The sequence below is a fragment of the Bacillus safensis FO-36b genome (assembly GCF_000691165.1).
Classification (GTDB): Bacteria; Bacillota; Bacilli; order Bacillales; family Bacillaceae; genus Bacillus; species Bacillus safensis.
The window spans coordinates 461,374-519,044 of sequence record NZ_ASJD01000002.1 but is presented as its reverse complement, the minus strand read 5'-3'; the positions used below and the strand labels follow the sequence as shown (position 1 = coordinate 519,044).

Below are 57,671 nucleotides of genomic sequence, written 5' to 3'. Positions count from 1 at the left end.
GGCTTTTCCTTATGAATCAGTATCCATATGCATGCCTGTATGTGCCTTTACTTGAATTTCCGTAAAGGTGTCTTCATCTGCTTTTTCAGAAGAGAATATCGTGCCTAAGTATGCGGCAAGGAATCCGAGTGGAATCGAGATAATCCCAGGGTTCGACAGCGGGATGAGCGGCTCTCCTGTGAAGATGGCTGCTCCTGACGGGTCCCAGACGCTTGGGCTGAGCGAGACGATGACCAGTGCGCTCAGAAGGCCTGTTAAGCTTCCTGCGATGGCACCTGTAGAGTTAAATCGTTTCCAAAAAACAGTGAAGATAATCAAAGGCAAATTCGCACTTGCCGCCACTGCGAAGGCAAGAGACACAAGAAAAGCGACGTTTAAGGACTGGGCAAATAATGCAAGAACGATAGAGAGGATCGCCACGCCGATGGAAGCAAAGCGTGCCGCCTTCACCTGCTCCCGCTCACTCGCTTTTCCTTTGCGGATAATTTGACTATAAAAATCATGCGCAAAGGCAGACGCGGCGGATAGGACGAGACCCGTTACCACCGCCAAAATAGTCGCAAAGGCAATAGCGGAAACAAAGGCAAATAACAAATCTCCTCCAAGAGCTTGGGCGAGCAGTGGAGCGGCCATATTTCCTGCTGCATCTGCAGCCGTGATCGCTTCTGTTCCCACAAAGGCAGCCGCACCGAAGCCAAGGAAAACCGTCATTAAATAAAAGATCCCGATGATCCACGTAGCGGATAGAACAGATTTACGCGCAGAAATGGCATCTTTGACCGTATAAAACCGGATCAAAATGTGCGGCAAACCTGCTGTCCCAAGCACTAAGGCAAGGTTCAAAGATAGTGTCTCTAAAGGCACATCATATTTATTTCCCGGGTGAAGAAATGCCCCACCGAGCGGGGTCGCTGTTTTCATCTGTTCAAACATCTTCAGCAGACTAAAATCAAACTTTGCAAACACAAGCAGAGAAATAATGAGCGTCCCAAGCATGAGAAGCACAGCCTTTGTGATCTGCACCCAGCTGGTCGCAATCATGCCGCCAAACACGACATAAATGGTCATCAGGACACCCACGATCAGTACCGCAATCCAGTAATCAATGCCAAGAAGCAGTTTGATTAATGCACCTGCCCCAACAAGCTGTGCAATCATATAAAAAGTAGAGACTGTAATGGTATTAAAGGCGGCAACCCCTCGAATGGCAGGGCGCTTAAATCGTGCAGCGATCATATCGGCCATCGTATATTTCCCCAGATTTCTAAGCGGTTCAGCCACAACGTAAAGAACGACAAGGTACGCTACTAGAAAACCAATGCTATAGAAAAAGCCGTCAAATCCGTTTAACGCGATCATTCCGGCAATCCCTAAAAATGATGCAGCAGACATATAGTCTCCAGCAATGGCAAGGCCGTTTTGAAACCCAGTCAGACCTCCGCCTGCTGTGTAAAAATCACTCGCATTGCTAGTTTTTTTCGCAGCAAAATATGTGATGACCAATGTGAGCCCTACGATCGCAACGAACAAAATAAAAGCGGTCATGCTCATTCGTCATCACCTCTTGATTCATTTTTTAAAGCGCTTACATAATTGTCGAACTTAGCTGCTTTTTTCGCATAAAGTCCACATAAAACCCAGGTCATAACAAATTGTGTGAGGGCGAATAACCAAGCCCATGAGATCGCGCCAATTGCCGGCGTATTCAAAAAGGTGAAGTAGGATGTAGCAACTGGAAGTGAAAAGTAAAAGAGAAAAAAGAAAATCGTCATCGGTACGATAAATCTGCGTTTTTCCTCAAGAAGTTTTCGAAAATCCTCTGAAGCGGCAACCTTCTTATAATGAACTTTTTTGTCTGCCATTGTTTCCTCCTTTGTACGAATTAGGGACAAGGTACTCCAATGCATATGAGACGATCTGGCTGTTTATGACAGTATATCATAAAAAAGGCACCCGAAAAGGGTGCTGAACCTGATCAAAACATGACTTTATCTTGAGGTATTGTGTTAAGTCGAGAAGGGGCAAAAATTCTATTAGACGAAATAGCATCTTTGGAAGAGTGAAATCTAGAAAGGTGACTGACCGTCTTGCAGATGCAAGACGGCATTTTTTGGTAATATATAATAAAATTGTTTAGGTAATTAATGGGTTGATCCTGTTGTTGTAGGGGGAAGGCAATGGTTAAGACAATCTCAAGAAATGACCCGTGTTTCTGTGGTAGCGGGAAGAAATATAAAAAGTGTCATAGTGACATTCATCCTGAATCAAGAGCTGCTCGGCTTATCCAGACATACAGAAAGTACGAACGAAAAATAGAAGATTATCAAAAATCAACAGGTAATATTCCTCCATGTCAAAAGGGGTGTTATAACTGCTGCTATGAGGATTTTTCTATAACTGAAATTGAGTTTGAATTTATTATGCGTGAGTTGAAGACTTGAAGCAAAGATCGAGTAGAAAAAATATATGATCCTGTTTTAGATCAGTGTGAAACAATTAAAAATGAACGACCTGACACCTGGAGAAAATTTAGAGGTATATGTCTCGAAAGACGTTGGCACAATACTTGTTGAACAATTGAAATAGCTTTATAAAAAGGGTTGTTTTACGAGGAGAAGAATGAGAGGGCTCACCGATCGTCTGCACGCTGCAACACTTTCTATACGCTTACCACTATTAATGCAGAACCAAAATATTTTCAGGAATTTCAAAAATTTTGTGTTGAAGTCTTATATTAAAAGTAAGCAGGCTCTTACTGGAGCCTGCTTTTTTTATTTATTGTTGCTTAACAGTAATTTTTAAGGTATTTTTACAGTATATGCTAAGTCGACAAACATAATATTTACGCCTACATCAACTTTCTTATATTTGTTTTTAACTGCCCATGCAACCGCACCAGAAGTTCCAGCAGTAATAGCCGCGGCGGCTCCGGCACCCCATGGTCCAGCAGCAGCAATTTTGCTTGTGTACCAACCGATATATCCGGCTGCAAATCCACCTGCTACTATGGCGTTCATGCTTCTAACTTTCGGTCCTAATTTGAGGTGTAGACCTACAAAACCATAAGCCTGCATGTCACCTTTTTTCTCATTCTCTTCAAAGCTAAATTCTTCTGATTTCATAGAAGTCATTAGTTGACTGTCGTGTTCTGAAATTCCCATTTCCATAAGGGTTTCTTTATCAGCTGTAAAATGAGTATTTCCATCCTTATCTAATTCGAAGTAATTAGATAGTTTCTCTGCTAATTCCAATTGTTTTTTATCTACACTGACTGGAGGGGTCTCATTATTACCTTGACTGGCATGACTAATCATTGGAGAAGAGAAACCAAATGTAATAGTAAGCACACATAACATTACTAGAAATTTTTTAAACATACGTACCACTCCTATTTGTTTTTTGGGGTAACGCATACATGATATTTCCTTCTATTGGGGTGGAATACTTAGAGGTTAAGGAGAGTAATAAAATGTATTTATTCTTATTCACTTTGATTTATTGTGTAATCACACACATTTTTAATTTGTCCTATGAGTTTTCTTTTGGGGTGTATTTTATAGGTCTAGGTTTGATCAAAGGACTTTCCAGCGGGGAAATTAAAGACATCTTTAATTTCAAAAAGACAAGGGACGTGTTCAAAGAAAACAGATTTATAGATTCTTTGATGGAATTGTTTTCTTTGATAATAGTGTTTATTAATGCATACATAATTGATTATGAACCATTCTCTCCCTTTGAGTTTGTTTATACTTTTTTCTTGATTGTAATTCTATACAGATTCCTATTTTGGGGAATCATAAGAGAGTCAAAAAAATGGTTGCATAATGAGGCATAGGAGTCATGGATTTATAAGAATCACTCACTTTCTTTGATATATTTTCATGCTACCATTTATTTCTTGATAATTGGTAATTTGATGGAAAGTTTCTTTTTGGGTTGCGGTGACCGCAATATAGGTTCTTTTATTTGGGAGGAGAATTTATGATGACTGTAATACCAGTATTGATGATGTTAATTGGTGCCTCTTATTTCGCTGTTTATATGATAAAACGTAAGAATAATAAAGAAAAAGAGATGGGTTAAAAAGTTGTTTTTGCCGTTGTTTTCTTTTTACTGAGTGTCCCATTCATCAATATGGTCATCACTGGATAATAAAGAACAGGCTAAAGAGCCTGTTTTTTTGTTTCTTAAAAAACATAGCGCCTATTTCAAACCACCAAGAGCGTTCATATTCGTTTCTAAGCACCTTTATTTATGCTCGGGTATTTCCATAGTGTGATGCTTCAAGAACGCTTATATGGGATTTAAATGCGTTAACTGCTGCGATAGCATCTAAAGATTGATATGTCTTGTGTCCTACTTGCTTACAAAGTGTTTGCGTCATGCTGAAAATTTTACATATTAATGTAAAAATAGGATTTTATTAGGAATTATTGTGCTAACATTTATTAAAAATTGGTTTTCTAGGGGGGATTGTAGATGGCGTCTATACCGTCTCCAGTTGTAGCGATCAAGATAAATGAATGGTATAAGCATATAAAAAGATTCAATGTTAAAGAGGCCCAGATGCTAAGGGAAGAGATTAGAAAAGATATAGATGTCATGGAAGAAGATGAACAGGCGGTTCTTTATTTTCAGCTGATGGAGTTCCGTCACCAATTGATGACAGACTATGTGCAGCCTTCTAAAGAACCACTTGAAAAATCTGATTACTTGAAAGCTGTAGAAGGACAAGGAAAGAAGATGTCAGCCATTCTTGAATACTATTTTAATTTTTTTCAAGGAATGTATGAATTCAAAAATGGTGAGTTTATTAGAGCTATTGTGTTCTATAAGCGCGCGGAAAAGCGCCTGGAGCAAGTAGGGGATGAGTTAGAAAGAGCGGAATTTTACTACAAATTATCAGAAGTGTTTTATCACATGAAACAGACACACGTGTCTATGTATTACGTTGGTCTTTCTTATGATACCTATAAGGCACATAAGAGCAATTCACTTTATATGATTCGAGAAATTAATTGTCTAACTGTTATGGCAGGTAATTTCATTGATTTTGAATGCAGAGAAAAGGCGCTTCCTCATTTATTGTCAGCTTTAGAAAGATCTAAGGCAATTTCTAATAAGCCAATGATTGTGAAGTCATTATTTAATATTGGTTGTTGTTATAAAGGATTAGGTGATTTTAATAGGGCACTAGCTTATTTTAATCAGGTTATTCTTGAAGGAGAGCCTATTCATGCTACAGAGTTGCTTTTGGTTTATTATGAATTATCTTTATTTCATTTGAGTCAAAAGGAATTTATTGAGGGAGAAAGATTTTTCAAAAGAGGCTTGGAAGAAGCGAAGAATAGAAAAAATGATCTGTTTTTATCGTTGCTGATGGTATTGGAAAATTTATTTTTAAAAACAGCAAACCTAAGTGAGGTCTTGAGCTCGTTGGAAAAATTAGAGAACGAGAGGGGTTATCCATACATAGAAGACCTAGCGCTCGAAGCGGCTCGGTACTATAATGAGAATGGGCGTATGGATGAATCTGTAAAAATGTACGAAAAAGTGATGTACGCCCGAAAACAAATCCAAAGGGGCGACTGTTCATATGAATTTTAAAACGGTTCTTACTGGTTTTTTGAGTGCTTCAGCATTGCTAGGTGTGATCTCATTATCATCTGTCGATTTTGATGTGAATTCAAGAAATGCTACTTCTCCAGAATCAACTGATCTGACAGTAAGAAATGCTACAGGCAGTAGCGTTACTACTCAAGATTTCCCTCTTATAACTTTATCTCAACATGATAACGATTTTACTGTGAGGAATGGAACCCGTTCTAGTGTAAATCCGGATATTCGTTTTGGAACACGTGATTCTAGATTATCTACTTGATGAATCAAACAGACCTTTAGGGTCTGTCAGGCTGTCGAGAAAATCTCGACAGCTTTATTTTCTCGGAAAGGTTATCGGTTCTACAAATCAGATCCGAAAGCATGTGCTCCGTGTCCTTTTCTTGAAAGCTGCACAAGATCTTAAAAGCACCAAAAGACCCATTCTCACCTAACATCATGACGTGGAAAATAAAAAAGAATGTAGAAAAACATGAGTTTCTCTACATTCTGGGCACCCGAAAAGGGTGCTTTCTATCGATAATTTGCAAGAAATGTTTGTCTCGCTTTTTCATATGTTTCCGCATCAAAATGATCTCCGCATTTATGAATACACCAAGGCTCTTCTTGTCTTGCAATCCCAACTTCATAGCCCTTCTGAGTGAATTCAAAGGATTGCGAAACATCATAAAAATGAAAGCCATCAAAGAGATCCTCACGCCACTTCACATCATACTGCGTCGCCATGAAAAGACCATCAATGGCCGCAGCTTTGATATAATCTTGCGCTTCGGGCTGCTGACGGCCTCTTTCAAACGAAAGCAGCTGATAGGTGTCGTGACGATATTCAATGACTTTTCCCCTGCAATCAGAACTCTCCCACCAAATTCCATTGTCAAGCACGCTTTCTGCTCCAATCACGCCAACCATGCCAAGTGATGGGTTTTGTAAAAAAAGCGGGATGAGTTCAAGCAGCATATGCTGTTTGACAATCAGGGTATCCTGATGAAGATAAATTTTAAACTGAGCTGGATGAGTGATGGCTTCATTGTATGCAGAGGTCATACTTGATGCATGTCTGATGGGTAAGACCTCCACATGGTATCCATGAGGAGCCGGAAGTGAAGCGAGCTGCCGGAAGCAAGCTTGAAACATCGATTCATCATTCACACATAAAACAAACAGAATCGTCGGATTACTCATGAAATGGAGCCGCCTCGACCACATATTGATAGGCTGTAGCAGACTCGTGGAAATCAGAACGAATGCCGTGTTTCATGAGTAATTCATGTAGATCATTCAACACGCTTGCATAGGAAGGATGCTGTACGCGAATGGCCTCGAATTCGCGAATGCGAAAACCCGCTGAATGAAAGAGTGCATGTATTTCGTGAAGGGTGAAGAAACGTAAATGTGTTTGATCCATTAACCCTGCATCTGTATAAGTAAATCTGCCGGCTAGTAATTCTAAAACCGTTGAAATGTGGCCGATATTTGGAATAGATGACAGGATGGCACCCTCTTTTTTAAGGAAGGGTTTCACCTTTTTTAAAACGGCCCAAGGGTCCAATAAATGCTCGAGGACGTCTCCGAAAATCATGCAGTCAAATTGTTCGTGTTGATAAGGGAGAGCCAGTTGTTCAATATTTCCGCAGAGAACATGATCCAGCTCTTGTTCCGCCTCTTTTGCTGCATCTTCAAATGACTCAATGCCATAAATGGTCCGGCCCTTTTGTTTCAGGACTTTTCCAAGCTTGCCTGTGCCGCATCCGATATCCAACAAAGACGTCCATTCCGCGCGGATACGGCTGACGATGACCGGGTTTACCCCATGATAATACTGATCCTTTTTTTGGTGATAATACGAAAGGGAACCTGAACTCACGCTCTACCCACCTTTCTGCTTTCTCATTGTTTTCATGCTTAATATATGGGTGGGCAGCTTGGTTTTATAACGAGAGAAGGACAATTTTCATGAATGGCGGCTAAAAAGGAATCATATAAAGAACAGGAAACGGACTGTCCTCCTAATATAGAAAGACAGAACCCCATTGAGTGGAAGGGATTGGTATGGAGAGGTGTTCAATTATTGTAGCGTATCGTCATGAAAGGATTTTCAAAAGGTCAATTGACAGGTCAGAACTTATAGCCAAAGCAGTCTGAAAGACAAAGGATAACGGCGTTGATTTACGGTTTGTTTATCATCTTCTGATCACCGTTGGATGTTAAAAAAGCTTGTATTTCTTCGATGCCTAGTCCAATTTTTTTCGCTTCCTGAATCAAATAAACCCACTCTTCGTCAACTCTTCTTTTCACTTGCGTATCCATAATATCCTCCAGTTCAATAAGACATATTCACTGCAACCAATGACTTGAACAAACCGTCTAGTAACTGTACGTGTGGTTGAAAACAGCGCAAAATAAATTTTGTCGAAAAATGATGACATTTAACCTATTTTGTAAAATCTATCACCTACCACGTCCCTAAAAAAATGACTAAAAAACCCATAAATATTGAAATCTTACTTCTAATAATAAACAATTGTAAAGTCAGTTGAAAGATTATAAATTAAAATAATGATAAAGACCTAAAACATTTGACTCATATAAACCAATTGCGTTGACATTTGCCATCGAGTAGAACAAATTTCATCTTTGCAGGACATACATATTGTTCGTTTGGGAAGTTCTTCTCAAGATGGTATTCTAAAAGAAACAGAAACCACCAAGAAGGAATGAAGAAAGACATGTATAGCCTTTTTCAAAAGTATCAAGAAGTTGTCATGTATCTTGTGATGGGTGTGTGTACAACCATTGTCAATATCGTCAGCTTCTATTTATTCGTTGAGATGTTTTCCATGGATTACAAAACAGCTACGGTTGTTTCATGGGTATTTGCTGTTCTCTTTGCTTATATCACCAATAAGAAGTATGTCTTCAAGCAAAAGGCTCGTGACACAAAAAGCCTCATGCGTGAGCTTTCTTCATTTTTTAGTGTCCGTCTCATGTCTCTAGGTGTAGATCTGGGGCTGATGATTTTATTTGTGAGCCAAATGGCGCTCAATGAAACCGTCGCAAAAATTCTCGTCAACTTTGTGATTGTGGTGGTCAATTATGTCGCCAGTAAGTGGTTCGTCTTCAAGAAAACAAAAGAAGATGCGATTTAACACATAAAAAAGATAGGTGATGTGAAATGAGCAGCAGGCCAGACGACTTATATGATGCCATATATCAACAAACAGAAAAGCAGCATGAACAAGTGCTGAGGCTAGTCAAAGAAATGACCGCACATCCAGAAGCGTTTTCGGAACAAGAAAAGGAAAAGATCAACCGAATGGACATTGCGCTTCAAACGGCAACGGACATTTTAGAAAACTTAATGACCCCTGATACGCAAATGACGATTGTTTTAAAACAAGGAAGAATTCATGTTGATCTGTCAAAATCGTAAAAGAAGCAGCCAATGATGAAGCGGCTGCTTTTTATTATGCATCGCTTGTTTCCCGCAGTTGCTTTGGAGACATGCCGATTTTCTTTCGAAAGACTTTATTCAAGTAATTCGCATTTCGGTAGCCGCACTGTATGGCGATTTCTTCAATTGAGTATTTCGTTGTTTTTAATAATGTTTCCGCCTTCTCTAACCGGATATTGGTTAAGTAGTGAATAGGTGTGAAGCCAGTGGCCTTTTTGAATTCTCTCGTAAAATGACTTTTGGATAAACGTGCCGCAGCTGCCATATCGTCTGGGCCAATTTCCTCGTGAAAATGATGGCTGGCAAACAAGGCCGCTTGGACGATGGGCTCAGGCCATTTCTCCATTTGTCCCTCAAGCTTTGGCAAATATGAATACAGTTCCATGACAAATTGATAAGCAAGGCTAGACCCCTCAAATGGATTGGTAATCCGTCTTTCACTGGCTTCATCATAAATTTTCTTCAGCAGGCGGATCGGTTTGGAATGAGGATGAAAACGCATGACCTGCTTTCCTTGATCTATAAATTGGTCAAAGCAAAGATCACAGGCTTCCCCATAAAGCGTCAAATAGAGAAATTCCCAATGCTCACTGTCCTCTGGAAAATAATATTGATAGGCACTTGGACTTTTCACAAGAAAGGCCTGCCCTGGCAAGACTTTGAACCGCTTTTGTCCGATTTCAATCATGCCGTGTCCAGACAGTGTGAGCTGAAAGATGCACTTGCCCTGATCCTTCCGCTCCACGCCATTCCAGCTGTATAACGAAGATGATTGAACCTCCCAGCCAACAGACCATATTTGTGCCGGCAATGTAACATCAGAATGGTGAAAACGAAATGCAAATGCTTCCTTCTTCAAATTGGAAAACCTCCTTCACAGCAAAAAACAACCTTTTTCTATTTTGAATCATGTTACACCTCATATCACATCGTACCATTCACAGCAAAAAAAGGGTATTTTTTAACGATTTTTTTACCATTGAACTTACGCAGTTCAGGCAACTAAAATAAGAGTATCAGATGAGAAAAGGGGAATGGATATGATCGATATGTTACGCACGGCATTTCACCAGCAATTTGGGGATAAAGAAGAAGAACTTCGCTATTTTTTTGCCCCGGGAAGAGTGAACTTGATTGGTGAACATACAGATTACAATGGAGGTCATGTATTCCCTTGTGCGCTCACTCTCGGTACATATGCAGCATGTGCAAAGCGGTCAGATGGCCGCGTGAGAATGTATTCCTTGAACTTTGATGGCGATGGTGTGAAAGAATTCGACCTTTTTGAAATCGCTTACTTAGAGTCGGATGGCTGGGCGAATTATCCGAAGGGCGTGTTCCATCAGTTTATTGAAGCAGGGATGAAGATAGAAGAAGGCTTTGACATTGTATACGGCGGCAATATTCCCAATGGCGCAGGCCTGTCTTCCTCTGCCTCCATCGAGCTTGTCACCGCCGTCTGCATCAATGAATGGCATTCATTCGGCGTTTCAAATGCCCGTCTTGCCCTCCTTTCGCAGCGTGCAGAAAATGAATTTATTGGCGTCAATTGTGGCATCATGGATCAGTTTTCAATTGCTCTTGGAAAAGAAGATCACGCCATTTTGCTCAATTGCGATACCCTTGATTTTCAATACAGTCCGTTTCGGCAAGAGGGACTGGCGCTTGTCATTGCCAATACAAACAAAAAGCGGACACTGGCAGACTCCAAATACAATGAACGCCGGTCAGAGTGTCAATCAGCTTTAAACGATTTACGAGAAGAAATCGACCTTGCCCACTTATGTGAGCTCACGGCAGATGAATTTGCCGAACATGCCCATTTGATTCAGGATGAAACATGCCGCAAACGTGCAAGACACGTGGTGACAGAAAACGAGCGGACCATAAAAGCAGTCAAATTTCTGAAAGATGATAAAATGGAAGAAATAGGTGCGCTCATGAAGGCTTCTCATCTCTCTTTAAAGAATGATTATGAAGTGACTGGATTTGAACTAGATACACTGGCAGAAGCCGCTTGGCTCCATCCTGGAACGATAGGCTCTCGTATGACGGGCGCGGGTTTTGGCGGCTGCACGATCAATATTGTGAAAGAAAAGCAGCTGGCATCATTTATAAAAGAAACGGGATCGATTTATCAAGAGAAGACGGGCATTCAAGCCTCTTTTTACACAGCTGGAATTGGAGGCGGCGCAAGAGAACTCACGAAGGAGGAAGTGTAATGACAATTTTAGTGTGCGGGGGAGCAGGGTACATTGGCAGCCATGCGGTAGCGGCTCTTTTAGCGAAAGGTGAACAAGTGGTGGTAGTGGATAATTTGCAGACAGGGCACAAAGAAGCTGTTTTGGAGGGAGCTGTTTTAGAAGAGGGAGATTTACGAGATCAAGATTTTTTAAGACAGGTTTTCAAAACGCATCAAATAGAAGCGGTGATGCACTTTGCCGCAGATTCACTTGTCGGCGAGAGTGTAACAGACCCGCTAAAGTACTATGACAACAACGTTGGAGGAGCGACAGCCTTACTTCAGGTGATGAATGAATTTGATGTGAAACACCTCGTTTTCTCTTCAACCGCTGCCGCATATGGTGAACCAAAGCGAGTGCCGATCGTTGAAACGGATGAGACGAATCCAACCAATCCTTATGGAGAAACGAAACTAGCGATTGAAAAAATGCTGAAGTGGTCTGAGCAGGCATATGGAATGAAATACGTCGTGCTTCGCTACTTTAATGTAGCTGGCGCTCATACAGAAGGACTTGTCGGAGAGGATCATCAGCCTGAGACACATCTCATTCCGATTATTCTGCAAGTGGCTTTAGGAAAACGAGATCAGATCATGATTTACGGTGATGATTATGAGACAGAGGATGGCACGTGTATTAGGGATTACATTCATGTCATGGATTTAGTAGACGCGCACATCTTAGCTGTTGATCGTCTGCGCGCTGGAAAAGGAAGTGCAACATACAACTTAGGGAATGGCACTGGTTTCTCCGTGAAGCAGGTAGTAGATGCTGTTAGAAACGTTACGGGGCATGCGATCCCAGCACAGGTCGCTGACAGACGCGCGGGAGATCCAGCAAAGCTGATTGCTTCTTCTGAAAAAGCGCTGCAAGAATTAGGGTGGACACCTCAATATGCTGACCTTCACACCATCATTCAAAGTGCGTGGGATTGGTTTCAGAAGCATCCAGACGGCTACCAAAGTAAATAACGCATAACAGGCAGGCAAGAGAGGGGACAGAGAGAATGGCGGTTGATATTTTTGGAAAACTGGAACAGCTGATTCAATACGGGATCAATCAAGAGCTGATCACACGACTAGATATCGATTATACGAGAAATCGGCTGCTTGAGGTGCTTGGGCTGGATGAAGCTGAGCCAAGAACAGTCTCAGGGGAGGCGGAGCTTGAAGACATCTTAATGCCGATGCTGGATTGGGCAGTTGAGACTGGCCTTATCCCTGAGGGGACGGATACGTATCGCGATTTACTAGATGCGAAAATCATGGGATGCTTGGTGGCGCCTCCAAGTGTCATCTACGCAAAGTTTGAAGAGAAGCGCCAGCATGAAGGGCCAGAGGCTGCTACAAGCTGGTTCTATGAAATGCAGCAGCACGCACACTATATTCATACAGGCAGAATCGCCAAAAATGTGCAGTGGTTTACACCAACAGATGATGGCGTGCTGGAGATCACAATCAATCTATCAAAACCGGAAAAGGACCCAAAAGCAATCGCTGAAGCCAAAAAGCTTAGTCAAAAACAATATCCTCTTTGTCTCCTTTGTAAAGAAAACGTTGGGTTTGGGGGGCGCATCAACCATCCAGCGAGACAGAATCACCGGATCATTCCTGTGACACTCACAGATGAATCTTGGTTTCTACAATTTTCACCTTATGTGTATTACAACGAGCACTGCATTGTGTTCAAAGGCGAACATGAGCCGATGAGCATCACCAAAAAGACCTTTGAACGATTGCTTTCTTTCATATATATATACCCGCACTATTTCATCGGATCGAACGCCGACCTTCCGATTGTCGGGGGCAGTATATTAAGTCATGACCATTTTCAGGGCGGTGCGCATGAATTTCCGATGGCGAAAGCGGAGGTGGAAGAGGTCTTTTCTCTGAATGCCTTTCCGAATGTGAGGGCTGGCATTGTGAAATGGCCGATGTCTGTCATCCGCCTTCGAAGCAGCGACCGGCAGAAGCTTGCAGACGCAGCAGACTTTATCTTAAACGAGTGGAAAATGTATTCAGATGAAGAAGTGGAGCTGCTAGCTCATACAGGAGAGACGCCGCATAATACCATTACACCAATTGCACGCCGCCATGGAGATGACTATGAATTAGATCTAGTGCTGCGCAATAATCGTACAAACAAGCGGCACCCGGATGGAATTTTCCACCCGCACGAAGAAGTCCATCATATTAAAAAAGAGAATATCGGATTAATTGAAGTGATGGGTCTTGCAGTTCTTCCTGGTAGATTAGCAGAGGAATTAAGTCAATTAAAAGAAGCGCTGTTATCCAAAAACCCCCTTGAAGAAATCAAAGCCCGCCCTGCTATCAAGAAACACGAAACATGGGCAAAGCGTCTGCTTGAAGAGAATACCTTTACAGAGGACAACACAGAAGCCATTTTACAAAAAGAAGTCGGTATGATTTTTTCTCGTATTCTCTCACAGGCGGGTGTGTTTAAAAGAACCGAGCAAGGGAAAACAGCTTTTAAACGTTTCATTCATACACTCATATAGGCAGGTGATTAGATGATTGAACAAGTAAGAACATTAATGGAAGAAAAACAGCTCGACGGTGTCTTGATTCAAAAGCGTAATAACTTCTCCTGGCTGACAGGAGGGAGAAGAAATCACATCGTGTTAAATACACCAGAGGGCGTGTGCAAGCTGCTTGTGTTAAAAGACGACATCGTCCTCATAGTGAATCAAATGGAAGAAAAGCGGATCATTGAAGAAGAGATGGCGTATATCGATCACCCCTTTCAAGTGGTGACGATGGATTGGTTTGAGGATGATACGGCACACATTCAAACACTCACAAAAGACAAACGGATCGGGTCAGACATTCAAATGGATGGATTCGAATGGATCGAGCCGGATTTGTCGCAAGTTCGATCCATTCTTTCTGCATCACAGCTCCGCCAATATGAAACGCTTTGTCATGAAACAGCGGTCATTGTAGAGAGTGTTTGTAAAGAAATCGTTCCAGGACAGACGGAGCACGAAATCGCTTCGCTTGCGGCTCAAAAAGCGATCGCGCAGGGAATGACGATTGAAGTGCTGCTTGTAGCAACAGATGACCGGATTCATCAATACCGTCATCCAATTCCGACAGACAAAAAACTTCAAAAGCATGCGCTTGTTGTTCTTTGCGCTGAACGGCATGGACTCGTGGCGAATGTCACAAGGTCTGTTTACTTCGGTCAGCTTCCAAAGGAGCTTGAAGAGAACAAAGATCGGCTTGCACGAATTGACACGGTCATGAATGCTGCCACGCGCCCTGGTAAGACATTGGGAGATGTATTGAAAGCAGGTATTGCTCAGTATGAAAAAGAGGGCTTCCCTGATAGCTGGAAAAAGCTTCATCAAGGGGGAAAGACGGGCTTTGTATCTAGAGAAATCATTGCAGTTCCCTCATCGAAGGAAGAAATTCAGCTGCATCAAGTCTTTACTTGGAATCCTTCATTGCCTGGATTGAAATCAGAGGATACGATGGTCGTAGAGAAAGAGGGGAACCGCTTTTTAACCTATACAGGCAAGTGGACATACATTGATGTTGAACATGAAGGGGACATCTATAGACGCCCTGATATTTTAGTGAGAGAGGAATAACTGCAGAATGCCGGCGCTGAGCCGGTTTTTTGCTGGAAGTCATTTAGCGGGATTCCACATATTCATCATAATTGCCAATTCTTAACGCGCATAGTCAGAGGATCGATACTTTCTTTTCTTGTTAACTTGCGTTAAAATAAGTAAGGTTTTTGTTAAATGTGGGGATACCTATTTTGAAATTGTTTACCTAGATAAAATTTCATTAAGTTAAATTGAAATTTGACCAAACTTTTTTATTGTGGTAAACCTAAATTTGACAAAGTTCTTGATTGTTTGTCCTTTGCCTTCAACTCTCAACTTTTCAAAATCCTAGAAATTTATTGTGTGTGCAATAATATAAATTTATGTCGAATTTATGACATTTTAAAAGAAATCTGTTGAAAAATAAATGAACTTTTGAAAAAAGGGAAGCTAACTCTAACAGATTTTGATAGCATTACAAAGGGAAGAAAAGTTTTCGAAGGCAGATGGCTTTTCACAATTATTCAGCAATTTATACATTATTTAAGGAAGGATGGTGATCTTCTTGTTCAGAGCCATTAAACCTATGCTTTTATTAGCGATGCTCGTGAGTGTTTTTGTATTAGGAGGTTGCAGCAATATCGCTGTTTTAGATCCTAAAGGACCAGTCGCAGCACAACAAAAAGACTTAATCCTTTTATCTATCGGATTCATGCTCTTTATCGTTGGTGCGGTATTTGTACTGTTTACCATCATTTTGGTTAAATACCGTGAGCGTAAGGACGTTGGAAACGCCTCTTATAACCCAGAAATACACGGGAATACGCTTCTAGAAGTTGTCTGGACAGTGATCCCAATATTAATCGTTGCTGCTCTTTCGATTCCAACTGTAAAAACAATTTACTCTTTGGAAGAGGCACCTCAAGCAACAAGCCATAAAGATCCACTTGTCGTTTATGCGACAGCTGTTGATTGGAAATGGATTTTCAGCTATCCAGAGGAAAATATTGAGACAGTGAACTACTTAAACATTCCAAAAGATCAGCCGATTTTATTCAAAATCACTTCCGCTGATACAATGGCATCACTATGGATTCCTCAGCTAGGCGGGGAGAAGTATGCGATGGCTGGAATGGAAATGGAACAATATCTTCAAGCTGATGAAGTAGGCACATACCAAGGAAGAAACGCCAACTTCACAGGCGAGGGCTTTGCTCAGCAAAAATTCAAAGTCAATGCGATGACGCAGTCTGACTATGATAAATGGGTAAACAAAACGAAGAAAGAAGCACCAAAGTTAACGAAGAAAACGTATGACTACTTGATGCTTCCTGATGCTGCAGATGTGCAGACATTCTCATCAACACATTTATCCTTTGCGAAGCATGGAGAGGATTCTGAATACGCACTCCAAGCACGCAAACGTTTAGGTTACCAATCAGTTTCTCCGCATTCCAAAACAGATCCTTTCGAGAATGTGAAGAACTATAAAAGAAAACTAGATAATGAATAAACTGACTAAGGAAAGGAGGAGGCCGTTATGCATTTAAAATGGGATGAGTTTTTTGTAACTGGAGACCCATTAATTCTTGGTGCGCAAATTTCTATCGCTCTTACCTCCATTGCCATCGTGTTTGTTTTAACCTACTTTAAAAAGTGGAAATGGCTCTGGAAAGAATGGCTGACATCAGTTGATCATAAAAAGCTTGGAATCATGTATATCCTTGCTGCTGTGATTATGTTCTTCCGCGGTGGGGTAGACGGACTGATGATGCGCGCGCAGCTGGCGCTTCCTAATAATACGTTTTTAGATTCAAACCACTATAATGAAATCTTTACAACGCATGGTACGATCATGATTCTATTCATGGCGATGCCATTTTTAATTGGTTTAATCAACGTCGTTGTTCCTCTTCAAATTGGTGCACGTGACGTTGCATTCCCTTATCTGAACAACCTTAGCTTCTGGACATTCATGGTCGGAGCAATGCTGTTCAACATTTCCTTCGTTATTGGAGGATCACCAAGTGCAGGCTGGACGAGTTACATGCCGCTCGCCGGAAATGATTTCTCACCAGGACCTGGACAGAACTACTACTTGCTCGGGCTCCAAATTGCAGGTATTGGTACACTCATGACAGGTATTAACTTCATGGTGACCATCTTAAAAATGCGTACAAAAGGTATGACACTTATGCGTATGCCAATGTTTACATGGACAACATTGATTACGTCTGTCATCATCGTGTTTGCATTCCCTGTACTAACAGTTGCTTTAGCACTTATGACATTTGATCGTTTATTCGGTTCTGCATTCTTTACACTCGAAGCAGGCGGTATGCCGATGCTTTGGGCGAACCTTTTCTGGATTTGGGGACATCCTGAGGTATATATTGTTATCCTGCCGGCTTTCGGTATTTTCTCAGAAATTTTTGCGACGTTCTCAAGAAAGCAGTTGTTTGGTTACAAAGCGATGGTTGTATCAATTGTGGCAATCTCTGTTCTTAGTTTCCTTGTGTGGGTTCACCACTTCTTTACAATGGGGAACAGTGCAGCGGTTAACTCATTCTTCTCGATTACAACAATGGCGATTTCTGTACCAACAGGTGTGAAAATCTTTAACTGGCTCTTTACGATGTATCGAGGCCGTATCAGCTTTACATCACCAATGCTTTGGGCACTTGGTTTCATCCCGAACTTCGTAATCGGTGGTGTAACTGGGGTTATGCTTGCGATGGCAGCTGCGGATTACCAGTACCATAACACGTACTTCCTTGTATCCCACTTCCACTATGTATTAATCGCAGGTACTGTATTTGCTTGTTTTGCTGGTCTTGTTTTCTGGTATCCAAAAATGTTTGGTTACAAGTTAAACGAAAGAATCGGCAAATGGTTCTTCTGGGTATTCATGATCGGATTTAACATCTGTTTCTTCCCGCAGTACTTCCTAGGACTACAAGGAATGCCAAGACGTATCTATACGTATGGACCAGAAGATGGCTGGACTGCACTAAACTTTATTTCAACAATTGGTGCATTTATGATGGGTATCGGATTCATCATCCTTTGCTACAACATTTACTACAGCTGGAGACATTCAAAACGTGAAGTGTCTGGAGACAGCTGGGGAGAAGGACGTACACTTGACTGGGCGACATCTTCTGCAATTCCGCCGCATTATAACTTTGCAGCACTTCCAGAAGTGACAACACCAGATGCATTCCATCATTGGAAGCAAAACAATGTGGACGTTCATCCTGAAAAAGAATTCAAGAAAATTCACATGCCGCACAATTCAGGCAGACCGCTGATCATGTCTGCATTCTTTGGACTTGGTGCATTCGGTCTTGTATTTGAATGGTACTGGATTGGCGTTATTGGCTTAATCGGTGTATTCGCAACGATGATTTTACGTTCATTCGAATATGACGATGGCTACTATATTCCTGTTGAAGAAGTCATTGAAACAGAGAAAAAGAATAAGGAGGCGCAGAAGTAATGGGACATAATGATAGCAGCTATGCAAATGCACCGCTTGAATATCAGTCTGAAACCGGACGTTTAAACATCCTTGGTTTCTGGATATTCCTTGGCGCGGAAATCGTGTTATTCTCAACACTTTTTGCGACCTACTTTGTTCTACATGGCAGAACAGCTGGCGGCGTTTTACCAGCTGAGCTGTTTGATATGAAGCTTGTATTGATCATGACATTCCTGCTATTGGTTAGTTCATTTACATGCGGGATTGCTGTTCATGAAATGCGCCGTGGAAGTACAAAAGGGGTTGTCATTTGGACGATTCTCACACTGCTTCTAGGTGCAGGCTTCGTTGGATTTGAGCTTTTCGAGTTCTTCCATTATGTACATGAAGGTGCGAGCATCCATACAAGTGCGTATTGGTCTGCATTCTTTGTACTTTTAGGAACTCACGGACTACACGTATCGATCGGTATCTTCTGGATTACTGGGATCTTGTTCCAAATTAAAAAGCGTGGATTAACTCCACAAACAGCAGCGAAGATTTTCATCTCAAGTCTATACTGGCATTTCCTTGATGTTGTATGGATTTTCATCTTCACAGCTGTTTACTTGATCGGATTAGGGGGGCTTTTGTGATATGGCTGGAAAAACACATTCCTCAGCAGAGCACGAACACTTCCCTTGGAAACACGTAGTTGGCTTTATCCTATCCATTGTGCTGACAGTCTTAGCATTCTGGATTGCGATTGGAGCTGAAATTGGCAGTTCCGCAAAACTATGGATTATCTTTGGTTTTGCGTTCATTCAAGCATTCTTGCAGCTGTTCATGTTTATGCACATGACAGAGAGCGAGAACGGAACTGTTCAAGTCGGAAATACTTTGTTTGGTCTGTTCTGTGCGATTATCTTCGTCATCGGATCTGTTTGGATCTTTGCGGCTCACTACAGCCACGGAGAGAACAGTAAAGACGGTTATTCACCGTCTGCACCAAAGCAGTCTGAGCATTCAGAGAAATAATAAAAAAACCACTCATCTCTTGAAGGTGAGTGGTTTTTATCATGATAGTGATAACGCTTCCAATAGTTGGGCGATATCTATCTGCTGCTGAATCTTTTGCGAATGAATGGAAGTCCGTAGATGAGGAACGCTGCAATGTGAGCCAAAATCACGTTAATGGCAAAGAATGCGATCATGAAGGTATGTCCTGCTGGAGATAAACTGCTTGTCATGTAAAGACCGAAGAAAATCCACATAATCATAATGGGTGGAATAGATGCTAATGCAATCTTTCTGTTTTCCAGCCATAAAAACAGGGGTGTAGCCGTTGCAATACATAGGTACGCAAAGAACATATCCATCGTATCCAACTCCTTTGTAAGTTGATGTTCAAATCAAATGAGAGGTCAGGATGCAATTGTGTCTGTTTTTAGGAGATATTGTGAACATTTTGTTACAAGTATTATACCACAATTGACTTTGAAGTAAACGTAATAATTGGAAAATGGGCCTTATTCCATACAAAATGGTTTTATTCCTCAGTGCAGCTTATCTCATCTGATGTTTACTTGTCATATCGCCACATAGGTCATTGAATTTTCCCCTTAAAATCTGTAAAATAAACTTTTTAAAGGACTTGAGATCGATTGAATGAAAAGTGTATAGAGGGATTTTTTCCTATTGTTAGGATGAAAAGTATTTCATTTTTTGAAAATTGAATGGAACCTTTCGGATGTATCTTCCGTCATATTTAGGGTGAGTTGATTTTGTGAAAATTTCAATCTAATATAAATAAGGGCTTTTATGTTTTGTAATAAGGGTGGTTAGTTCATGAACAAGCAGAATACATCTCCTTACTATCAAGGAGATTTGATTTTTATATTTTTAGCCTTCTTTGCCATCAGTGTCATTGCGATTTATGCTGCGGGTCAATTTGGGCAGTACGGATCTAATGCATGGACCAGACAGATTATTTACTACATGGTCGGAGTTATATGTATTGTTGCCATAAATTACTTTGATTTGGAGCAATTAGAGAAGCTAAGTCTCTATATTTTTATAGGCGGAATACTGCTCTTACTTTTTCTGAAGGTTGCTCCTGCACAAATCGGAGGTCATGATTTTGCTCCAATCAAAAATGGTGCAAAAAGCTGGTTTGTGTTACCTGGAATAGGGACATTTCAGCCTTCAGAGTTCATGAAAATTGGTTTGATTATGATGCTCGCATCTGTCATTGGAAAGTCTACACCTAGAGGAAAGCGGACATTAGAGGATGATATTTTCCTTCTATTAAAAATTGCCGGGGTGGCAGCTGTACCAGTTGGACTGATCTTCTTGCAGGATGCAGGGACTGCGGCTGTTTGTATGTTTATTGTTGTGGTGATGGTGTTTTTATCAGGGATCAATTGGAAACTGATCTCTCTCATCGGTTCAGTGGTTGTGCTTTTAGTTGCTTCTGTTTTAGCTGTGATTATCTTATTCCCTGATTTTGCGAAAACAATCGGCATTCAGCAGTACCAAATTAACCGGATTACAGCTTGGCTGCCTGATAGCTCTACGTCAGCCAACCAAGCACAGACGCAGGATGCATCTGGATCTGATAAATATCAAGTAGAGCAGGCGATTATGGCCATTGGTGCAGGGCAGATTTTTGGGAATGGCATTAAAAACTTAAAGGTCTACGTTCCTGAAGCACAAACGGATATGATTTTCTCCATTATAGGTGAAGCCTTTGGCTTTATCGGCTGTGCGTTTGTTGTGATCATGTTCTTCTTCTTGATTTACCGGCTTGTTGTACTGATTGACCGTATCCATCCTTATAGCCGATTTGCGTCATTCTTCTGCGTAGGATATACAGCATTGATTGTAATCCATACGTTCCAGAACATTGGCATGAACATAGGCGTGATGCCTGTAACAGGGATTCCACTCTTATTTATCAGCTTTGGAGGAAGCTCTGTCTTGTCCGTTCTCATTGGATTCGGGATCGCCTATAACGCAAGCGTTCAATTAACGAAATATCAAAGTTATTTATTTAAATAAAACGGGTAAGGGCAGTCTAAGTATAGGCTGTCTTTTTTTATGCGAGTTTTCATTTTTGAAAAGCCCTATGTCTTTGCCTTATGATAGAAGAAGTGAAGGAGGTCTTCGAATTGAACAAAACGATAGAAACCATATTAAATCATCGATCCATCCGTTCGTTTACAGACGAACGTTTGTCAGAAGAAGAGGTGCTGACACTGATTAAAAGTGCACAGGCTGCTTCGACATCAAGCTATGTACAGGCGTATAGTATTATTGGGGTGACAGATCAGGAGAAGAAGGCCAAGCTTGCTGAACTGGCTGGGAATCAGCCTTACGTTGAGAAGAATGGGCATTTCTTTGTCTTCTGTGCAGACTTGAAACGCCATGATCATATTGCAAAAAGAGCAGGGAAGAATCATCAGGAGGCGTTTGAGAACACGGAAGCCTTTCTCATTAGCGTCATCGATGCGGCATTGGCTGCACAAAATGTCAGTGTTGCTGCAGAATCAATGGGACTTGGGATCTGCTATATTGGCGGACTGCGTAATCAGCTGAGAGAAGTCTCTGAAGTGCTTGAAACGCCATCTTATGTGCTGCCGTTATTCGGTCTGGCTGTTGGCCATCCAGCTAATCAGTCGTCACAAAAGGAACGGCTGCCTGTTGAACTCATCTATCATGAAAATTCATATCAGCAAGATGAAGCGCATGTGGATCGTTATTTAAAAGAATACGACGATCGTATTTCGGCATATTATGAAGAACGAACAAATGGCGATAGAAAAGATACTTGGTCTGAGCAGATGCTGAGAGGCTTTAGTCAGCCAAAGCGTGCCTTCCTTGGAGAATTTGTGAAAGAGAAGGGCTTTAATCGAAAATAAATAAGACATCCCCCTTTCCATTTAAGAGAGGGGGATTTCTGTAAGAGGTGCAGCATGATGAAATTAAGTATACTGGATCAATCTCCTTTGATTGGAGACGCAACACCTGCTGAAGCACTGAAGCAGACGGTTGAACTGGCGAAGCAGGCGGAAAAGTGGGGCTATCACCGTTTTTGGGTATCAGAGCACCATTTTTCAAACCGGCTTGCAGGATCGAGTCCAGAGGTGCTCCTCGGGCATTTATCAGCTGTTACGTCGCACATCCGCATTGGCTCTGGCGGCGTCATGCTTCCCCACTACAGTGCCTATAAAGTAGCAGAGAACTTCAGGGTTCTCGAAGCGCTGGCTCCCGGCAGAATCGATCTTGGGATTGGACGTGCCCCTGGTGGTATGCCCATTTCTTCCATTGCCCTTCATCATGGTGAGCGAAAGCGTCTAGGCGACCAGTATCCTGAGCAGGTAGAGGAATTGAAGGTCTATTTACATGATCTAGCGGATGAATTTTACCCGCTGCCTCATTTGACTGCTTCTCCGAAGGTAGAGACCGCGCCAGAAGTATGGATGCTTGGTTCTTCTGGAGGGAGTGCAAGGCTTGCGGCGAAAGCAGGTGCAGGCTACACGTTTGCGCTTTTTATTAATGGTGAAGGCGGAGAAGACTCTGTGGAGCAATATATCAACCGATTTGAACCTTCAGTATTCGGTGAAAAGCCGCGTGTCAGTCTGGCAGTCTTTGTTTTATGTGCCGAAACAGAGGAGCAGGCAGAAAAACTGGCTGTCAGCTTAGATTTATCTTTACTTGCCAATGAACAAGGGCTGAATCTTGAAGGCTTTCCTTCATATGAAGAGGCACAGTCGTATTCCTACAGTCCATATGAACAAAAACGAGTGGCTGCTAATCGTCAAAGGATGGTCGTTGGAACGCCAGCATCTGTGAAAGAGCAGCTGACCGCACTCGCGAAGGCTTATCGGACAGATGAATTGATCGCTGTGACCATCACACATCACATGCAAGACCGGCTCACATCGTATCGTTTATTAAAAGAAGCCTTTGATGCATAACGTATGTATATTTATCGCCTGCGGAGCCAGTACAAGGGGAAAAGGAGTATCATGGTGAGGAAGAAGGCGGCTGACACGAGCAGGCTGAGCGGGTAGATACAGGAAGTATAAACAGACAGCTCGCATGCTTGATGAAAAGGACGAGGCTGCTTCGTGTGTAAAAAGGTTAGAAAATAAACCAAGGTGATCGTCAGAAAAAAAGCAGTAAAAAAAGAAACGATCCATAGCAATATCAACATGAGTTTCTCTTTCCTCCATATATGTTCGAAAAGCCTTGATGAGCTTATCCGCTCATACAAGGCTTTTCTTGTGATTCACATTTATTCAGGGTAAATTTCGAAAGCTTCCTTCGTTTGTACGGTATCTGATTTTCCTTTCAAGCTTGCATACGCAAGCATTGTATACTCACCAGCTTCAAGCTTCTGGCCTTGATTGATTGTGCCATTCCATTTTACGCGGTGTTCTCCTTTATCAACATGTTGATAAACACCAGCTTCACCTAAATACTCTCCATCGGTCGAGTAGACAAGGAATGCAAGGTTCTCAGCACCGCCAGGCAGGTAGCTGCTAATGACATAGCTTCCAGCACGATTGTCCGGCTCTACGGAAACAGAAGTGACGCGCGGATAATCAGGCTCTTTCACAATCAATAAAGTAGGGATTTCTGTGATCTTTCTGCCATTTTCGCGAAGGGTTATGCTGCCTTGGTACGTCCCTTTTTTGGTTTTTCCGTAATTCACCTGTACTGCGGAAGTAAAGGATCCAGTGGAATTCCCTTTGACGGTGATTTTTTTCGTTCCGTTTGTACTAATGCCGCTGCCATTGAATTTGTAATCAATGGTATACGTTTTCGGTGCTTTTGAAAGGTTTTCTACCTTAAATTTTTTCGTTTTGATTTGAACGCCTTTTTCCTTTAAGAAAGTGCCGTAAGAATAGCTCGCATCAGAAACGATAGAAGACGCCTGAAGTGATTCCATGATTCGAACGCTGCCTGTTCCTTGTGTGTTATGAGGGAATGGGCTGCCATTTGCGTCAAACAGTTTTTCTGCTGTATTCATCAGCAATGCTTTGATTTGTTCAGTTGAGTACGATAGTTTTGCTTGTTTGATGATCGCTGCAACTCCTGCCACATGAGGAGATGCCATACTTGTTCCTTGCTTAGACCCATATCCGTAAGGCTGAGAAGGATCATGCGTTGGGATCGTACTCACAATGCTGACGCCAGGTGCTGACAGATCAGGCTTAATCATCCACGTATCCACAACCGGTCCGCGGGATGAGAAGTCAGCGACTTGCTCACTAAGTTCCTTGACAAATTGAATGGAGAAAGCCGTTGTATCGTTTCCAGCCTCAATGGCTTTAATAAGCGCTGTTCCTTCAGCTTTTGACAGCTTAATCGTAGGAAGTGCGAGACCTGGTACATCGACTGGGATTTCTCCATCGGTATTGTTATACATCACAACGCCGATTGCACCAGCGGCTTTTGCATTGTCGACTTTATCCACAAAAGCAATGGCACCCCGTTCAATCACAGCCACCTTTCCTTTCACATCGATGTCTTCAAATGCCTTTTCGTCACCGATTCCTGCTTGGACGAGTGTGACTTGTTTTTGGTCAAGCGCTTTTAAATCACTCTCTTGGTAGTATCCCATGACTTTTGCAGTAGAATAATTTGGGAATTTCACATTGTAAAGGCTGTACGGAAGCTGAGTTGCTCCAACAGAAATGGCCTCTCTTGACGTGCCGGGAGAACCGACAGTCCAGTTGTTAGGACCGCTGTTTCCATTCGAAGTCACAGCGACAACGCCTTCAGACATGGCCCAATCAAGTGCAATGCTCGTTGCATAATCAGGGTTATTGACACTGTTTCCAAGAGAGAGGTTCATGACATCTGCTCCGTCAGTAACAGCCCGGTCGATGCCTGCAAGAACGTTCTCAGTTGTTCCAGATCCACCTGGTCCAAGTACACGGTATGCAAGAAGCGTGGCATCCTTTGCGACCCCTTTAATTTGTCCATTTGCCGCAATCGTTCCTGCAACGTGTGTGCCGTGATCTGTGGATTCGCCTCTAGGATCTCCTTTAGGTGTCTCTTGCGGAGAATAATCATTATCAACAAAATCATAGCCTTTGTATAAACCGAAGTTTCCTTTTAAATCAGGGTGGGTATAGTCTACTCCAGTATCAATGACTGCGACTTTGACCCCTTTTCCAGAATAGCCGGCATCCCATGCTTTTGGTGCACCGATAAATGGAGCGCTTTTATCCATAAGCGGGGAGACATCTTCGTTTGGAAGCTGGATGCTTTCCTTTTTCACTTCATCGGTTTTATATGTAACATCCGGATAAACGGCTTTTACTCCATCCACTGCGAGCAGCTTCGGGATTTCGTTTGCAGGAAGTTTCATAGAGAAACCAGAGAAAACTTTTTCATATTCTTGACGAACACTCGCTTTATCTACCTCTTTAAGTGCTGCGTTCTTTACTTTTGTTCGAGATTTTTTGAGGGAGGCCTTTGTTTGTGATTCGCCTTCTTGCTTGGCTTCAACTAAGGATTTTTCCTTTAATTCAACAATGACAGTGGTTTGTTTTTTCGAGTTGACATTGATTTCACCGAAGATTTCTGCTTTTTCTAGTTCCATCTTTTTGTTAGATGGAGCAGCAGCAGCCTGTTGACCGGTAAAGAATGTGGATAAAATAAAAATAGTGGAGAACAATAGAACAGAAGAACGAGATATTACCTTTTTCATTTATTTTCCCCTTTCTAGCTGTGTTTTTAGGGAGATAGCCTTTCTTTTTGTGGATAAATAGGAAAGATTCACTGCCCGTTATTAAGTATTCAATACGTTGAAAACAATTCCTTTACTAAAATGGTCTTATTTTACATAGTTACAAAGAACTATTTTGTTTATAAAGTCGCACTTATTCACAAATGTCTGTTGATAACTCAATTATTCAGATACATATATGGAAAATAAAAAATTTACATACACAAAATCTAGTAAGAGGGTGTTGATATGTGGATAAACCCTGTTGATAAGGTGTGCTTATCTTTGGGATAGCGTGTGCATAAAATTTTCATTGAAACATCCAGGCACATGATGATCTTCTGCACTTTTCAACAAAACTTCTGAAAACTAGTTGGTTTTTTCACCCAGATTGTGACAAACCTCTCTTTTTTCTCGGGATATGATAGGAGCAGTTGTTTTGCTAGAGCTGCTAGATTCTAAGAAAAGCGGAGGGATGTTCAGTGAAGAAATTAAAAAGCTGGTTGAGCGTATGGTTTGGTTTTATGATGAATGTGCTTGTGAACCCTGGTGTGATGATGAAACAGCAAGGGTTTCAGGCGGCCGCGGCGGATGCTGGATTCTTTGAAGTAGTGAAAGAGAGAGAGCTGGAGAAACTGGCAGAAGAACATAAGAAGAAACGCAGGATAGAGAAGCGGTTTACTCAAAGTCTGATGATGCTTGAAGAGAAGACGATGCGAGAGGCGCGTGCTGGTCCGCTCTTACCTTTACAGAAAAAGTGAAACAGGGTAAAATCCCACATAAGAAATGTTATCTGCTGGGAGAGGATACCCCTTGAAGATATATAAAATATTGAATAACAACGCAGTGATTGTGAAGGAGGGCGATCAGGAGAAAATTGTGATGGGACCCGGAATTGCTTTTCAGAAGGGGAAAAATGACGTCGTTCCTCTTCAAAAAATAGAGAAAATCTTTGTTGTGCGTGAAGAAAATGAGAAATTCAAACAAATTCTTGCCACATTGCCAGAAGCGCATATTGAGGTGGCAGAGCATATCATCAGTTATGCAGAGGGTAAACTCATGATGCCGCTCAGTGATCACATTCACATATCACTGACTGATCATTTGTCCTTCGCCATTGAACGCCTTCAAAAAGGCATTGTGTTATATAATAAATTGCTTGGTGAGATCAAAGTCTTATATAAGCAGGAATATGAGATTGGAAAGTATGCCATTCGTTATGTAAAGGAGCGGCTTGGGGTTGAACTGCCGGACGATGAGGCAGGATATGTGGCACTTCATATTCATACGGCCAAAATGAATACGGAGTCCATGAAAAAGACCGTGAAATATACAACGATGATCAAAGAAATGATCGAGCATATTGAAAGATATTTTCAGCATTCAATTGATGAGGATAGTATTTCCTATCAGCGGCTTGTGACACATTTGAGGTATGCATTAGGCAGGTTGGAATCAAATGAGGCATTTCAAATCATGGACGAAGACATGCTGATTTTTATCCAAACAAAGTATGATACAGCGTACCGTTGTGCACTTGGACTTGCTGATTTGTTAAAAGATGAATATGGACTTCATCTCCCTGAATCGGAGATCGGCTACATCACGCTGCATGTCCAGCGTCTGCAGGAAGCCGAATTGGTTTAAAATGATGTGCCTGCATGCAGGCTTTTTTTTATGCACACTACTCTTATTAGTGTACATGGGTCATTGGATTTGAAAAAAGAGGTTGACGCATGTCACAGTCTTATACTATGATGAAAGCGTAATCAAAATTTGATACCGCGGGATTGTGACTGTCAGGCAGGCAAGACCTAAAATTTGCGTAACGAGGGGACGTGTATGTCCTTTACTCGTTGGTGAATTTTAGGTCTTTTTTGCTTTAAAAAAGGAGGAAACTTCATGGATTATCAAAAAACAGCCAAAGAATTAACAAAACTGTTAGGCGGAAAAGAAAATGTCATCAGTGCTACGCATTGTGCAACAAGACTCAGATTGGTGGTGAAAAATGAGGATTTGATTGACAAAGAGGCCATTGAAGAACTTGAAGGTGTAAAAGGGGCTTTCTCAAGTTCAGGACAATTTCAAGTCATTTTTGGAACGGGATCTGTCAACAAAGTATATGAACCATTTGCTCGTGAGACTGGTCTTGAGACTGGCGACGAGAAACAAAAGCCTGTCAGCCATGATGAAGCAGTGAAACAAAAAATGAATCCACTTGCGCGTTTTGCAAAGACGTTATCGAATATTTTTGTACCAATCATTCCAGCAATTGTGGCAAGCGGTTTGTTAATGGGTCTCTTAGGTATGATGAAAGCCTTCAAATGGGCTGATCCAAGCTCTGCGATCTTCCAAATGCTTGATATGTTCTCAAGTGCAGCCTTTATCATTTTGCCGATTTTAATTGGGGTCAGTGCAGCGAAAGAGTTTGGCGGAAATCCGTATTTAGGGGCTGTCATAGGGGGAATTATGATTCACCCGAATCTGCTTAATCCGTGGGGATTGACGGAAGCAAAACCTGAATATATGCATTTATTCAATATTGATATTGCTCTTCTTGGTTACCAAGGGACGGTTATTCCAGTGTTATTGACCGTATATATCATGTGCCTTGTTGAGAAGAATTTAAGAAAAGTCGTTCCGAACAGTATTGATTTACTTGTGACCCCATTTGTGACGGTGATTGTCACTGGATTTGTGACATTTATTGCAGTTGGACCGCTTGGAAGAATGCTTGGTACAGGCATTTCGAATGCACTGACATTTATTTATGACCATGCAGGGTTCTTAGCAGGACTCATTTTCGGCGGTGCTTACTCTTTAATTGTGCTCACAGGGGTTCACCATAGCTTCCATGCGATTGAGGCAGGGTTGCTGAATGATATTGGGCGTAACTATTTGCTGCCAATCTGGGCAATGTCCAATGTCGCGCAAGGCGGGGCAGGATTGGCTGTTTTTTTCTTAGCCAAGCGTGCAAAAACAAAAGAAATTGCCCTTCCTGCTGCCTTCTCTGCTTTTTTAGGAATTACTGAGCCTGTTATATTCGGTGTAAACCTCCGCTATCGTCAACCATTTATTGCGGCGATGATTGGAGGAGCATTGGGCGGGGCATTTGTAGTTTTCACGAAGGTAGCAGCCAATGCTTATGGTTTAACAGGCATTCCGATGATTGCGATTGCAGCACCATTCGGTGTTCAGAATGTGGTCAATTATGTGATTGGTATGTTAATCGCTGTTGCTGTTTCATTTATTCTCACTATCATTTTTAAAATAAAAGAAGTCGAAAAATAATCAAGGAGTGGTCACAGTCATGACAACTACTGACGCAGCACTTCGTCAAAAGATAGCAGACCGTATTCGAAACTATGAGCATTTGGTCAAAAAGGATGTGTACCGGCAGCATTTTCATTTGATGCCGCCAGTCGGTCTTTTAAATGATCCGAATGGGCTGATTCAGTGGAAAGGAATTTACCACGTCTTTTATCAGTGGCAGCCATTCAAAACGGGGCATGGTGCAAAATTCTGGGGGCATTACACATCGACAGATCTAGTCAATTGGCAGCACGAAGAAGCCGCTCTTGCCCCAAGTGATTGGTTTGATCAAAACGGCTGTTATTCTGGCAGTGCATTTATAGACGATGGACAGATGCATGTGATGTACACTGGAAACGTTCGGGATGAACAAGGGAACCGTGAGACGTATCAATGTTTAGCTGTTTCGGAAGATGGTATTCACTTTCAGAAAAAAGGTGTCGTGGCAACACTGCCGGAAGGGTTCACTGCTCATTTTCGAGATCCAAAGGTATGGAAGCGAAATGGCCAGTGGTACATGGTCCTTGGTGCACAAAGCTTAGACCTGAAGGGACACCTTGTCTTATTTACCTCTGATACGTTAGATAATTGGACGTTTCAAGGCACGATTGCAGGCAGCGGAAAGAATGGTTTAGACAATTTCGGCTATATGTGGGAATGTCCAGACCTGTTTGAATTAGACGGCCGGGATGTATTGATTGTGTCACCGCAAGGGCTAGAGCCGAATGGCTTAAAATATCACAACACACATCAATCAGGCTATTTTGTTGGCACATTGGATGATCATTCCTATCAATATACACACGGAGCGTTTGAGGAGCTGGACCGCGGCTTTGACTTCTATGCGCAGCAAACCTTTCTAGACGAATCAGGCAGACGACTTTTAATCGGGTGGATGGGGGTGCCTGATCAAGGAGAAGAACATCATCCGACCATTTCTTATCAATGGATACACTGCCTCACGATCCCGAGAGAGCTCCGTTTAGATGAGGACGGACATCTGATTCAAAAACCAGTAAGTGAACTTCAATCCATGCGGACCAATGAACAAGAGCATGTTTTTCATATTAAACGTTCTGTTCATTCCATCCCTGTAGAGGATATTACGAGCGCAGAGGTATTCATTGATCAAATTGACACACAAAAAGGGTTTGAATGCTGTATCCGTGCAGCAGCACGCATCATCTATGATAAAGAGGAAGGAAAGCTGACATTAGAGCGGGATCGATTTGAAGATCGATCAAAGGAAGTTCGTGAAGCAGTCATAGAGGAATTACACGACCTTCATATCTTTATCGATTCATCGTCAATTGAGATTTTTGTAAACGGAGGCCGAGAAGTTTTTACTGCACGTTACTTTCCTTCCCCGGGAAATAAATCGATCTCCATCAGTGGCAGAAATGAAACAAAGCTGAAACTGAAGACTTGGCATTTACAAAGAGAAGCAGGTCTTTGATCTGCTAAACAAGTAGAGAAAACATCTACGTCTTCTACGCCTTGGTTAATTCTAAAGACAAAAAGAAGCCACTCCTAGTCATTGTAGTTTAAGAGAAGAATTAGAGGAAACAGGTTGTCATTACGAGAGAGTCATCAAGATGTTGGATCGAGTAGACAATAACAAGAAAATGTACCTAAGAAAATGCACCTGTATGAAAGAGAGACTATTAAGAATAGTCTCTCTTTTAATTTAAAAATTCACTCAAATTTAACATGTCAATTTATCAGTTATTAAAATTTCCTTAAAATTATATTTATGTTTACATGATCCATATTAACTATTAGTGTGGTAAATGTGGACAACTCTAAAAAAGGAATTGGAGGTAATAATATGAAAAAATGTAATGTTATTGTCACATCCTTGTTGTCAGCATCTGTATTATTCACTGGATTTGGATTGGAGGGAAATGCGCAAGCGAAAGATGTATTTCCTTCTATGAACGATGAAAGAGTCAAAGAAGAAATAGAAGAAATGAAGGCAGAGGGAATGACCTCTGAACAGATTAAAGAACTTCAAGAGATGAGCAAAAAGGAATATGATTCTGTATCTACGGAAGCAAAAGCAGAAGTTATATTCGAAGAGTCGCAGAAAGATATCGAACAATATATCAAAGATGGTGTGATTGACGAATATCTACCTAAGTACAATGAAGAAAAAGAAAAGATGGGCGTAAATGCCAAGAGCAAGAGCCTAGGAACTAAAGGCGATGTGTTGGTTAGCTATGATTTGAATTCAGGCAGTTCTGCAATTGGATTCGGACACGCTGCAATTGTTTCGAGGAAAAAAGCTAAGACTGTAGAGGCTTGGCATAAAAATTGGAGTCCTATTAAACAACATGGAGTCAGAAGATATAATAATAATTGGGGTTCTAGAAAGAAGAAGGTTTATGGGCTATGGGTGAAGAAGTCTAATAATACCAAATATGTAAATACTGCTAAATATGCTGAAAAGCAAGCCGATCAAAAGAAGCCATACAATTTGAACTTCTTTGACAAGAAAACTACAAAAAAATTCTATTGTTCTCAATTGGCTTGGAGAGCATGGAAGAATCAAGGACACGACATTGACAATATAAAAATTGATTCGGTTGTATCGCCAATGGAATTAGTTAACTCTAACAACACGAAGGTCTTTTATCATAAAAAGTAAGTTAATAAGCAGTCGGGGATTTCCCCGATTGCTTTGCTTGTTTAAAATTGAAGGGAGATGATTGAATGAAATACTTTAAGTTACTTTTATTAGCTTGCGCCATAGCACTTGTTTGTTCAGCATGTTCAAAAAAAGAGGAGGTTGCAGGGGACTCTCCTAAGGGAGAATTGAGCCATATGAAAGATAGTAAATTTGCTATCATATATTCGCAGGCAATGGACAGAGGATGCGAGATGGTCAACTACAACGATAAAGGAAAGAAATTGTCGAGTATGACAATGAAAGACTGCGTAGGATTTACTTCTTCTACTCAAAGCAATCATAATATCTACTTTTCATCTAATAGGTCTAATTACCATGTGTCTTTAAATAAGAAGACTGGCAAGGTAGAGCCTTTGAATACAAAATCACTTTCAAAATCTACAGATGACGAGGGTGCATTCTTTATTAACTACTCTAATGGGTATGTTTTACACGACATTAACGTTGGTTTTACAGAGGATGGCTTAGTAGGAGAATTAGTATACTGGAATGAAGATGACAACGATAAAAATCAAGTTGAATTAGAAGGAGAATTAACAACAGCTATATTTGAAGACAAAAAAATCTATGCCATTCTCAGTAATGATGAAAGTGTAACAGTGTCTTCAATAAATCCTAAAACCCATAAAGAAAAACGAAAAAAGTTAGACGTAGACTCAGTATTCTTCCCTGACAATAATGAGTCTTTGAAGTCATTAAACAACGAAGAGTTAATACTTGCCTTAAACGATGGCGTTGACAGTAAACAGGAGTCTATGTTGGTGGTACTCGACAAAAAAACTCTCGATAAGAAAAGAGAAATAGTAATGGATAAAGGATTCACTATCTACAAGACCAACGTAGATGATGATAAAGTCACGATAGTCTCCTATGAAGGAGAAGTTAAGATATTCAACAGAGACCTCAAAGAGATATCTTCTGAAAAAATTCCACTTAATTTTAAATCAGATGACGAACGTTTAGAAGAGGTTAAGATTTTAGACGACAAGATTTATGCATTGGTAAGAATGTTTGAGAGAGATAAGAATGGAGTTATTGGTAGAATTATTGAATATAATATTGAAAGCAAGGAATCTAAAGAGATATCACTAAAATCTGATAAAGATTGGGAAATGACAAGCATGGAAGTTATAAGATAGCTGTATAGGAGAGTGGGGTATATTAACTTACATTATCTTCAACCCATGGGTCTTGTGTTATTCACATTGCCGTTGTTGTATTTAGCTTGGGGGGTTATTGGCTATTTAATTTTTAAGAAGGTTTATGTGGTTCTAATGATCACATTTATCACATCAACCATTTTCATATTTTCCTATACTGGTTTTGACATGTCAAATATGTATTGGGTAGGGATTGTGACTTTTTTATGCATGTGTACCACTGTAATTACAAAAATTATTCGAGACGTGTATTATCGCTATAAAAGAGCATAGTAACCAGTCAAAGCTTGTGTTCACGAACATGAGCTTTATTTATTTTAACATTTATATTAATTATTCTTTACATATTTTCTAAAAATTCACTATACAACCTGTAATAATGAAAATAAAGGGAAAGTGATAGGGGGAGGTCTGTTTGGCAGAGAAAGTGGCAAGCCCACTTGTTGCTAAGATGATCGGTGATTGGAACGGCTTTATAAAGAAACAGGACATACTAAATGCAGAAAGTAAAAGAAAAGAGATTGTAATAGCCCGCAAAAATATGGAAGAAGACCAAAATGTCTTAATATACTTTAGCTTGATTGATCCCAGGTACAAAATGATGGTTCAGGAATAGAAAGAGGATAAACTCAATCGGAACTGTCGTTCATTTTTGCAAAAAATAAATGTTGCTTGTGAAAAAATGTTCGGTGTATGGGAGGCTTTTTTTCATTAAAGCACTTCATCATACTTACGCAAAAAATTGTAGAAAAACATGGCTTTCTTTACAATCTGAGCAGATCAATGATCTGCTTTTTTCTAGTGAGATCAGCCTGTAACTTAAAGCCTATAGCGTGTATATACAAGGTTGGCCTAAAGCGGTTTGATGACGTTTTACATATATGATAACAGGTGGAATTATGGTATCATTTTAAAATATATACAGCTGAGGCTGACGTTTATCCAAATGCGGTAGGACAAAAAAAGGGGTTGTTTACTTGAATTCAAAACAGCAGCCGACGACTAGAAAACGCTTGGAGACAATGGCAGATCATGTTGAAGATAAACGTGAAGAATATAAAGAATTGCTCATTCAAGTTCAATCTATTCTCGGTGAACCTTCTTTAGAGCAGGAAGAAGTGAAAGAGAAGCTGTCAGATACGTATAAACAAATGAAAGAATATGCTTTATTTGTTGAATCCATTGAAGCCTTTATTCGAAAAATGGCGAAAGAGTCCGATCAGCAAAAATAGGCATTCATGTATGGATAAAAGAGTGTACTCGGAAGCGGGTACGCTTTTTTAATTCAATAAGATTAATCAGAAATTTAAATGAAAGCGTTGACATTTATATTGTCATGATCAATAATAAATAAAAATTTCATCTGAGCATGTACAGGAGGAACGATATGAACTATACAACCAAGAAATGCCTGATCACCTTTATTATTGTCCTGTTTTCTATGAGTTTTCTTTTTCCTTCCGTTTCTTCTGCCCGAAATCATACGTCGTCTGCTGCGTCAACTGCTTCAGTCCCGTCTGGTCAATATTATCGTTCACAAGAGGTAGCTCTGCATTCTCACGTTCAAAAAGCTTCTCTTTATTACACAACAGATGGCAGCCAGCCGACAACTCATAGTCAGTTATACAAAAAGCCCATTCATATCGAAACTGATACGACTTTAAAAGTAAGCGCTTACAAAAATAGGTATCGACTTGCTACATCTACGTACAATTATCGTTTTGTCACACGAGAGGATATCGCATCATCCTTTTTATCTTTTGAATATCAAGGAATGCCTTATCGGTTGTACATTCCGAAAAATCATAAGAGGGGTAAAGCCTATCCTTTAGTCCTCTTCTTACATGGAGGCGGGGAGAGGGGAACAGACAATCAAAAGCAGTTACTTGCGAATGATGGTGCAGTTTTATGGGCTTCTCCTGAAGTTCAAAAGAAACATCCTTCGTATGTACTTGCACCTCAGGCGCGAAATGCTGTCGATGGAGGCTTTGCATTAACAAGAAATGTGCAAAATGAAATTGATCTGACGAATGTGTTTCAATTTTCACCAGATTTACACAAAGCTTATGATGTCCTTCAGCATGTGTTAACTTCTTATCAGATTGACCAGAAAAGAATTTATGCGACGGGTTTATCACAAGGTGGATTTGGCACGTACCAGTTGAACATCACATATCCTCGTTTGTTTGCAGCGATGATTCCTATTGCGGGGGGTGCAGATCCGAGCAAGGCGGGAATTTTAGCGAGCAAGCCAATATGGGCATTTCATGCAGAGGATGATTCCATTATCCCTATCAGCTATGCAAGAAATACAATTCAAGCTATTCAAAAAGCTGGCGGCCAGCCGCTTTATACGGAGTATGCAAGCAAGTATGGATATGACCATGCATCATGGACGCCTGCTTATGAGACGCCAGGCTTAACAGATTGGCTGTTTGCGCAGAGACGAAGCTTTCGATAAACAAAAACCGATTCACCTTCTAACAAGGCGAATCGGTTTTTTCTGTTTTATTTGTCAAAACGATGAGCAGAATGCTTTGTTGGTCCGATGTATTCGTTTAGCTGGAAAGAGCCTTTAATGGCAGCCGTGATGAATTCTTTTGCTGCATAAATGGCTTCTTTCACGTCTGATCCATTCGCTAGTTCAGCTGTGACTGCTGCTGAGAATGTGCAGCCTGCGCCGTGTGTGTATTCTGTGTCGATTTTATCTGTTTCAAGGCGTTCGAAGGTTTGTCCATCATAAAGCAAATCGATGGCTTTGTCTTCGCTGAGCTTACCGCCTCCAGTGATTACCACATACTTTGCACCAAGTTCGTGAATGCGTTTTGCTGCTTCTTCCATTTGTTCGATCGTTTTGATCTCGCCGATTCCGCTTAATTGACCTGCTTCGAAAAGATTAGGTGTGATAACGGTTGCCAGTGGCGTGAGCTTTTCACGCAATGCTTCCGCGTGCTCTGGGTAAAGGACTTCGTTCGCCCCCTTACAAACCATGACAGGATCAATGACGACATTTTTTAGGTCATATGTTTTGATGGTGTCAGCTGCAAGCTCAATCACGTCGACGGTTGGAAGCATACCCGTTTTCAGCGCATCTACACCAATACCTTCTACAATGGTAGAGAGCTGCGCGCGAATTGTCGCCGTATCAATTGGAAACACCTGATGATCCCAATGATTATGAGGGTCCATTGCAACGACAACGGTTAAAGCTGTCATCCCGTAGACGTTTTTTTCTTGAAACGTTTTTAAATCTGCTTGGATACCTGCACCGCCGCTTGAATCCGAACCAGCGATGGTGAGTGCTTTATTCATAGACATAGTTGCTGAACCTCCAATGTGATGTGTAACAGTTACTGTTCTATCCCTTATTATAATCAGCTTTTCCATTTATCACAATGAAACGGCATAAAAAAGCGTTCCTCTCATCGGAACGCCTCCCTTTCTTACCTTTTACAAATCACCAATTTCCCTTTTTTCAGTTCATCTAAAAGGGTTAAGGCTAACTCTTGATCGGCCCCAGTTGACATCATTTTGGCCATCAGTTCATCATCCCGGGTACGAATGACATTGGCGACTTGATCCAAAATCCCTTGATCGACCGCAGTCATGCTTTTGGCATCTGTATACTCCGTTACGGTATCAGAGCGTTCTGGGTCGTACGCAAAAACAAAAACAGCGTCTTTTGATGAACCCGATGAATGAATGTGGTCAATGGTCTGTTTTGCTTCTTTACTATTTTCCACCGTGATATATTCCATCATGATCACTCCTTTTCATCAAAAATTCCCATTTTCCCATCAAATCAAACCGCCTTTTATATCATGAGAAGAAAGTCAATTTATGTTTTAATGGAAAAAGACGAATCTATTAAAGGAGTAAGCTGCATATGAAGATTTCCTTATTAATTGTGACACATAACCGGCTCAGCGCACTGTGTGAGCTGCTTGAATCCATTACAAGACAAACCGTACAGCCTTTTGAAATTGTTGTCGTCAATGATGCAGGAGAGCGAGTCGACATCATTCAGGAACTTTACCCTGAGCTTCCGATCCGCTTGATTCATTTAGATGAGAATGTCCAGCATGTAAATGCCAGAAATGTGGGGGTGCGGGAGCTGACAGGAGACGTCATCATGCTGAGTGACGACGATGATTACTTCACACCTTGTCATATCGAACGCATGAGCAAGGCGCTGGAAGATGCCGATTTTGTCTTTTCTGATGCAGAAATTGTATCATTTGAAGAAAAAGGCGCGACCCGTTTCCCGCTGTCGAGGCGTTTGTTTGCTTATACAGCGGATATTGAGGATATGCGTGTCTTTTCTACATATGTTCCTTCGGGCAGTATGTACAAACGCTGTATACACGATGAGATTGGCTATTTTGATCCAGCGATGCATCATTATTGGGACTGGGACTTCTTTTTGCGTGTATCACAGCATGCCCGAGTCAAACGAGTGCCAGCGGCGAGCGTGATCTATGCGTTTTTTGACGGCGGTGGAAATCAGTCTAGTGATCTGGGTGAAACAAGGAAAAACTACTTAGATGATTTAAGTGAAAAGCATGAACTGGGCGATCTGCCGACAGCGAACTTTGCGATATTATTAGAAGAACCAGCGATGAAAAAAAGAGAATCAGAGAGTGAGATTGTGTGGGATGGAAAACCGATGATCTCCAGACTAGCGCAGCAAGTAGAAGGAGGAAAACCACAATGAAGCCATTTTTAAATGATAGCTGGTGGGCTGTGATGAAAAGTGAATTTGAACAGCCGTATTATCAGGAATTACGTGAATGGATGAAGGAAGAATATCGCACGCAGACCGTTTTTCCAAAACCAGATGACGTGTATCGTGCTCTTCATTTGACGTCATATGAAAAGGTCAAAGTGGTGATTTTAGGACAAGACCCTTATCATGGCCCAGGGCAGGCACATGGATTAAGCTTTTCTGTTCAGCCGGGCGTCAAACATCCGCCATCTTTGAGAAATATTTTTCAGGAGCTACAGGATGATCTTGGCTGTCCTGTTCCAAACCACGGTTCACTTGTCAGCTGGGCAGAGCAGGGTGTGCTGCTCTTAAACACTGTGCTGACTGTGAGAAGGGGCGAGGCGAATTCTCATAAAGGCAAGGGCTGGGAACGAGTGACAGACCGCGTGATTGATGTGCTGAATCAGCGTGAGCAGCCTGTCGTTTTTGTGTTATGGGGAAGACATGCTCAAAACAAGAAAGAACGCATTGATCAAAACAAGCATTTCATCATTGAGTCACCTCATCCAAGTCCTTTTTCTGCAAGAAACGGCTTTTTTGGCAGCCGGCCGTTTTCAAAGGTAAACGCGTATTTAAAGCAAATGGGGATTGAAGAAATCAATTGGTGTATCAAGGATATTGAATGAAAATAGGACGAGGGGAGAGCCCCTTCGTCCTGTTTATTTTAAAAATTTGCGGACCAAGTCGAGTCCATTTTTCGCATTTGGATAACGGAAGGAAAAATCGAAGCGATTGGTTTGCCGCAGGACGCTTTTTTCATGCGTAAAAGTAAAGAAGCTTTCCTTCCCGTGATATCGCCCCATGCCGCTTTCGCCGACGCCTCCGAATGGCAGGTAAGGGGTAGCGACATGCATAAGCGTGTCATTGATACATCCTCCGCCAAATGAGAGGTTGTTTAGAATATAGGATTCTGTTTCTTTATTTGTTGTAAATAAGTAAAGCGCAAGCGGCTTCGGTCTTGCTTTGATCATATGAACTGCCTCATGCAGAGAATCAAAGGTCATGACAGGCAGAATCGGTCCGAAAATTTCCTCCTGCATGACAGGATCTTCCCATGTGATGTTGTCTAAAATGGTCGGAGCGATTTTGAGCTCCTGTTCATTGCGCTGTCCACCTGTGACGATCGATCCATTTGAGAGAAATTGTGTAAGCCTGTCAAAGTGACGCTGGCTGACATTTTTTCCAAAGTGCGGATGCGTTTCGGGATGTTCACCATAAAAGTCACGGATACAGGCTGTCATTTCTCGCAAAAGTTCCTCTTTGATGGATTCATGAACGAGCAAATAGTCTGGTGCAATGCAGGTTTGCCCTGCATTGGTGAACTTTCCAAAGGTGATCCGCTTCGCTGCCAGCTTGATGTCGGCATCAGGCATGACGATGCTGGGACTTTTTCCGCCAAGCTCAAGTGTGACAGGGGTCAAATGCTTTGCGGCGGCTTCCATGACGACTTTGCCAACTGCCACACTTCCAGTAAAGAAGATATAATCAAAGGGCAGTTTCAGCAGTTCTGTACTGACTTCAACACCGCCCTCTACGACAGCCGCATGGTCTTCTTGAAATACACGTTTGATGATAGTGCTGATCACTTGTGAGACTGCCGGCGTCAGCTCAGACGGCTTTAAAATCACGGCATTTCCCGCAGAAATCGCACCGACTAATGGAGAAAGGGCCAATTGGAAAGGATAGTTCCAAGGAGCAATGATGAGCACAGTTCCATAAGGTTCCTTGATAATCATGCTTTTTGATCCGATATGAGTCAGCGGTGTTTTCACGCGAGTTGGCTTCGCCCATTTGTGAAGGTGATTGATGGTATGATTGATTTCTTCATACACCATCCCAATCTCTGTTGTATAGGCTTCCTGTTCGGATTTATGTAAATCATGGGCTAAGGCCTGTAATATATCCTTTTCATGCTGTTTGATTGCTGCTTTTAAATCTTGAAGAATGCGGATGCGTTCTTGAACCGCCGGCTTCTGAAAGACTTTTTGTTTCTGAAATAGAGCAGTAAGCTTGTCCATTATTCAATCCCTTCATAGACGATTTTGTTTCTTTTATTATGTGTGAATGAAGATGACGGGTCAAATAAGAGAGTCGTGAGCGCACTGCTTTGAAAAAATGAACCCATTTGGTTTGTTCATTTGGTAAAATAATGTTGAAAAGAGATTTTTTTAGATTGGAGGGTCTACCCTTGAATATTCATATATCAAGCCTGCTTCAAAAAATGGAGGAAGCGGTTCAAAAAGCAAAGCAAAGTGGAAATGATGAAGAGGTGAAACGTCAAGTAGCGGCCATTTCTTCACTATGTGATGTCATTCTCGACGCACCATCAAAGGTGCAAATGCCGCAGTCGCCGGCCATCTCACCACCTCCATCGATACATACACCATCAGCGCCATCTGTGACTACAGATCAAGCCATGCTTGAGAAACTCATGGGCACAAGTGGTGCGAAGAAATTTCAGCAAAATGATGAGGGTCAAAAAGAGAAGGACGGGAACGGCGACTCTATTTTTGATTTTTAATGGTCTTGTCACGACAAAGGGAAGGTGATCGGTTTGAAACTATTTTTGGGCGCCATTCAGTGGATGGCATTTTTTATCGCAGCTTCTATCGCCGTACCAATTGCGATTGCACAAGCATTTGAATTGAACCAAGTGCAATCGGCGGAGCTGATTCAAAGTACTTTCTTTTCACTTGGTCTTGTGGCGATGGTGCAGTGTTTATGCGGCCATATGCTGCCGATCAATGAAAGTCCAGCAGGGCTTTGGTGGGGTGTGTATACCCTTTATGCCGGCATGACAGGTACAATCTTTGCGACGTATCCTGAAACCCTGCAAGCATTACAAGGGGCTTTAATTTTTAGTGCTGTTTTCTTTTTTATTTTTAGTTTATTTAAAATCATCAATTGGCTCGCGTCTTTATTTACGCCAGTCGTCACAGGCATTTACCTGCTGCTGCTTGTTGTGCAGCTAAGTCAGCCAATCATGAAAGGGCTGATGGGCATCGGCTATCGGGGAAATCAGGTGGACGGGCTTGTCTTTTGCTTATCGATCTTGATTATTATCCTCACCTTCATGATCAGCCGCTCCAAATGGCATTACTTGAGGCAGTTTTCTGTGTTATTCGCACTTGCAGGCGGATGGCTGTTATTCGCTCTACTCGGATTGGCGAAGCCGGTTCGAATTCCAGAACAAATCATCGAGTTTCCGAAGCTGTTTCCATTCGGTATGCCGGTCTTTGACAGCGGATTGCTTGTCACGTCCTTTTTTATAACGATTTTACTCATTGTGAACATGCTGGCAAGTATTCGAATTGTGGAAAGTTCAGTGAAGGCATTTGGTGAACTGCGTGAGCGGAAAAGAGCACGTCCTGCTGGTTTTGTCGCAGCATTTGGTCATTTATTAAGCGGGCTGATCGGGGCGATTGCGCCTGTACCTATTTCGGGGGCAGCAGGATTTATCCAGACAACCAAAATTCCTTCGAGAAAGCCTTTTTTCATAGGAAGTCTGCTTGTTGTTCTCATTAGTTTGTTTCCCCTGCTCATGAGCTTTTTCTCTGCATTGCCATCACCTGTGGGGCTTGCTGTAAACTTTGTGGTCTTCTCTTCTATGATTGGGATTGCGATGTCGGAGTTTGATCAGTATGAGAAAGAAGAAGTCCCGCGGATTCGCTTTGTTCTTGGGATTGCTGTTTTAGCAGGCGTAGGGGCGATGTTTGTGCCTCAGGGGGCCTTGAAAGGGATGCATCCTGTGCTCATTTCATTATTAAGCAACGGTCTTGTTCTAGGCACACTCATTGCGATCGTGGTCGACCAAGTCTTGTTACGAAAGAAAAAGAAATCCGACAATCTCGTGTCAACGTAAAGGGAAAGTTGAATGTCGCCCTTCACCCGCGCTATGATAAATATAATTGACGAGATAAGGAGAATGACGAATGAAACTATTTTTCATTTTAGGTGCTATTAACGCCATGCTTGCTGTTGGACTTGGAGCCTTCGGTGCGCACGGTCTAGAAGGGAAAATCCCTGAAAAATATATAGAAATATGGAATAAAGGTGTTCAATATCAAATGTTCCATGCCATTGGCTTATTTGTTGTCGCTTTTCTTGCAGATAAGCTGTCAGGTGTCTCCTTGGTTCCTGCCGCTGGCTGGGTGATGCTTGCAGGCATCCTTTTCTTCTCAGGAAGCCTTTATGTGCTGGCATTGACGCAGGTGAAGATTTTAGGAGCCATTACTCCTATTGGCGGAGTAGCATTTATCGCCTCTTGGATCATGCTTGTCATTGCAGCAGCAAAAAATTTATAAGCCAATAAACCGATGCTCTCATAGGGGCATCGGTTTTTTCTTAACTCCAGTAAGGGGTATAGTTGGGCGGTGCTTGATAATATGGGACGTAGTGAGATGGAGGGACAGGATGCGTTTGAGACTCATCCTCCCGGTGGCAAAATGGTCCGATAAACACACTTGGTTTCACAGGCTTTATCGCCTGCTTCCACTGTGTTTCGTTCATGCAATAAGTATGGGCCATGATGTGAGAAGGGGTGAGGGTGAGAAGGTCTGAGCCTAGGATCACTTCAGGTGTAGATGCGTTAAAAATGGCTAACAAATGAGTTCTGTCTTGGAGAGCGACTTCATAGTGCCACCAGCCTTGAGGCACGTTTGCCACCTGTCCAGGTGTGATGGTGTAGGTGTGCAGTTTTTTTGTAAATGGATTCAGCATCGATACGGCAGCAGAACCGGCTATACAATAAACAAGCTCTGCGGCATTTTGATGATAATGAGGCTCTACGACTTTGCTTTTACTCAAATATATATCCAGCAGGGACACTTGATCCAACGAGTTTAATTGTTTTTTTCCTAACACATTAATCAGGTTATGCTGATCGAATTTCACAAGGGGGCTTTGATTCAGATCGTATGAAAATTTGACATTTGGTGATGTATAATCCAGCTCAACAGTCATTGATGTCACCTCTAGGCTTTTGATAAAAACTACTAGGCATCTTATGAGCAGCGCCCTAGAGGTGTGACAAAAACCTAGACAAAAGAAAAAAAGCAAGGGCACCTGAGCCTTGCTTTTGCCATGCTTGACGTTATCTCGGAGAATACGTAGACATGGAGTATGGATAGTCGTATTGAATTTCCCCATCAAACGTAATGTAATCAAGATAGATCGTTAATAGTAAGTATCGTGTTCCTGTCTTATTATCACTAATGATAATGTGGTCACGTCCTGCAGCTTCAATGACGCCTCTAAAAATCTTCGAATTCCATTCCTTGCTCGCCTCAAATGTCATATAAATCGTGGCTACCTTGCCGCGGTTCAATCGTAAAATATTTTCAATATAGGACTGCTCAATAGGCAGCTGCCCGGTGACATTCTGCTGATAAACCGGTCCAGAAGGAATTTGATATGGCTGACCGCCGCCCTGCGTTCCTTGGCCTCCTTGTGAAGTGCCGGTAGACGGCATTGGCGAAAACCCCTGCTGCATTTGACCCTGCGTTTGGGGAGGGACTGAATAACCCATCTGCTGCGCAGGATACGGATTTGCTCCATATTGTTGCTGGCGAAAATCTTGACCTTCGAAACCCGAACCTTGCCCAAATTGATTTTTCAATTTCATAACGTTCCTCCTCTTTCCTCATGGTGTTCTAAACAGAAGGCGCTAAAGCACCTGTTGTTTCCATAGCATTCTTTCTCTCTTTCACACTATGAGACAGGAGGGGAGAATATGTACATTGAACGAAAAAAAGGAACTGCTATGCAATTCCTCAGCGTGAAAACAATCCCTCGTATTCTATCGGTACTCGTCTTTTTTACATGATCCAGTTTACAGCGTGCTGAATATCAAATAAAAGTGTCGTGATGAGAAAAAACGCGGCGAGCGGTGTGATCACAATGATGAAGGCTTGCCATAATTTGAGCTTCATCACAGCGACAATGCCTAAAATTGCCATTCCAAATATCCACGTCTTTGCATATACATCCGTAAGAGTTAAAAGATCGAGATAATACCATACTTCATAATGCTGATCTAAATATGGTGAGATTTTAACAAACGTATACGGACCGAGCATCCCAACAGTGAAAATCCAAGTAAGTGAAAATAAAGCAGAAGGGAAAAAGACCGTCAGTGTGCAGGCTTTGAGTATATCTCGATATGCCGTTTGACAGTCGAAAAAGAGACGGCCTAACCATTTAATCAGAAGGACACCGAAAAATAGAATCATATTACCTGCCAAAATACCATATCCCGCTCCTTGTAACAGAATAAAAGGGAATGGAATATGATTGCCCATATACTCGCTAAAATACCCTTCGTAGATCCAGCCCGTACCGGCGATACTTGCAAGGAGCATCATCAGCCAAATGGGAATATTGGAATGTTGATATGAGCGAATAATCGTTTTTGTCGCGACAAAAATTTTAAAAAATCGAAAAAATCCTTTTACTTCCTCTTCTTGGGAGTGATCATTCTTCATAGCTTCCAATGTTCTTTACTCCTTTAATACACACAAATGATTACTTATATTACCAAAAATTTCGCATTTTTCAAAGATAGATCAATAAAAAAATACAATTTTATAAAAAATAGGTCACTCTACAGTCTCTTTAAGAGGAGACACATATGATAAACATAGTTTGAAAGAGACCGAGGTGAAAACTTTGACAAAAGTAACTGTCATTATGACGAGCTACAACAAGGCGGCTTACGTCGGCAAATCGATTGAAGCGGTCCTGCAGCAGACGCTGTCAGACTTTGAACTTTTTATCATGGATGATGGATCAAACGAAAAAACCCTTGCTGCTATTGAACCGTTTCGCAAAGATCCCCGCGTTCACTTTATCCAAAGCGGTGTCAAAACGCTGGAAGAGAGAACAGCGAAAACTCGCTACGCCGTGCTGATTAATCAAGCATTAGAACTGGCAAAGGGCGAGTATATTTCCTATGCCACAGATGACAATGTCTACGCCCCGGACCGTTTAGAGAAGCTCACTCATTATCTAGATGCCCATCCAGGTAAAGAGATTGTCTATTCTAGTTCTAAAGTGATCTATTTAAATAGCAAAAAAGAGCCAGTGAAGGAAACGATTCGGCCGGCGCAAACAGTGCAATGGAATGCCCCCTGTGCCATAGATCATTGCTCGGTCGTACATCGTGCATCCATTTTATCAAAAATTCATGCTGAATTTGGGTCTTACTGGGACGAGAGTCCGCATTTTTATCGGATAGGGGATGCCCGTTTCTTTTTTCGGTTAAATCATTTTTATCCGTTCTATCCCTTTGATGAAATATTAGATACAAATTACATCACAGAACAGTCCATTCATTATCAGCTGGCAGAAGAAGAGAAAAGTGCCTTTATTCAAGCACTTCCCGAGCAGTCTACCTGCTGGGAGCTTCGCAGTATATTAAAACAAAAACATGGGAGGTGACCTGAAGTGTCGCACTATATTCATCATTATTGGCAGGTGTACTTTGAGTATGTGAATCTGATGAAGGATTTGTCCTACAAGCAAATTCCTCTTGGGTTGATCAGTAATTTTTATCAATATATCAGTCCTGAAGTGAGGGAACGCATGGAAGATGAAGCATTCGGTCAAGAACTGACAACCGCTTGTCCATTACCGGAAGAGATTCAGCCATTTTTTGATCAGCATAAACAGCAGATCAAGCGTGTGGCTTATCGTCCGGCGAATGGAAAGGTATTGCTTCACTTTGAACACCTGCGTTTTACGGAACAAAATTACACGCGGTTCCATCCAAACCAAACGGTGGTGCTCGCTCGCTGGAAGAAGGCGGATTATTACGGATTACCCGTGATCAGTAAGCCGGAATTAGCCGGAGAGGTTAATAAAGAAGCCCACGCTGAATATATTGAAAAAGCAAATGCTCTCCTTAAACCTTACGCTCACCACCCTGTCTTTGGCAATGTCTTTTTTAGAGGAAAGCTGCGGAAGGACATTGTGCAATTTATTGATGTCATTGACCAAATAGAAATGCTATTTCAAATGCAGCCGATTGCAGCTGTTATTGTTGGAACGACAGAGGATGTCTACAGCCGCGTACTCGCTTTGCAAACAGTGAAACGCCAGCTTACGAGTATCTGTCTTCAGCACGGCGCGCTTATGGGAGACGAAGCCTTTTTACCGATTTTCACGACTTGCCATGGGGTGTTTGGAAAGTATGAAAAGGACTGGTATGTAGACAAAGGCTGTCAGCCGGAACAGGTAGAAATCACAGGTCATCCGAGGTTTGATTTGGTGAAGGAGCGAACGCCGCTTCAACAGGATCTCATTTTTCGTAAATTGAACTTCAGTCCGGCTAAAAAGACCGTGCTTGTGGCAACGCAGCCGTTTTCTGAAGCCTTTTATGGCGATGTTCTTAAAACGATCGCCAAACGGAAAGACATTCAGCTGATTATGAAGCCGCATCCTTGGGAAATTGCTCGAAATCGATTAAATGACTATGTGACTATTGAACGAGCGGGAAATCATGTGAAATTGATTAAAAAAGAAATTGACCTGTATGACTTGCTGCCATATGTGGATATCGTGATTACGCTCACATCAACAGTTGGTCTTGAAGCCATGCTTTTTGAAAAGAGTGTGCTGATCGGGAAAATGACAGAAGGCAGAAGATACCCATATTACGAGTCGCTTGGCAGCTATCATATGGAAAACCCTGTTGAACTAGCTGAGAAAGCCATTCGTATTTTGTCGGATGAACAAGAGATGAAACTGGCAAAGCAGCAAGGAGCTCAGTTCATTAAACAACATTATCCGCATGCGCGATCTATCGATGTTCTGCTTTCTCTGCTCAAAACAAAAACCGGTGTGGATTTTCAGAGATGAAGATAGGGGTGTGCAAGTGATATGGGAAAAAAGAGAGCACAATTTCTTCCTTATGCTCTGCCTTTCATTCAGCAGGAAGAAATTGATGAAGTCATTGGAACATTAAAGTCCGGCTGGCTGTCAACTGGACCAAAAGTAAGACAGTTTGAAGAAGAATTTCAGCAGCTGACAGGTGCAAAACATGCGATCGCTGTCAATTCATGTACGGCTGCTTTATTTTTAGCGTTAAAGGCAAGAGGGATTAGGGCTGGGGATGAGGTGATTACAACCCCTCTGACATTCTGCGCAACAGCCAATACGATTATCCATACGGGAGCAGCGCCTGTATTTGTCGATATTGATCCAGCGACACTCAACCTTGATGCAGAGAAACTAGAAGCGGCGATTACACCACACACAAAAGCAATTGTTCCTGTTCACTTTGCCGGTCAATCGTGCGATATGGACCGGATTTTAGCCATTGCCAAAAAGTATGATCTATTTGTACTTGAAGATGCTGCCCACGCTCTTTACACAACGTACCACGGTCAGCCCGTTGGATCCATTGGTGATGCGACCGCTTTTAGCTTTTATGCAACGAAAAACCTAGCGACTGGTGAAGGCGGCATGCTGACAACAAATGATGATGCGCTTGCGGCTCGGATTAGAAGACTAGCGCTCCATGGGATGAGCAAGGGAGCGTGGAATCGTTATGGAGAAAAAGGAACGTGGTATTACGAGGTCGAGGAACCAGGCTATAAAATGAACATGTTTGACGTGCAGGCATCGTTAGGGCTTGTTCAACTAAGCCGACTAGATGACATGCAGGCGCGGAGAGAACAGATTGCAAAAGCATACAATCAGGCTTTTCAAAAAGAAGCGGGTCTGATCCTGCCGCCTGTGCATCAAGAAGGAAGACATGCATGGCATTTGTATGTACTGCAAGTGAATCCAAAAGAAGCATTTATCACGCGTGATGAACTGATTGATCAGCTGCAAAAGGAATATAAAATCGGCACGAGTGTTCACTTTATCCCTGTTCACTTGCATCCATACTATCAAGAAACATATCACTATTCACCGGAGGATTTTCCTGAGTCACTTGCATACTACAAGCAGACGCTCTCACTGCCGCTCTATCCAAGTATGACAGATGAAGATGTGCAGGATGTTATCACAGCGGTGTTGTCTATTTTAAAAGAACAGAAGGCATTATCATGAAGGTCGTTCATGCTGTAGATGATCAGGTGCTGGCTGCTTGGCTGGAGAAATACGGTCAACAAGCGGAACAAATGAACGGCTTCAAGCAGTTCGCTCTTGTTAATGGCGCACAGCTAAAGGCAGTCCTGCTATATGAATGGTCAAAATGGGAAAGCGGCATTTTTCATCAGCATATTTTTCATGTGAAGTTTGTCGAAGCGGAGTCAGCGTCTGCTTTTCAAGAATTGATGGAGCGTTTCATCAATTGGATGAGAACAGAAAAATGCGATTTTTTCTTTTTACGTCTTGAAGCGTCTGATCTTGAAAAAAACCGCATCGTCCAAAGGCTGTCACATGTGTACTATGTGGGCGGTCTCACTCGTCTTGAGGCGCCGCCTGTTCAAATGGAGATGCCATCTACAGGTGAAGATGTGGTCATCAGTCTGCCGGATGAAAAGGATTACGATGAGGCGGTGTCACTTGCTCATCAGGCGTTTGTGAAAAGCCGGTATGCACTTGATCCTTTTTTAGATCAGAATGCCGTCCAGCATTTCTTTCAGGAATGGATGAGAAACAATTTACTCGGACGTGCAGATATCAATCTCGCAGCAAAGGTGAACGATGAAGTCATTGGTTTGATTCAAGGGGTGACAAAGGGCGATGAACTGGTACTTGATTTATTGTCCATTAGAGCGGATGCACAAGGAAAAGGGATCGGGAGAAAGCTCGTGATGGCGATGATTAACGCCTCTCATGAGAGAGGGCATCGGTTTATGTCTGCCGGAACTCAGATGCATAACACAACCGCGATTCAACTGTACGAAAAGCTGGGCTTTAGAACAAAAAATGCCTTCTTGTATTACCATGTGTGGCCGAAAAAAGGAGAGAGGTAAGATGGCGCATTTCTATATCGGAGATCGCAAAGTAGGGGATGGCGCGCCTGTCTTTATCATTGCAGAGGCAGGCATTAACCATGATGGAAAGCTGGATCAGGCGCTTGCTTTAATTGATGTGGCAAAGGAAGCAGGTGCCGATGCGGTGAAGTTTCAAATGTTTCAAGCTGATCGGATGTATCAAAAGGAACCGGGTTTGTACGAAACAGCCAAAGGGGAAGAGGTGTCTATTTTTTCTTTAGTGGAACAAATGGAGCTGCCGCCAGAATGGCTCCCGGTGTTATTGTCACGTTGCGCGGAAAAAGGGCTGATATTTTTAAGCACAGTGTGTGACGAAGAATCTGCGGATCTATTGAATCAAACCGATCCGCCGGCTTTCAAGCTGGCATCCTATGAAATCAATCATTTGCCTCTTATGCGTCACACGGCATCTTTTCAAAAGCCCATCATATTCTCAACAGCCGGGGCAACGATTTCGGATGTCCATGAAGCATATGAGGCGATTACAAGCGAGCACAATCAGCAGGTCGCTATCATGCATTGCGTAGCAAAGTATCCAGCACCTAGAGCTTACACGAATCTCCGCGTGCTTCAAACCTTAGCTGCGGCATTTCCCGAGGCAGTCATTGGCTTTTCTGATCATAGTGAGCATCCAACTGAAGCGCCTGTGGCCGCTGTGAAGCTTGGGGCAGCAATCATTGAAAAGCACTTTACAGTCGATAAAACGTTACCTGGGGCTGATCATTCCTTTGCTCTTGATCCTGAAGAATTGAAGGAAATGGTTCAGCATATTCGAGCGGCAGAAAAGCAGCGGAATCTAACAGAAGCTGACACTCATTCAGTGCCAGAAGAGCTCCTTGGCAGTTCTTATAAAACGACAACAGCTATTGAAGGCAAGATTCGTGAATTTGCGTATCGAGGCATTTTTACGACAAAAGGCATTGCGAAAGGCGAGACATTGACCGCAGAAAATCTAGCCGTGTTACGTCCAGGACAAAAAAGCCAAGGTCTGCATCCGCGGTATATGGCGATTTTACTTGGCGCAAAGGCTGTCAGAGATATCCCAGCCCATACAGGGGTTTCGTGGAAAGATGTACTCATGCAGGAGACGCCAAATGATCAATGATGTCCTTTTTGTCATACAGGCGAGAATGGGCTCAACAAGGCTGCCAAAAAAGGTGATGAAACCGATCGGCGGTATGGCGCTGATCGACCTGATTGTTGAACGAGTAAAGCAATCAGATCATTACAATCACAAAACGCAGAACCTCATGATCGCCACAACAGTTGAGGCAGAAGATGATCTGCTGGCTCATTATTGTTTATCAAAGGGCTATAAAGTATTTCGTGGCAGTGAGGCGGATGTACTGCAGCGATTTGCGCAGATTTTCCGTCATTTTGAACCGCAAACCATTGTGCGTTTAACAGGAGATAACCCATTTATAGATCCAGTCCTTTTGTCGAAAATGCTTGAAAAACATAGACAAGAGAAGGCTGATTACACGTATACGGCTGGAACGCCACTCGGTATTTCCGGGGAAATGATCGACGCACAGATTTTAAGTGAAATCGACAATTTTCCCCTTACGCAGCCAGAGCGTGAGCATGTCACGCTCTATATCAGAAAGCATCCTGAGCAATTTTACCTGCAATTATTCACACCGCCCAAAGAACTTGCATATCCTGCTTATCGATTCACGATTGATACAGAAGAAGATTATGTGTTTGCGACCCGTTTACTAGAGAAAGCAAACGGCTCCATTGCTGTGCCTACGGCTGAACTCATCACCATTTGCGAACAAGACCCTGATATTGTTCGGCTGAATCAATTTGTGAAACAGAAGGATGCTGAATGAACAAGAAAATCATGATTGTTGTGTATGGTGGGTTTTTAAGAGGGATGGGTCATGTCGTCAGAATGAAACGGCTGGCAAATCAACTGCTTCAAGAAGGAAACGACATATCTTTCTATACAAATGAACAGATCTGTGTAGAAATGCTCTCAGGTCCAGATTGGCACGTTCATTTGGTGCAGGAGTCGAAGGCATTCCTTCAGATGGAGCAGGACATAAAAGAGCTGAATCCAGATCTTCTGCTGATTGATGTACTTGATTGTGACCTCCAATTTCTTCGATTGATCAAAGCGTCCTCCGGCTCTGCAAGGCTGGTTTTATTTGAAGAAATAAGAGCAGAAGCTTGTCAGCTTGCCGATGCTGTCGTGAACGGCATTTATGGCGGTCTGGACGAAAAGTACATGCAAGTAGATGGGACAGAATATTTTTATGGAACACCTTATTTATTGTTAGATCAAGAGATAAGCCGATTAAAAGACACATATGAGGTTCGAAAAGAATGCAAAAAGGTGGTCATCAGCCTTGGGGGCAGTGACCCGCGTGGATTGTTATTAAAGACTGTATCAGCAATCCTCGAAGCGGACCACTTACACATTTTAGCGGTTACAGGAAAAGCCTCCCGCATTGAAGAACAAATAGAGGCTGAGCATATTCAATTCATTCGTCATACAGATCAATTACCTGCGCGTCTCTCGGAAGCTGATCTGGCAATAGTTGCTGGCGGGATGACATTATACGAGGCAGTTTGTATCGGAGTGCCCAGTATTGTTCTTTCACAAGTCGACCATCAAGCAGTGACAGCCGCTCGTTTTGCACAAAAGGGAGCGTGCCACCATCTTGGATTAGGTGAACTTGTGGATGAAAAAGATATATGGTGTGCTGTGGAAAGACTGTCCAGCAGCTACTTTCTCCGCAGGAGCATCCATCTTAATGGACGGACACTCATTGATGGAAAAGGAATTGAACGAGTGAAAAACATTCTTATACACCTCATGAATCATCACCAAAAAGACTATAAGGATGTGTAGATGTGAAGGGAGTTATTTTAGCAGGAGGAAAGGGATCACGACTGGCGCCTTTAACGAAGATTTTCAATAAACATTTATTGCCGGTTGGTCCATATCCAATGATTTATTGGTCATTGTTCAAATTGAAGGAAGCAGGGATTTTAGATGTGATGGTCATATCACAAGAAGAACAAATCCCGTTGTTTCAAAAGCTGCTTGAAAGCGATCAGGAATTGGAGATGAACATCGTATATCAGGTACAGCCTGAAGCGTCTGGGATATCAGACGGCTTATCCTATGCAAAGCCCTTTGTAGAAGAGGAAAAATTTGTGCTGATGCTTGGTGATAATGTATTTGAGGATTCGCTAAACCCTTTTGTTGAAGCTTTTCAGCAGCAAGATAGAGGAGCCAAGGTTCTGTTGAAAGAAGTGGCAGATCCAAAGCGATTTGGCATTGCAGAAATTGATGCTGCCCGTCAACAGATTTTATCAATAGAGGAAAAGCCGGAGCATCCGCGCTCATCCTACTGCGTCACGGGCATCTATTTTTATGATCAAGAAGTTTTTCAATATATTGAGAGAATCTCGCCGTCAGATCGAGGCGAATTAGAGATTACAGACGTGAACAATCTCTATATCTCAAATAGCCAGCTGACCTATGATATGTTAAAAGGGTGGTGGATTGATGCAGGAACGCATGAATCTCTCCACGAAGCATCTGCGAAAATGTTTGAAACGATGAAGAAAAAAGAGGGATCCGAATGACGAAGTCTTATTTAATTACAGGCGGAGCGGGTTTTATCGGACTGAATTTTGTGAAGCTGCTGCTTCAGGATACAAATGTCAGGCTCACCGTTTTTGATAAATTAACATATGCCAGTCATCCAGACGAGATGGATGAATTATTAAAGTTGTCTCATTTTCGGTTTATTCAAGGAGATATTACCCTTCAGCATGAGCTGGATCAAGTATTTGATGAAGTCTATGATGCGATCATTCATTTTGCGGCAGAATCGCATGTTGATCGCAGCATTGAATCGGCAGAGCCTTTTATTCAAACAAATGTCTTTGGAACGTATCGTATGCTTGAAGCTGTTTTAAAAGGAAAGGCGAAAAAGCTCATTCATATTTCAACAGATGAAGTATATGGAGATTTGGAGCCAGATGATCCTGCTTTCACAGAACAAACACCACTCTCACCGAACAATCCTTATTCAGCAAGCAAGGCGAGTTCAGACCTGCTTGTAAAATCCTTTATCCACACTTACCAATTACCCGCGATGATTACACGATGCAGCAACAATTACGGACCGTATCAGCATGAGGAAAAATTAATACCGACCATTATTAGAAAAGCAGTCAATGGAGAGAAAATCCCGATTTATGGAGACGGCCAGCAAATTCGCGATTGGCTGTATGTAGAAGACCATGCGAGAGCTGTGAAGAAGGTGCTCGAAAACGGCACAGCCGGGCAGGTATACAATATTGGCGGCGGCAATGAGAAAACAAATCTTGATTTAACCAAAACGATTCTATCGCAGCTTGGAATCAGTCATGATCAAATTGCGTTTATTCAAGACCGAAAAGGACATGACAGACGGTATGCCATTGATGCAAGTAAGCTAAAAGGCGAGCTCGGCTGGACGCAGGAGACGTCATTTGAAGAAGGTATCGAAAAAACGATCAATTGGTATCGAACCAAATACGATCAGAGCGAAGAAGGGTGACGGATGAAAGTTTTAATCACCGGTGCAGGCGGCCAATTAGGGAAAGAATTGAGCAGACAGCTCAAAGAAAAAGACATGACCGTCATTGCCTTAACGAGGAACATGCTCAATATCACAGACCAGCAGGCAGTTAGACATGCGATGAGACACTATCAGCCTGATATTGTTGTCAGTGCAGCAGCCTATACATCTGTTGATCAATGTGAAACAGAAACCGAAAAGGCGTATCTTGTGAATGGCATTGGCGCCTACTATACAGCCCTGGAAGCAAAGCGCGCAGGCGCTGATGTGTTACATGTCAGTACAGATTATGTGTTTGACGGGCAGGCGGACACCCCTTACCAAATCGATGCACAAGCAGATCCTCAAACCATTTATGGAAAGAGTAAAAAGCTTGGTGAGGAATTGATTCAGCTTGTGTCAGATGAAGTGAAAATCATTCGTACCTCGTGGCTTTATGGACATGAGGGGCATAACTTTGTGAATACCATTCTTCGGCTCGCTGAAACGAAGGATCATTTGCGCATTGTGAACGATCAAATAGGGTCTCCTACTTATACAAAGGATGCAGCTGAGGCCTTGATTCATTTGTTTGATCAGAAGGCAGGCGTGTATCATGTCAGTAATCGAGAAAGCTGTTCCTGGTTTGATTTTGCGTCAGAAATTGTGATGAAAAGCGGACTGTCCGCCACAATTGAGCCGATTTCCACGGAAGAGTACGGCTTCCAAACGCCTCGCCCAGCCTATTCTGTCTTAGATCTTCAAGCGATTGAAGCCACAGGCTGGCAGCCGAGGCATTGGAAGGATGCACTTTACGAATATTTGCAGAAAGAAGGGAGATGGCAACAGCATGATTGATGGTGTTCAAACGAAAAAACTTATGAAACATTGTGATGACCGCGGCTTTTTTGCAGAGCTCATTCGAGATGATGAACCGATGCTGAAACGCTTTGGGCAGGCGTCATGGTCGAAAAGCTTTCCAGGCGTGATCAAAGCCTTTCATTATCATGAAAAACAAGACGACGTTTGGTTCTTCCCCGCAGGTCATGCACAGGTCGTGTTATATGATTTGCGTGAGGACTCTCCCACAAAGGGGCAAACCGATGTGTATTATATGGGGGAAGACAATCCGATGCTGCTTCTTATCCCAAAGGGTGTCGCGCATGGCTATCGTGTACTAGGTGAGACGCCGCTGCAAATTGTGTATTTCACAACAGAATCGTATGACCCGAATAACCCAGATGAAAAGCGAATCGCCTGGAATGACGAAACGATCGGGTTTAATTGGGAAACGACATTTAAATAGAGAACGGGGGGCCTTTCGCAGGAGAAAGGTCTTTTTTTGTTGAAATACATTCTATATGTGTCATTTTATGTATATGTACTAAGCTGATAAGAAAAGGGATGTGGATGAGTTTGTCTAAAAGAATTGCGTTTGTAACAGGAGCAAGTACAGGGATTGGAAAGGCCATCGCCGTAAAGCTTGCCGCTCAAGACAATGTAAAGATCATCATCAATTCTAGAAATCAATCCTCACTAGAAGAAGCGCAGCAGCACATTGGGCGTATGGCAGAAACAAAGGAGCCGGTGGCTCTTTTCTGTGGGGACATGTCAGATGAAGGAGTGAGGGCTGAGGCTTTTACGAAAATAGAAAAAGAGTTTGGCAGACTGGATGTGTTGATTAATAACATTCCAGGGGGGAAGCCGGATACCTTTGATTCGTGTGACAGCGAGCAGATGATGGCAGTATTTTCTCAAAAAGCCCTTGCGTACATTGATACGATGAAGCGTGCGGCAGCGATGATGAAACGACATGAGTATGGCCGGATCATTCAAATTGTCGGGAACCTATGGAAGGAACCTGGCGACCAAATGTTTACGAACAGTATGATGAATGCAGCGATTATCAATGCTAGTAAAAATGCTGCCACACAGCTTGCACCTTCAGGGATCACAGTGAATTGTTTAAACCCGGGATTTATAGCTACAGATCGGTATGAACAATTTATCGGAAACATGATGCGTAAACAGGCATTTTCGCGGGAAGAAGCTGAACAGGCTGTAGCGTCAGGAATTCCAATGAAAAGAGTGGGGTCAGCGAGTGAAATGGCTTCATTGGCCGCTTTTATCGCATCAGAGGAAGCCTCCTATCTTACAGGACAACAAATATCCGTCGATGGTGGTTCGATGAAAAGTATATGACATCAAAAACCCGCTATATGCGGGTTTTTTGATTAAAGCGAATTGGAAGGATGCGAAGCCGGTCGATAAACAGGGCAAGCTGTTCAATTGGAGCAACCATTGAGATGCGGACATGACGGCTTCCATGTGCTCCAAACACACCCCCCGGCGTGACAACGACATCAGTATGTTCGAGTAAATAGTCAGCAAATGCATGAGAATGTTCAAAATCATCAGGGATTGGAGCCCATAAATAAAAGGCGCCAGCTGGACGTTCGATGGACCATCCTAGCTGCTTTTCTGCCTGACGGATGAAAAAGTGAATTCGTTCAAGGTAGACCTCTTTTAATGATTGTATGTGACGGTCATCACTTTGCAAGGCGACAGTTGCAGCTTGTTGAAATCCGCCATACATACTGACAAACACATGATCTTGGAAGGCGTTAATGGCTTGGATGATGTCCTCATTACCTACAGCAAAAGCGACTCTCCACCCTGCCATATTAAATGTTTTGGATAGAGAATATAATTCCACTCCTACGCTTTTCCCAAGAGGAGCGTTCAGAAAGCTTACGGGTTTTTGTTCATAATGAAATGAACCATAGGCAAAATCATGAATGACATGCAGTCCGTGAGCTGATGCAAAATCAGCAGCCTCTTCAAAAAATGCATCATTTGCCACAGCACCTGTTGGGTTATTCGGATAATTTAAGAAAAGAACCTTTGCCTTTTTGAGTACCTCCGGATCAATTGAAGAGAGATTCGGCAAATAGCCATTTTTCGATTCAAGTTTGATGCAGTAGGGCTTTGCGTCTGCCATCAAGATCCCAGAATGATATTCTGGGTATCCTGGATCGGGGACGAGGGCAACGTCCCCAGGGTCAAGCAGACACTGACTCATGACATAAAGGCCTGTTTTCCCTCCATTGAAAAGAGCAACCTCTTTCTGTGGGTCTATCTCATGGCCGAACTCCTTTTTGTAGAAATCTGCAATGGCTTGCTTGAAAAAGTCGAAGCCTCTGAAAGGTGCATATTGCTGAAATTGCAAAGTGCCTGCCGCCTCTTGAAGGGCGCTTACGATATGTGCAGGAGTAGGAAGATCGGGATTTCCCTGACCAAGGTTTATGATGTTCGCTCCGTTTTGTGCTTTTTGCGCAATTTTCTCAAATACGGTTCCAAATTTCTGTTCTGGCAGCCGTTCAATTATGTTAGATGGTAAGATCTCCACCACGTTACCCTCTCTTTCTATCCCTTCACTAATTCATCCATTAACTGAATAGCAGCTTGCTTCTGTAAGTTGCGGATGGATGCGGCAACATCCTGTGAGGATGACCCTTTTAATTCAAGCGACACGATGCCGTTAAAGGCTTCAAATAAAGATAGATCCACAAAGGTGCCTTTGGATGGAACGGATTCACTGACGATCACAGTATCTCCAACTAAAGCATCCTTCGGAATATGGATATGATCAATGGTGATGTGTGTGGCCTCTGCCGGTATGTGTCCGCTTTCTTTGAAATGCTGAGGGTATAAATGGCAGTCTGCTATATAATGCGTATGTCCAGAAAGCAGCTCTTTTGGCAGCTCCGCTTTTTTTCCATCGACTAATACATCGATCAGCAGCTTGGCCATATCCACCCCAAACACTTTTTTGATATTCGGAATCATATTCCAGCCAGCAAATCTAGCTGCGGATTCGATCAGTCCTGCTTCTCGATTTTTCATGAGCTTGATCTCTGTATGGGTCGCACAGTTTTCAAGGCCCAGCCCTTCATTTGCCTTCTTAGCCGCCTCAATAATGATTTGCTGGGCTTCATTGTCTAGGATCGAGGGAGTAATATGAGCCGTTTCTGTAAAACCGATTTGAGGGGTCTTGTCATGTATGACAAAAGGGATATATTCTCCCTCCACGACTAACCCTTCTACACTGACATAATCAGAATAGCCACCCTCCTGATA

61 protein-coding genes (1 of these 61 running past the window's edge) are annotated in these 57,671 nt (G+C 42.2%); 44 read left to right on the top strand and 17 right to left on the bottom strand.

Annotation, left to right across the window (positions count from 1 at the left end):
* Nucleotides 1–9: 9 nt before the first annotated feature.
* Both BA81_RS07060 and BA81_RS07055 read right to left on the bottom strand, forming a co-directional pair.
* Nucleotides 10–1,551 carry a solute symporter family protein gene (locus tag BA81_RS07060; protein WP_034281316.1) on the bottom strand — a complete coding sequence of 514 codons (1,542 nt, stop codon included), beginning with the start codon at nt 1,549–1,551 and terminating at the stop codon, nt 10–12.
* Nucleotides 1,548–1,862 carry a DUF485 domain-containing protein gene (locus BA81_RS07055; protein WP_034281315.1) on the bottom strand — a complete coding sequence of 105 codons (315 nt, stop codon included), beginning with the start codon at nt 1,860–1,862 and terminating at the stop codon, nt 1,548–1,550. Before BA81_RS07055 ends, BA81_RS07060 begins: the two co-directional genes overlap by 4 nt.
* Before the next feature lie 138 nt (nt 1,863–2,000).
* Between BA81_RS07055 and BA81_RS20240 the strand changes: the two genes are divergently transcribed.
* The gene (locus BA81_RS20240) at nt 2,001–2,063 is read left to right on the top strand and encodes a hypothetical protein (protein WP_157840123.1); all 63 of its coding nucleotides are present in this window, start codon (nt 2,001–2,003) and stop codon (nt 2,061–2,063) included.
* 114 nt (nt 2,064–2,177) lie between these two features.
* Nucleotides 2,178–2,441 carry an SEC-C metal-binding domain-containing protein gene (locus BA81_RS07050; RefSeq protein WP_051627325.1) on the top strand — a complete coding sequence of 88 codons (264 nt, stop codon included), beginning with the start codon at nt 2,178–2,180 and terminating at the stop codon, nt 2,439–2,441.
* A 357-nt stretch (nt 2,442–2,798) separates the two neighbouring features.
* Here the strand turns inward: BA81_RS07050 and BA81_RS07040 are convergent, their stop codons facing one another.
* A complete protein-coding gene (locus tag BA81_RS07040) occupies nt 2,799–3,377 on the bottom strand; it encodes a hypothetical protein (RefSeq protein ID WP_131631247.1) in 579 nt (192 codons plus the stop codon).
* Between the two features lie 1,102 nt (nt 3,378–4,479).
* On the opposite strand from BA81_RS07040, the gene BA81_RS07030 reads away from it, so the two are divergent.
* Together BA81_RS07030 and BA81_RS07025 are read left to right on the top strand one after the other, a co-directional pair.
* A complete protein-coding gene (locus BA81_RS07030; protein WP_034281312.1) occupies nt 4,480–5,607 on the top strand; it encodes a Rap family tetratricopeptide repeat protein in 1,128 nt (375 codons plus the stop codon).
* Nucleotides 5,597–5,881: a hypothetical protein gene (locus BA81_RS07025; RefSeq protein ID WP_034281311.1), complete on the top strand. Its 285-nt coding sequence runs from the start codon at nt 5,597–5,599 to the stop codon at nt 5,879–5,881. Before BA81_RS07030 ends, BA81_RS07025 begins: the two co-directional genes overlap by 11 nt.
* Nucleotides 5,882–6,132: 251 nt before the next feature.
* On the opposite strand, the gene BA81_RS07020 is transcribed toward BA81_RS07025, so the two are convergent.
* From BA81_RS07020 to BA81_RS07010, 3 genes are all read right to left on the bottom strand, one after another.
* The gene (locus tag BA81_RS07020; RefSeq protein WP_034281310.1) at nt 6,133–6,801 is read right to left on the bottom strand and encodes a glycosyltransferase family protein; all 669 of its coding nucleotides are present in this window, start codon (nt 6,799–6,801) and stop codon (nt 6,133–6,135) included.
* A complete protein-coding gene (locus BA81_RS07015) occupies nt 6,794–7,483 on the bottom strand; it encodes a class I SAM-dependent methyltransferase (RefSeq protein WP_034281309.1) in 690 nt (229 codons plus the stop codon). The genes BA81_RS07020 and BA81_RS07015 overlap by 8 nt, the downstream gene beginning before the upstream one ends.
* A 302-nt stretch (nt 7,484–7,785) precedes the next feature.
* Nucleotides 7,786–7,926, bottom strand: a complete 141-nt coding sequence (locus BA81_RS07010) for an anti-repressor SinI family protein (protein ID WP_008345506.1) — start codon at nt 7,924–7,926, stop codon at nt 7,786–7,788.
* 455 nt (nt 7,927–8,381) lie between these two features.
* Between BA81_RS07010 and BA81_RS07005 the strand changes: the two genes are divergently transcribed.
* Both BA81_RS07005 and BA81_RS07000 read left to right on the top strand, forming a co-directional pair.
* On the top strand, nt 8,382–8,765 hold the full coding sequence (locus BA81_RS07005; RefSeq protein ID WP_012011676.1) for a GtrA family protein: 384 nt from the start codon (nt 8,382–8,384) through the stop codon (nt 8,763–8,765).
* Between the two features lie 26 nt (nt 8,766–8,791).
* Complete coding sequence (locus BA81_RS07000; protein WP_034281308.1) at nt 8,792–9,049, top strand: hypothetical protein; 258 nt, start codon at nt 8,792–8,794, stop codon at nt 9,047–9,049.
* A gap of 34 nt (nt 9,050–9,083) precedes the next feature.
* On the opposite strand, the gene BA81_RS06995 is transcribed toward BA81_RS07000, so the two are convergent.
* Nucleotides 9,084–9,929 (bottom strand): AraC family transcriptional regulator, encoded by an 846-nt coding sequence (locus tag BA81_RS06995; RefSeq protein WP_024423841.1) that lies wholly within the window; start codon nt 9,927–9,929, stop codon nt 9,084–9,086.
* A 181-nt stretch (nt 9,930–10,110) separates the two neighbouring features.
* Between BA81_RS06995 and BA81_RS06990 the strand changes: the two genes are divergently transcribed.
* From BA81_RS06990 to qoxD, 8 genes are all read left to right on the top strand, one after another.
* On the top strand, nt 10,111–11,292 hold the full coding sequence (locus tag BA81_RS06990) for a galactokinase (RefSeq protein WP_034281307.1): 1,182 nt from the start codon (nt 10,111–10,113) through the stop codon (nt 11,290–11,292).
* Nucleotides 11,292–12,284: a UDP-glucose 4-epimerase GalE gene (gene galE, locus BA81_RS06985; RefSeq protein WP_034281306.1), complete on the top strand. Its 993-nt coding sequence runs from the start codon at nt 11,292–11,294 to the stop codon at nt 12,282–12,284. Before BA81_RS06990 ends, galE begins: the two co-directional genes overlap by 1 nt.
* 35 nt (nt 12,285–12,319) lie before the next feature.
* Nucleotides 12,320–13,831, top strand: a complete 1,512-nt coding sequence (galT, locus tag BA81_RS06980; protein ID WP_034281305.1) for a UDP-glucose--hexose-1-phosphate uridylyltransferase — start codon at nt 12,320–12,322, stop codon at nt 13,829–13,831.
* Nucleotides 13,832–13,843: 12 nt separating this feature from the next.
* Nucleotides 13,844–14,926: a M24 family metallopeptidase gene (locus BA81_RS06975; RefSeq protein ID WP_034281304.1), complete on the top strand. Its 1,083-nt coding sequence runs from the start codon at nt 13,844–13,846 to the stop codon at nt 14,924–14,926.
* Between the two features lie 517 nt (nt 14,927–15,443).
* The gene (gene qoxA, locus BA81_RS06970) at nt 15,444–16,400 is read left to right on the top strand and encodes a cytochrome aa3 quinol oxidase subunit II (protein ID WP_108909040.1); all 957 of its coding nucleotides are present in this window, start codon (nt 15,444–15,446) and stop codon (nt 16,398–16,400) included.
* A 27-nt stretch (nt 16,401–16,427) separates the two neighbouring features.
* On the top strand, nt 16,428–18,386 hold the full coding sequence (gene qoxB, locus BA81_RS06965; RefSeq protein WP_024423835.1) for a cytochrome aa3 quinol oxidase subunit I: 1,959 nt from the start codon (nt 16,428–16,430) through the stop codon (nt 18,384–18,386).
* Nucleotides 18,386–19,003: a cytochrome aa3 quinol oxidase subunit III gene (qoxC, locus tag BA81_RS06960; RefSeq protein ID WP_024423834.1), complete on the top strand. Its 618-nt coding sequence runs from the start codon at nt 18,386–18,388 to the stop codon at nt 19,001–19,003. Before qoxB ends, qoxC begins: the two co-directional genes overlap by 1 nt.
* A gap of 1 nt (nt 19,004) precedes the next feature.
* Nucleotides 19,005–19,385, top strand: coding sequence for a cytochrome aa3 quinol oxidase subunit IV (qoxD, locus tag BA81_RS06955; RefSeq protein ID WP_012011667.1), 381 nt, complete (start codon nt 19,005–19,007; stop codon nt 19,383–19,385).
* 77 nt (nt 19,386–19,462) lie between these two features.
* Here the strand turns inward: qoxD and BA81_RS06950 are convergent, their stop codons facing one another.
* Nucleotides 19,463–19,726 carry a spore morphogenesis/germination protein YwcE gene (locus BA81_RS06950; RefSeq protein WP_008345491.1) on the bottom strand — a complete coding sequence of 88 codons (264 nt, stop codon included), beginning with the start codon at nt 19,724–19,726 and terminating at the stop codon, nt 19,463–19,465.
* A 469-nt stretch (nt 19,727–20,195) separates the two neighbouring features.
* On the opposite strand from BA81_RS06950, the gene BA81_RS06945 reads away from it, so the two are divergent.
* From BA81_RS06945 to BA81_RS06935, 3 genes are all read left to right on the top strand, one after another.
* Nucleotides 20,196–21,407 (top strand): FtsW/RodA/SpoVE family cell cycle protein, encoded by a 1,212-nt coding sequence (locus tag BA81_RS06945; RefSeq protein WP_034281302.1) that lies wholly within the window; start codon nt 20,196–20,198, stop codon nt 21,405–21,407.
* A gap of 110 nt (nt 21,408–21,517) precedes the next feature.
* Nucleotides 21,518–22,267: an oxygen-insensitive NADPH nitroreductase gene (gene nfsA, locus BA81_RS06940; RefSeq protein WP_034281301.1), complete on the top strand. Its 750-nt coding sequence runs from the start codon at nt 21,518–21,520 to the stop codon at nt 22,265–22,267.
* Nucleotides 22,268–22,321: 54 nt separating this feature from the next.
* Nucleotides 22,322–23,326: an LLM class flavin-dependent oxidoreductase gene (locus BA81_RS06935; RefSeq protein ID WP_034281300.1), complete on the top strand. Its 1,005-nt coding sequence runs from the start codon at nt 22,322–22,324 to the stop codon at nt 23,324–23,326.
* 320 nt (nt 23,327–23,646) lie between these two features.
* On the opposite strand, the gene BA81_RS06930 is transcribed toward BA81_RS06935, so the two are convergent.
* On the bottom strand, nt 23,647–26,073 hold the full coding sequence (locus BA81_RS06930) for a S8 family peptidase (protein WP_034281299.1): 2,427 nt from the start codon (nt 26,071–26,073) through the stop codon (nt 23,647–23,649).
* 500 nt (nt 26,074–26,573) lie between these two features.
* Between BA81_RS06930 and BA81_RS06925 the strand changes: the two genes are divergently transcribed.
* The 10 genes from BA81_RS06925 to BA81_RS06880 all read left to right on the top strand — a co-directional run bounded on the left by BA81_RS06925 (nt 26,574) and on the right by BA81_RS06880 (nt 35,713).
* Complete coding sequence (locus BA81_RS06925) at nt 26,574–26,852, top strand: hypothetical protein (protein WP_034281298.1); 279 nt, start codon at nt 26,574–26,576, stop codon at nt 26,850–26,852.
* Nucleotides 26,853–26,904: 52 nt separating this feature from the next.
* Nucleotides 26,905–27,738 carry a PRD domain-containing protein gene (locus BA81_RS06920; protein ID WP_034281297.1) on the top strand — a complete coding sequence of 278 codons (834 nt, stop codon included), beginning with the start codon at nt 26,905–26,907 and terminating at the stop codon, nt 27,736–27,738.
* Nucleotides 27,739–27,993: 255 nt separating this feature from the next.
* Nucleotides 27,994–29,382, top strand: coding sequence for a sucrose-specific PTS transporter subunit IIBC (locus BA81_RS06915; RefSeq protein WP_034281296.1), 1,389 nt, complete (start codon nt 27,994–27,996; stop codon nt 29,380–29,382).
* Nucleotides 29,383–29,401: 19 nt separating this feature from the next.
* Complete coding sequence (locus BA81_RS06910; RefSeq protein ID WP_034281295.1) at nt 29,402–30,859, top strand: glycoside hydrolase family 32 protein; 1,458 nt, start codon at nt 29,402–29,404, stop codon at nt 30,857–30,859.
* Between the two features lie 372 nt (nt 30,860–31,231).
* The gene (locus BA81_RS06905; protein WP_034281294.1) at nt 31,232–32,050 is read left to right on the top strand and encodes a septation ring formation regulator EzrA; all 819 of its coding nucleotides are present in this window, start codon (nt 31,232–31,234) and stop codon (nt 32,048–32,050) included.
* Between the two features lie 65 nt (nt 32,051–32,115).
* Complete coding sequence (locus BA81_RS06900; protein WP_034281293.1) at nt 32,116–33,231, top strand: hypothetical protein; 1,116 nt, start codon at nt 32,116–32,118, stop codon at nt 33,229–33,231.
* A 45-nt stretch (nt 33,232–33,276) separates the two neighbouring features.
* Complete coding sequence (locus BA81_RS06895) at nt 33,277–33,525, top strand: DUF2651 family protein (RefSeq protein WP_169737549.1); 249 nt, start codon at nt 33,277–33,279, stop codon at nt 33,523–33,525.
* Between the two features lie 142 nt (nt 33,526–33,667).
* Nucleotides 33,668–33,868: a response regulator aspartate phosphatase gene (locus tag BA81_RS06890; protein WP_034281292.1), complete on the top strand. Its 201-nt coding sequence runs from the start codon at nt 33,668–33,670 to the stop codon at nt 33,866–33,868.
* A 361-nt stretch (nt 33,869–34,229) separates the two neighbouring features.
* A complete protein-coding gene (locus BA81_RS06885) occupies nt 34,230–34,484 on the top strand; it encodes a hypothetical protein (protein WP_024423823.1) in 255 nt (84 codons plus the stop codon).
* Nucleotides 34,485–34,639: 155 nt separating this feature from the next.
* Nucleotides 34,640–35,713 carry a chitobiase/beta-hexosaminidase C-terminal domain-containing protein gene (locus tag BA81_RS06880; RefSeq protein WP_034281290.1) on the top strand — a complete coding sequence of 358 codons (1,074 nt, stop codon included), beginning with the start codon at nt 34,640–34,642 and terminating at the stop codon, nt 35,711–35,713.
* 47 nt (nt 35,714–35,760) lie between these two features.
* On the opposite strand, the gene BA81_RS06875 is transcribed toward BA81_RS06880, so the two are convergent.
* Both BA81_RS06875 and BA81_RS06870 read right to left on the bottom strand, forming a co-directional pair.
* Nucleotides 35,761–36,570: a bifunctional hydroxymethylpyrimidine kinase/phosphomethylpyrimidine kinase gene (locus BA81_RS06875; RefSeq protein WP_024426411.1), complete on the bottom strand. Its 810-nt coding sequence runs from the start codon at nt 36,568–36,570 to the stop codon at nt 35,761–35,763.
* 125 nt (nt 36,571–36,695) lie between these two features.
* A complete protein-coding gene (locus tag BA81_RS06870; protein WP_024426410.1) occupies nt 36,696–37,010 on the bottom strand; it encodes a YflT domain-containing protein in 315 nt (104 codons plus the stop codon).
* A 128-nt stretch (nt 37,011–37,138) separates the two neighbouring features.
* On the opposite strand from BA81_RS06870, the gene BA81_RS06865 reads away from it, so the two are divergent.
* Nucleotides 37,139–37,966 carry a glycosyltransferase family 2 protein gene (locus BA81_RS06865; protein WP_024423819.1) on the top strand — a complete coding sequence of 276 codons (828 nt, stop codon included), beginning with the start codon at nt 37,139–37,141 and terminating at the stop codon, nt 37,964–37,966.
* Nucleotides 37,963–38,643, top strand: a complete 681-nt coding sequence (locus BA81_RS06860; protein WP_034281289.1) for a uracil-DNA glycosylase — start codon at nt 37,963–37,965, stop codon at nt 38,641–38,643. The genes BA81_RS06865 and BA81_RS06860 overlap by 4 nt, the downstream gene beginning before the upstream one ends.
* A gap of 33 nt (nt 38,644–38,676) precedes the next feature.
* Here the strand turns inward: BA81_RS06860 and BA81_RS06855 are convergent, their stop codons facing one another.
* Entirely contained in the window at nt 38,677–40,035 is a 1,359-nt protein-coding gene (locus BA81_RS06855) for an aldehyde dehydrogenase (RefSeq protein ID WP_034281288.1), read from the bottom strand.
* Nucleotides 40,036–40,205: 170 nt separating this feature from the next.
* Here BA81_RS06855 and BA81_RS06850 point away from each other — a divergent pair, with 170 nt between their 5' ends.
* The 3 genes from BA81_RS06850 (at nt 40,206) to BA81_RS06840 (ending at nt 42,321) form a co-directional block, all read left to right on the top strand.
* Nucleotides 40,206–40,538 carry a YwdI family protein gene (locus BA81_RS06850; protein ID WP_034281287.1) on the top strand — a complete coding sequence of 111 codons (333 nt, stop codon included), beginning with the start codon at nt 40,206–40,208 and terminating at the stop codon, nt 40,536–40,538.
* A gap of 33 nt (nt 40,539–40,571) precedes the next feature.
* Nucleotides 40,572–41,879 carry a purine/pyrimidine permease gene (locus BA81_RS06845; RefSeq protein WP_034281286.1) on the top strand — a complete coding sequence of 436 codons (1,308 nt, stop codon included), beginning with the start codon at nt 40,572–40,574 and terminating at the stop codon, nt 41,877–41,879.
* A gap of 70 nt (nt 41,880–41,949) precedes the next feature.
* Nucleotides 41,950–42,321: a DUF423 domain-containing protein gene (locus BA81_RS06840; RefSeq protein ID WP_025093833.1), complete on the top strand. Its 372-nt coding sequence runs from the start codon at nt 41,950–41,952 to the stop codon at nt 42,319–42,321.
* Nucleotides 42,322–42,361: 40 nt separating this feature from the next.
* Here BA81_RS06840 and BA81_RS06835 read toward each other — a convergent pair whose 3' ends face one another.
* The 3 genes from BA81_RS06835 to BA81_RS06825 form a co-directional block, all read right to left on the bottom strand.
* Nucleotides 42,362–42,979, bottom strand: a complete 618-nt coding sequence (locus BA81_RS06835; protein WP_034281285.1) for a cupin domain-containing protein — start codon at nt 42,977–42,979, stop codon at nt 42,362–42,364.
* A 130-nt stretch (nt 42,980–43,109) separates the two neighbouring features.
* Nucleotides 43,110–43,640, bottom strand: coding sequence for a spore coat protein GerQ (gene gerQ, locus BA81_RS06830; RefSeq protein ID WP_024426405.1), 531 nt, complete (start codon nt 43,638–43,640; stop codon nt 43,110–43,112).
* A gap of 193 nt (nt 43,641–43,833) precedes the next feature.
* The gene (locus tag BA81_RS06825) at nt 43,834–44,499 is read right to left on the bottom strand and encodes a hypothetical protein (RefSeq protein WP_227001751.1); all 666 of its coding nucleotides are present in this window, start codon (nt 44,497–44,499) and stop codon (nt 43,834–43,836) included.
* A gap of 184 nt (nt 44,500–44,683) precedes the next feature.
* On the opposite strand from BA81_RS06825, the gene BA81_RS06820 reads away from it, so the two are divergent.
* From BA81_RS06820 to BA81_RS06765, 12 genes are all read left to right on the top strand, one after another.
* Nucleotides 44,684–45,454: a glycosyltransferase family 2 protein gene (locus tag BA81_RS06820; RefSeq protein ID WP_034281457.1), complete on the top strand. Its 771-nt coding sequence runs from the start codon at nt 44,684–44,686 to the stop codon at nt 45,452–45,454.
* A gap of 6 nt (nt 45,455–45,460) precedes the next feature.
* Nucleotides 45,461–46,873 carry a capsular polysaccharide export protein, LipB/KpsS family gene (locus BA81_RS06815; RefSeq protein ID WP_034281283.1) on the top strand — a complete coding sequence of 471 codons (1,413 nt, stop codon included), beginning with the start codon at nt 45,461–45,463 and terminating at the stop codon, nt 46,871–46,873.
* A gap of 21 nt (nt 46,874–46,894) precedes the next feature.
* Nucleotides 46,895–48,073 carry a DegT/DnrJ/EryC1/StrS family aminotransferase gene (locus tag BA81_RS06810; protein ID WP_034281282.1) on the top strand — a complete coding sequence of 393 codons (1,179 nt, stop codon included), beginning with the start codon at nt 46,895–46,897 and terminating at the stop codon, nt 48,071–48,073.
* Entirely contained in the window at nt 48,070–48,945 is an 876-nt protein-coding gene (locus tag BA81_RS06805; protein ID WP_034281281.1) for a GNAT family N-acetyltransferase, read from the top strand. The genes BA81_RS06810 and BA81_RS06805 overlap by 4 nt, the downstream gene beginning before the upstream one ends.
* Before the next feature lies 1 nt (nt 48,946).
* Nucleotides 48,947–50,071, top strand: a complete 1,125-nt coding sequence (locus tag BA81_RS06800; RefSeq protein ID WP_034281280.1) for an N-acetylneuraminate synthase family protein — start codon at nt 48,947–48,949, stop codon at nt 50,069–50,071.
* Nucleotides 50,061–50,801, top strand: a complete 741-nt coding sequence (locus tag BA81_RS06795; RefSeq protein WP_034281279.1) for a cytidylyltransferase domain-containing protein — start codon at nt 50,061–50,063, stop codon at nt 50,799–50,801. The genes BA81_RS06800 and BA81_RS06795 overlap by 11 nt, the downstream gene beginning before the upstream one ends.
* Nucleotides 50,798–51,826: a PseG/SpsG family protein gene (locus tag BA81_RS06790; protein ID WP_034281278.1), complete on the top strand. Its 1,029-nt coding sequence runs from the start codon at nt 50,798–50,800 to the stop codon at nt 51,824–51,826. The genes BA81_RS06795 and BA81_RS06790 overlap by 4 nt, the downstream gene beginning before the upstream one ends.
* A gap of 2 nt (nt 51,827–51,828) precedes the next feature.
* A complete protein-coding gene (locus BA81_RS06785; protein WP_034281277.1) occupies nt 51,829–52,569 on the top strand; it encodes a sugar phosphate nucleotidyltransferase in 741 nt (246 codons plus the stop codon).
* Nucleotides 52,566–53,531, top strand: coding sequence for a dTDP-glucose 4,6-dehydratase (rfbB, locus tag BA81_RS06780; protein WP_034281276.1), 966 nt, complete (start codon nt 52,566–52,568; stop codon nt 53,529–53,531). Before BA81_RS06785 ends, rfbB begins: the two co-directional genes overlap by 4 nt.
* A 3-nt stretch (nt 53,532–53,534) precedes the next feature.
* Nucleotides 53,535–54,389, top strand: coding sequence for a dTDP-4-dehydrorhamnose reductase (gene rfbD, locus BA81_RS06775; RefSeq protein WP_034281275.1), 855 nt, complete (start codon nt 53,535–53,537; stop codon nt 54,387–54,389).
* On the top strand, nt 54,382–54,837 hold the full coding sequence (locus BA81_RS06770; RefSeq protein ID WP_034281274.1) for a dTDP-4-dehydrorhamnose 3,5-epimerase family protein: 456 nt from the start codon (nt 54,382–54,384) through the stop codon (nt 54,835–54,837). The genes rfbD and BA81_RS06770 overlap by 8 nt, the downstream gene beginning before the upstream one ends.
* Before the next feature lie 104 nt (nt 54,838–54,941).
* Complete coding sequence (locus BA81_RS06765) at nt 54,942–55,733, top strand: SDR family oxidoreductase (protein WP_275937016.1); 792 nt, start codon at nt 54,942–54,944, stop codon at nt 55,731–55,733.
* Nucleotides 55,734–55,746: 13 nt separating this feature from the next.
* Here BA81_RS06765 and BA81_RS06760 read toward each other — a convergent pair whose 3' ends face one another.
* Nucleotides 55,747–56,940, bottom strand: coding sequence for a pyridoxal phosphate-dependent aminotransferase (locus tag BA81_RS06760; RefSeq protein WP_034281455.1), 1,194 nt, complete (start codon nt 56,938–56,940; stop codon nt 55,747–55,749).
* Between the two features lie 17 nt (nt 56,941–56,957).
* A protein-coding gene (bacD, locus tag BA81_RS06755) for an alanine--anticapsin ligase (RefSeq protein WP_034281273.1) crosses the window boundary here: on the bottom strand, nt 56,958–57,671 show its 3' portion. The gene runs 708 nt beyond the window's last position; the window shows 714 of its 1,422 coding nt (coding positions 709–1,422); its start codon lies beyond the right edge, outside the window; its stop codon occupies nt 56,958–56,960.

Excerpts from the sequence above, each read along its gene's own strand:
- BA81_RS07060 (WP_034281316.1), bottom strand. The coding sequence starts at position 1,551 with ATGAGCATGACCGCTTTTATTTTGTTCGTTGCGATCGTAGGGCTCACA.
- BA81_RS07055 (WP_034281315.1), bottom strand. The coding sequence starts at position 1,862 with ATGGCAGACAAAAAAGTTCATTATAAGAAGGTTGCCGCTTCAGAGGAT.
- BA81_RS07050 (WP_051627325.1), top strand. The coding sequence starts at position 2,178 with ATGGTTAAGACAATCTCAAGAAATGACCCGTGTTTCTGTGGTAGCGGG.
- BA81_RS07040 (WP_131631247.1), bottom strand. The coding sequence starts at position 3,377 with ATGTTTAAAAAATTTCTAGTAATGTTATGTGTGCTTACTATTACATTT.
- BA81_RS07030 (WP_034281312.1), top strand. The coding sequence starts at position 4,480 with ATGGCGTCTATACCGTCTCCAGTTGTAGCGATCAAGATAAATGAATGG.
- BA81_RS07025 (WP_034281311.1), top strand. The coding sequence starts at position 5,597 with ATGAATTTTAAAACGGTTCTTACTGGTTTTTTGAGTGCTTCAGCATTG.
- BA81_RS07020 (WP_034281310.1), bottom strand. The coding sequence starts at position 6,801 with ATGAGTAATCCGACGATTCTGTTTGTTTTATGTGTGAATGATGAATCG.
- BA81_RS07010 (WP_008345506.1), bottom strand. The coding sequence starts at position 7,926 with ATGGATACGCAAGTGAAAAGAAGAGTTGACGAAGAGTGGGTTTATTTG.
- BA81_RS07005 (WP_012011676.1), top strand. The coding sequence starts at position 8,382 with ATGTATCTTGTGATGGGTGTGTGTACAACCATTGTCAATATCGTCAGC.
- BA81_RS07000 (WP_034281308.1), top strand. The coding sequence starts at position 8,792 with ATGAGCAGCAGGCCAGACGACTTATATGATGCCATATATCAACAAACA.
- BA81_RS06990 (WP_034281307.1), top strand. The coding sequence starts at position 10,111 with ATGATCGATATGTTACGCACGGCATTTCACCAGCAATTTGGGGATAAA.
- galE (WP_034281306.1), top strand. The coding sequence starts at position 11,292 with ATGACAATTTTAGTGTGCGGGGGAGCAGGGTACATTGGCAGCCATGCG.
- galT (WP_034281305.1), top strand. The coding sequence starts at position 12,320 with ATGGCGGTTGATATTTTTGGAAAACTGGAACAGCTGATTCAATACGGG.
- BA81_RS06975 (WP_034281304.1), top strand. The coding sequence starts at position 13,844 with ATGATTGAACAAGTAAGAACATTAATGGAAGAAAAACAGCTCGACGGT.
- qoxB (WP_024423835.1), top strand. The coding sequence starts at position 16,428 with ATGCATTTAAAATGGGATGAGTTTTTTGTAACTGGAGACCCATTAATT.
- qoxC (WP_024423834.1), top strand. The coding sequence starts at position 18,386 with ATGGGACATAATGATAGCAGCTATGCAAATGCACCGCTTGAATATCAG.
- qoxD (WP_012011667.1), top strand. The coding sequence starts at position 19,005 with ATGGCTGGAAAAACACATTCCTCAGCAGAGCACGAACACTTCCCTTGG.
- BA81_RS06950 (WP_008345491.1), bottom strand. The coding sequence starts at position 19,726 with ATGGATATGTTCTTTGCGTACCTATGTATTGCAACGGCTACACCCCTG.
- BA81_RS06945 (WP_034281302.1), top strand. The coding sequence starts at position 20,196 with ATGAACAAGCAGAATACATCTCCTTACTATCAAGGAGATTTGATTTTT.
- BA81_RS06935 (WP_034281300.1), top strand. The coding sequence starts at position 22,322 with ATGATGAAATTAAGTATACTGGATCAATCTCCTTTGATTGGAGACGCA.
- BA81_RS06930 (WP_034281299.1), bottom strand. The coding sequence starts at position 26,073 with ATGAAAAAGGTAATATCTCGTTCTTCTGTTCTATTGTTCTCCACTATT.
- BA81_RS06915 (WP_034281296.1), top strand. The coding sequence starts at position 27,994 with ATGGATTATCAAAAAACAGCCAAAGAATTAACAAAACTGTTAGGCGGA.
- BA81_RS06910 (WP_034281295.1), top strand. The coding sequence starts at position 29,402 with ATGACAACTACTGACGCAGCACTTCGTCAAAAGATAGCAGACCGTATT.
- BA81_RS06905 (WP_034281294.1), top strand. The coding sequence starts at position 31,232 with ATGAAAAAATGTAATGTTATTGTCACATCCTTGTTGTCAGCATCTGTA.
- BA81_RS06900 (WP_034281293.1), top strand. The coding sequence starts at position 32,116 with ATGAAATACTTTAAGTTACTTTTATTAGCTTGCGCCATAGCACTTGTT.
- BA81_RS06895 (WP_169737549.1), top strand. The coding sequence starts at position 33,277 with ATGGGTCTTGTGTTATTCACATTGCCGTTGTTGTATTTAGCTTGGGGG.
- BA81_RS06880 (WP_034281290.1), top strand. The coding sequence starts at position 34,640 with ATGAACTATACAACCAAGAAATGCCTGATCACCTTTATTATTGTCCTG.
- BA81_RS06875 (WP_024426411.1), bottom strand. The coding sequence starts at position 36,570 with ATGTCTATGAATAAAGCACTCACCATCGCTGGTTCGGATTCAAGCGGC.
- BA81_RS06870 (WP_024426410.1), bottom strand. The coding sequence starts at position 37,010 with ATGGAATATATCACGGTGGAAAATAGTAAAGAAGCAAAACAGACCATT.
- BA81_RS06865 (WP_024423819.1), top strand. The coding sequence starts at position 37,139 with ATGAAGATTTCCTTATTAATTGTGACACATAACCGGCTCAGCGCACTG.
- BA81_RS06860 (WP_034281289.1), top strand. The coding sequence starts at position 37,963 with ATGAAGCCATTTTTAAATGATAGCTGGTGGGCTGTGATGAAAAGTGAA.
- BA81_RS06855 (WP_034281288.1), bottom strand. The coding sequence starts at position 40,035 with ATGGACAAGCTTACTGCTCTATTTCAGAAACAAAAAGTCTTTCAGAAG.
- BA81_RS06840 (WP_025093833.1), top strand. The coding sequence starts at position 41,950 with ATGAAACTATTTTTCATTTTAGGTGCTATTAACGCCATGCTTGCTGTT.
- BA81_RS06835 (WP_034281285.1), bottom strand. The coding sequence starts at position 42,979 with ATGACTGTTGAGCTGGATTATACATCACCAAATGTCAAATTTTCATAC.
- gerQ (WP_024426405.1), bottom strand. The coding sequence starts at position 43,640 with ATGAAATTGAAAAATCAATTTGGGCAAGGTTCGGGTTTCGAAGGTCAA.
- BA81_RS06825 (WP_227001751.1), bottom strand. The coding sequence starts at position 44,499 with ATGAAGAATGATCACTCCCAAGAAGAGGAAGTAAAAGGATTTTTTCGA.
- BA81_RS06810 (WP_034281282.1), top strand. The coding sequence starts at position 46,895 with ATGGGAAAAAAGAGAGCACAATTTCTTCCTTATGCTCTGCCTTTCATT.
- BA81_RS06805 (WP_034281281.1), top strand. The coding sequence starts at position 48,070 with ATGAAGGTCGTTCATGCTGTAGATGATCAGGTGCTGGCTGCTTGGCTG.
- BA81_RS06800 (WP_034281280.1), top strand. The coding sequence starts at position 48,947 with ATGGCGCATTTCTATATCGGAGATCGCAAAGTAGGGGATGGCGCGCCT.
- BA81_RS06795 (WP_034281279.1), top strand. The coding sequence starts at position 50,061 with ATGATCAATGATGTCCTTTTTGTCATACAGGCGAGAATGGGCTCAACA.
- BA81_RS06790 (WP_034281278.1), top strand. The coding sequence starts at position 50,798 with ATGAACAAGAAAATCATGATTGTTGTGTATGGTGGGTTTTTAAGAGGG.
- rfbB (WP_034281276.1), top strand. The coding sequence starts at position 52,566 with ATGACGAAGTCTTATTTAATTACAGGCGGAGCGGGTTTTATCGGACTG.
- rfbD (WP_034281275.1), top strand. The coding sequence starts at position 53,535 with ATGAAAGTTTTAATCACCGGTGCAGGCGGCCAATTAGGGAAAGAATTG.
- BA81_RS06770 (WP_034281274.1), top strand. The coding sequence starts at position 54,382 with ATGATTGATGGTGTTCAAACGAAAAAACTTATGAAACATTGTGATGAC.
- BA81_RS06765 (WP_275937016.1), top strand. The coding sequence starts at position 54,942 with ATGAGTTTGTCTAAAAGAATTGCGTTTGTAACAGGAGCAAGTACAGGG.